Annotated in this window: 53 protein-coding genes (2 of these 53 running past the window's edge); 30 read left to right on the forward strand and 23 right to left on the reverse strand. The window is 59.2% G+C overall.

The features are described from left to right. Both HQ945_RS15785 and HQ945_RS15790 read left to right on the forward strand, forming a co-directional pair. Positions 1 to 142: the 3' end of a Smr/MutS family protein gene (locus HQ945_RS15785; protein ID WP_113279926.1), read on the forward strand. The gene continues 413 nt to the left of window position 1, outside the view; 142 of the gene's 555 nt are visible here — the last part of the coding sequence; its start codon lies beyond the left edge, outside the window; the stop codon is at positions 140 to 142. Beyond that, positions 139 to 501: a helix-turn-helix domain-containing protein gene (locus HQ945_RS15790; RefSeq protein ID WP_027230924.1), complete on the forward strand. Its 363-nt coding sequence runs from the start codon at positions 139 to 141 to the stop codon at positions 499 to 501. The genes HQ945_RS15785 and HQ945_RS15790 overlap by 4 nt, the downstream gene beginning before the upstream one ends. A 9-nt stretch (positions 502 to 510) precedes the next feature. Here the strand turns inward: HQ945_RS15790 and HQ945_RS15795 are convergent, their stop codons facing one another. From HQ945_RS15795 to hslV, 4 genes are all read right to left on the reverse strand, one after another. Further along, on the reverse strand, positions 511 to 1,479 hold the full coding sequence (locus HQ945_RS15795; protein WP_174208265.1) for a DUF1402 family protein: 969 nt from the start codon (positions 1,477 to 1,479) through the stop codon (positions 511 to 513). 163 nt (positions 1,480 to 1,642) lie between these two features. Beyond that, entirely contained in the window at positions 1,643 to 2,950 is a 1,308-nt protein-coding gene (gene hslU, locus HQ945_RS15800) for an ATP-dependent protease ATPase subunit HslU (protein WP_027230922.1), read from the reverse strand. Continuing rightward, entirely contained in the window at positions 2,947 to 3,483 is a 537-nt protein-coding gene (locus tag HQ945_RS15805; RefSeq protein ID WP_091947444.1) for a GNAT family N-acetyltransferase, read from the reverse strand. The genes hslU and HQ945_RS15805 overlap by 4 nt, the downstream gene beginning before the upstream one ends. Beyond that, positions 3,473 to 4,027 carry an ATP-dependent protease subunit HslV gene (hslV, locus tag HQ945_RS15810; RefSeq protein WP_027230920.1) on the reverse strand — a complete coding sequence of 185 codons (555 nt, stop codon included), beginning with the start codon at positions 4,025 to 4,027 and terminating at the stop codon, positions 3,473 to 3,475. Before hslV ends, HQ945_RS15805 begins: the two co-directional genes overlap by 11 nt. A gap of 204 nt (positions 4,028 to 4,231) precedes the next feature. Here hslV and hisB point away from each other — a divergent pair, with 204 nt between their 5' ends. Genes hisB through coaA form a run of 7 tightly spaced genes read left to right on the forward strand, consistent with a single transcriptional unit; the run spans position 4,232 to position 8,868 of the window. Next, on the forward strand, positions 4,232 to 4,840 hold the full coding sequence (gene hisB, locus HQ945_RS15815) for an imidazoleglycerol-phosphate dehydratase HisB (RefSeq protein WP_027230919.1): 609 nt from the start codon (positions 4,232 to 4,234) through the stop codon (positions 4,838 to 4,840). Between the two features lie 14 nt (positions 4,841 to 4,854). Further along, positions 4,855 to 5,352 carry a DUF2628 domain-containing protein gene (locus tag HQ945_RS15820; protein ID WP_027230918.1) on the forward strand — a complete coding sequence of 166 codons (498 nt, stop codon included), beginning with the start codon at positions 4,855 to 4,857 and terminating at the stop codon, positions 5,350 to 5,352. 2 nt (positions 5,353 to 5,354) lie between these two features. Then, entirely contained in the window at positions 5,355 to 6,005 is a 651-nt protein-coding gene (hisH, locus tag HQ945_RS15825) for an imidazole glycerol phosphate synthase subunit HisH (RefSeq protein ID WP_174208266.1), read from the forward strand. Further along, positions 6,002 to 6,745, forward strand: a complete 744-nt coding sequence (gene hisA / locus HQ945_RS15830) for a 1-(5-phosphoribosyl)-5-[(5-phosphoribosylamino)methylideneamino]imidazole-4-carboxamide isomerase (RefSeq protein WP_174208267.1) — start codon at positions 6,002 to 6,004, stop codon at positions 6,743 to 6,745. The genes hisH and hisA overlap by 4 nt, the downstream gene beginning before the upstream one ends. Next, entirely contained in the window at positions 6,742 to 7,527 is a 786-nt protein-coding gene (gene hisF, locus HQ945_RS15835) for an imidazole glycerol phosphate synthase subunit HisF (protein WP_174208268.1), read from the forward strand. Before hisA ends, hisF begins: the two co-directional genes overlap by 4 nt. A gap of 13 nt (positions 7,528 to 7,540) precedes the next feature. After that, positions 7,541 to 7,864, forward strand: a complete 324-nt coding sequence (locus tag HQ945_RS15840) for a phosphoribosyl-ATP diphosphatase (protein WP_174208269.1) — start codon at positions 7,541 to 7,543, stop codon at positions 7,862 to 7,864. A 47-nt stretch (positions 7,865 to 7,911) separates the two neighbouring features. After that, entirely contained in the window at positions 7,912 to 8,868 is a 957-nt protein-coding gene (gene coaA / locus HQ945_RS15845) for a type I pantothenate kinase (RefSeq protein ID WP_027230913.1), read from the forward strand. On the opposite strand, the gene HQ945_RS15850 is transcribed toward coaA, so the two are convergent. From HQ945_RS15850 to HQ945_RS15865, 4 genes are all read right to left on the reverse strand, one after another. Then, a complete protein-coding gene (locus HQ945_RS15850; RefSeq protein ID WP_027230912.1) occupies positions 8,855 to 9,469 on the reverse strand; it encodes an alpha-ketoglutarate-dependent dioxygenase AlkB family protein in 615 nt (204 codons plus the stop codon). The genes coaA and HQ945_RS15850 overlap by 14 nt on opposite strands. A gap of 57 nt (positions 9,470 to 9,526) precedes the next feature. Beyond that, the gene (gene lysM / locus HQ945_RS15855) at positions 9,527 to 9,985 is read right to left on the reverse strand and encodes a peptidoglycan-binding protein LysM (protein ID WP_113279918.1); all 459 of its coding nucleotides are present in this window, start codon (positions 9,983 to 9,985) and stop codon (positions 9,527 to 9,529) included. A gap of 119 nt (positions 9,986 to 10,104) precedes the next feature. Further along, positions 10,105 to 10,542 (reverse strand): alternative ribosome rescue aminoacyl-tRNA hydrolase ArfB, encoded by a 438-nt coding sequence (gene arfB / locus HQ945_RS15860; protein ID WP_113279917.1) that lies wholly within the window; start codon positions 10,540 to 10,542, stop codon positions 10,105 to 10,107. Between the two features lie 91 nt (positions 10,543 to 10,633). After that, positions 10,634 to 12,247 (reverse strand): phosphoenolpyruvate carboxykinase, encoded by a 1,614-nt coding sequence (locus HQ945_RS15865; protein WP_174208270.1) that lies wholly within the window; start codon positions 12,245 to 12,247, stop codon positions 10,634 to 10,636. A gap of 296 nt (positions 12,248 to 12,543) precedes the next feature. Between HQ945_RS15865 and HQ945_RS15870 the strand changes: the two genes are divergently transcribed. The 13 genes from HQ945_RS15870 to trxA all read left to right on the forward strand — a co-directional run bounded on the left by HQ945_RS15870 (position 12,544) and on the right by trxA (position 30,148). Further along, positions 12,544 to 13,263 carry a response regulator transcription factor gene (locus HQ945_RS15870; RefSeq protein WP_027230908.1) on the forward strand — a complete coding sequence of 240 codons (720 nt, stop codon included), beginning with the start codon at positions 12,544 to 12,546 and terminating at the stop codon, positions 13,261 to 13,263. 146 nt (positions 13,264 to 13,409) lie between these two features. Next, positions 13,410 to 15,197: a sensor histidine kinase gene (locus HQ945_RS15875; RefSeq protein ID WP_113279915.1), complete on the forward strand. Its 1,788-nt coding sequence runs from the start codon at positions 13,410 to 13,412 to the stop codon at positions 15,195 to 15,197. Beyond that, a complete protein-coding gene (locus HQ945_RS15880) occupies positions 15,197 to 15,664 on the forward strand; it encodes an HPr kinase/phosphorylase (RefSeq protein ID WP_113279914.1) in 468 nt (155 codons plus the stop codon). Before HQ945_RS15875 ends, HQ945_RS15880 begins: the two co-directional genes overlap by 1 nt. Continuing rightward, positions 15,643 to 15,843, forward strand: coding sequence for a hypothetical protein (locus HQ945_RS22710; RefSeq protein WP_139202512.1), 201 nt, complete (start codon positions 15,643 to 15,645; stop codon positions 15,841 to 15,843). Before HQ945_RS15880 ends, HQ945_RS22710 begins: the two co-directional genes overlap by 22 nt. Further along, positions 15,840 to 16,241, forward strand: coding sequence for a PTS sugar transporter subunit IIA (locus HQ945_RS15885; protein WP_027230905.1), 402 nt, complete (start codon positions 15,840 to 15,842; stop codon positions 16,239 to 16,241). The genes HQ945_RS22710 and HQ945_RS15885 overlap by 4 nt, the downstream gene beginning before the upstream one ends. A 9-nt stretch (positions 16,242 to 16,250) precedes the next feature. Continuing rightward, on the forward strand, positions 16,251 to 16,565 hold the full coding sequence (locus HQ945_RS15890; RefSeq protein WP_027230904.1) for an HPr family phosphocarrier protein: 315 nt from the start codon (positions 16,251 to 16,253) through the stop codon (positions 16,563 to 16,565). A gap of 159 nt (positions 16,566 to 16,724) precedes the next feature. Next, entirely contained in the window at positions 16,725 to 18,125 is a 1,401-nt protein-coding gene (ahcY, locus tag HQ945_RS15895) for an adenosylhomocysteinase (RefSeq protein WP_113280026.1), read from the forward strand. 204 nt (positions 18,126 to 18,329) lie between these two features. Then, positions 18,330 to 20,858, forward strand: a complete 2,529-nt coding sequence (locus HQ945_RS15900; RefSeq protein WP_174208271.1) for a sensor histidine kinase — start codon at positions 18,330 to 18,332, stop codon at positions 20,856 to 20,858. 7 nt (positions 20,859 to 20,865) lie between these two features. Next, the gene (tsaE, locus tag HQ945_RS15905) at positions 20,866 to 22,377 is read left to right on the forward strand and encodes a tRNA (adenosine(37)-N6)-threonylcarbamoyltransferase complex ATPase subunit type 1 TsaE (protein WP_174208272.1); all 1,512 of its coding nucleotides are present in this window, start codon (positions 20,866 to 20,868) and stop codon (positions 22,375 to 22,377) included. Next, positions 22,377 to 23,102, forward strand: coding sequence for a nucleotidyltransferase family protein (locus tag HQ945_RS15910; protein WP_174208273.1), 726 nt, complete (start codon positions 22,377 to 22,379; stop codon positions 23,100 to 23,102). Before tsaE ends, HQ945_RS15910 begins: the two co-directional genes overlap by 1 nt. After that, positions 23,095 to 26,220, forward strand: a complete 3,126-nt coding sequence (addB, locus tag HQ945_RS15915; protein ID WP_174208274.1) for a double-strand break repair protein AddB — start codon at positions 23,095 to 23,097, stop codon at positions 26,218 to 26,220. The genes HQ945_RS15910 and addB overlap by 8 nt, the downstream gene beginning before the upstream one ends. Then, positions 26,217 to 29,714, forward strand: a complete 3,498-nt coding sequence (gene addA / locus HQ945_RS15920; protein ID WP_174208275.1) for a double-strand break repair helicase AddA — start codon at positions 26,217 to 26,219, stop codon at positions 29,712 to 29,714. Before addB ends, addA begins: the two co-directional genes overlap by 4 nt. 110 nt (positions 29,715 to 29,824) lie before the next feature. Further along, positions 29,825 to 30,148 (forward strand): thioredoxin, encoded by a 324-nt coding sequence (gene trxA, locus HQ945_RS15925; protein WP_027230897.1) that lies wholly within the window; start codon positions 29,825 to 29,827, stop codon positions 30,146 to 30,148. A 46-nt stretch (positions 30,149 to 30,194) separates the two neighbouring features. Here trxA and HQ945_RS15930 read toward each other — a convergent pair whose 3' ends face one another. The 10 genes from HQ945_RS15930 to HQ945_RS15975 all read right to left on the reverse strand — a co-directional run bounded on the left by HQ945_RS15930 (position 30,195) and on the right by HQ945_RS15975 (position 39,409). Further along, complete coding sequence (locus HQ945_RS15930) at positions 30,195 to 31,523, reverse strand: bifunctional folylpolyglutamate synthase/dihydrofolate synthase (protein ID WP_174208276.1); 1,329 nt, start codon at positions 31,521 to 31,523, stop codon at positions 30,195 to 30,197. Positions 31,524 to 31,556: 33 nt separating this feature from the next. Beyond that, the gene (gene accD, locus HQ945_RS15935; protein ID WP_174208277.1) at positions 31,557 to 32,489 is read right to left on the reverse strand and encodes an acetyl-CoA carboxylase, carboxyltransferase subunit beta; all 933 of its coding nucleotides are present in this window, start codon (positions 32,487 to 32,489) and stop codon (positions 31,557 to 31,559) included. Positions 32,490 to 32,534: 45 nt separating this feature from the next. Then, entirely contained in the window at positions 32,535 to 33,374 is an 840-nt protein-coding gene (gene trpA, locus HQ945_RS15940) for a tryptophan synthase subunit alpha (RefSeq protein ID WP_174208278.1), read from the reverse strand. A gap of 2 nt (positions 33,375 to 33,376) precedes the next feature. After that, positions 33,377 to 34,627: a tryptophan synthase subunit beta gene (trpB, locus tag HQ945_RS15945; protein ID WP_174208279.1), complete on the reverse strand. Its 1,251-nt coding sequence runs from the start codon at positions 34,625 to 34,627 to the stop codon at positions 33,377 to 33,379. A 45-nt stretch (positions 34,628 to 34,672) separates the two neighbouring features. After that, entirely contained in the window at positions 34,673 to 35,332 is a 660-nt protein-coding gene (locus HQ945_RS15950; protein ID WP_113279906.1) for a phosphoribosylanthranilate isomerase, read from the reverse strand. 55 nt (positions 35,333 to 35,387) lie between these two features. Further along, a complete protein-coding gene (locus HQ945_RS15955; protein ID WP_113279905.1) occupies positions 35,388 to 36,029 on the reverse strand; it encodes a YdcF family protein in 642 nt (213 codons plus the stop codon). Next, a complete protein-coding gene (locus HQ945_RS15960; protein ID WP_113279904.1) occupies positions 36,029 to 36,787 on the reverse strand; it encodes a M48 family metallopeptidase in 759 nt (252 codons plus the stop codon). The genes HQ945_RS15955 and HQ945_RS15960 overlap by 1 nt, the downstream gene beginning before the upstream one ends. Before the next feature lie 102 nt (positions 36,788 to 36,889). Next, complete coding sequence (locus HQ945_RS15965; RefSeq protein WP_113279903.1) at positions 36,890 to 37,336, reverse strand: DUF2852 domain-containing protein; 447 nt, start codon at positions 37,334 to 37,336, stop codon at positions 36,890 to 36,892. 117 nt (positions 37,337 to 37,453) lie between these two features. After that, positions 37,454 to 38,599: a benzoate/H(+) symporter BenE family transporter gene (locus tag HQ945_RS15970; protein ID WP_174208280.1), complete on the reverse strand. Its 1,146-nt coding sequence runs from the start codon at positions 38,597 to 38,599 to the stop codon at positions 37,454 to 37,456. A 9-nt stretch (positions 38,600 to 38,608) separates the two neighbouring features. Further along, positions 38,609 to 39,409 (reverse strand): alpha/beta hydrolase, encoded by an 801-nt coding sequence (locus tag HQ945_RS15975; protein ID WP_091921540.1) that lies wholly within the window; start codon positions 39,407 to 39,409, stop codon positions 38,609 to 38,611. 219 nt (positions 39,410 to 39,628) lie between these two features. Here HQ945_RS15975 and infC point away from each other — a divergent pair, with 219 nt between their 5' ends. The 5 genes from infC (at position 39,629) to pheT (ending at position 44,739) form a co-directional block, all read left to right on the forward strand. Continuing rightward, positions 39,629 to 40,165, forward strand: a complete 537-nt coding sequence (infC, locus tag HQ945_RS15980) for a translation initiation factor IF-3 (RefSeq protein WP_036813559.1) — start codon at positions 39,629 to 39,631, stop codon at positions 40,163 to 40,165. A gap of 241 nt (positions 40,166 to 40,406) precedes the next feature. Next, entirely contained in the window at positions 40,407 to 40,607 is a 201-nt protein-coding gene (rpmI, locus tag HQ945_RS15985; protein ID WP_027230885.1) for a 50S ribosomal protein L35, read from the forward strand. Positions 40,608 to 40,648: 41 nt separating this feature from the next. Next, positions 40,649 to 41,050, forward strand: a complete 402-nt coding sequence (gene rplT, locus HQ945_RS15990) for a 50S ribosomal protein L20 (RefSeq protein WP_027230884.1) — start codon at positions 40,649 to 40,651, stop codon at positions 41,048 to 41,050. Between the two features lie 111 nt (positions 41,051 to 41,161). Then, positions 41,162 to 42,244, forward strand: a complete 1,083-nt coding sequence (gene pheS / locus HQ945_RS15995) for a phenylalanine--tRNA ligase subunit alpha (protein ID WP_027230883.1) — start codon at positions 41,162 to 41,164, stop codon at positions 42,242 to 42,244. Between the two features lie 86 nt (positions 42,245 to 42,330). Continuing rightward, positions 42,331 to 44,739 (forward strand): phenylalanine--tRNA ligase subunit beta, encoded by a 2,409-nt coding sequence (gene pheT / locus HQ945_RS16000; protein ID WP_174208281.1) that lies wholly within the window; start codon positions 42,331 to 42,333, stop codon positions 44,737 to 44,739. 131 nt (positions 44,740 to 44,870) lie between these two features. On the opposite strand, the gene HQ945_RS16005 is transcribed toward pheT, so the two are convergent. Further along, on the reverse strand, positions 44,871 to 45,683 hold the full coding sequence (locus HQ945_RS16005) for an aspartyl/asparaginyl beta-hydroxylase domain-containing protein (RefSeq protein ID WP_027230881.1): 813 nt from the start codon (positions 45,681 to 45,683) through the stop codon (positions 44,871 to 44,873). 195 nt (positions 45,684 to 45,878) lie between these two features. Further along, positions 45,879 to 46,874 (reverse strand): aldo/keto reductase, encoded by a 996-nt coding sequence (locus HQ945_RS16010; protein WP_027230880.1) that lies wholly within the window; start codon positions 46,872 to 46,874, stop codon positions 45,879 to 45,881. Between the two features lie 100 nt (positions 46,875 to 46,974). Here HQ945_RS16010 and HQ945_RS16015 point away from each other — a divergent pair, with 100 nt between their 5' ends. After that, positions 46,975 to 47,865, forward strand: a complete 891-nt coding sequence (locus HQ945_RS16015; RefSeq protein WP_113279899.1) for a LysR family transcriptional regulator — start codon at positions 46,975 to 46,977, stop codon at positions 47,863 to 47,865. 37 nt (positions 47,866 to 47,902) lie between these two features. Further along, a complete protein-coding gene (locus HQ945_RS16020) occupies positions 47,903 to 48,889 on the forward strand; it encodes a Gfo/Idh/MocA family protein (protein WP_174208282.1) in 987 nt (328 codons plus the stop codon). A 77-nt stretch (positions 48,890 to 48,966) separates the two neighbouring features. Here the strand turns inward: HQ945_RS16020 and HQ945_RS16025 are convergent, their stop codons facing one another. The 3 genes from HQ945_RS16025 to HQ945_RS16035 all read right to left on the reverse strand — a co-directional run bounded on the left by HQ945_RS16025 (position 48,967) and on the right by HQ945_RS16035 (position 54,904). Further along, positions 48,967 to 51,186 (reverse strand): S10 family serine carboxypeptidase-like protein, encoded by a 2,220-nt coding sequence (locus tag HQ945_RS16025; RefSeq protein WP_162737112.1) that lies wholly within the window; start codon positions 51,184 to 51,186, stop codon positions 48,967 to 48,969. 530 nt (positions 51,187 to 51,716) lie between these two features. Then, a complete protein-coding gene (locus HQ945_RS16030; protein ID WP_174208283.1) occupies positions 51,717 to 53,750 on the reverse strand; it encodes a S10 family serine carboxypeptidase-like protein in 2,034 nt (677 codons plus the stop codon). After that, on the reverse strand, positions 53,744 to 54,904 hold the full coding sequence (locus HQ945_RS16035; RefSeq protein ID WP_113279894.1) for a zinc metalloprotease HtpX: 1,161 nt from the start codon (positions 54,902 to 54,904) through the stop codon (positions 53,744 to 53,746). Before HQ945_RS16035 ends, HQ945_RS16030 begins: the two co-directional genes overlap by 7 nt. Positions 54,905 to 55,158: 254 nt before the next feature. Between HQ945_RS16035 and dnaK the strand changes: the two genes are divergently transcribed. Next, on the forward strand, positions 55,159 to 56,741 hold the 5' portion of the coding sequence (gene dnaK, locus HQ945_RS16040) for a molecular chaperone DnaK (protein ID WP_113279893.1). The gene runs 340 nt beyond the window's last position; the window shows 1,583 of its 1,923 coding nt (coding positions 1-1,583); the start codon lies at positions 55,159 to 55,161; its stop codon lies beyond the right edge, outside the window.

Raw genomic sequence — 56,741 nt, forward strand, 5'->3', positions numbered from 1 at the left:
CGTGCTGAAGCAGGCTGTGCCACTATGGTTTGCGACGCCGTCGTTCCGCCCGCTGGTCAATGGCTATGAGGACGCGGCCCGCAACCATGGCGGCAGCGGCGCTATCTATGTGCGCATGCGCCGCCTGAGCGATGCGCCATGACGCCATTCGGGAAAAAACTTCGCGATCTCCGGGGCGAGCGGGGAATCTCGCAAAAGGAAATGGCCAAGGCAATCGGCGTCTCGGCTGCCTACCTTTCGGCGCTCGAGCACGGCAATCGTGGTCAACCGACCTGGGACAAGCTGCAGCGCATCATCCAGTACTTCAACATCATCTGGGACGAGGCGGAGGAATTGCAGCGGCTCGCGATGATTTCGGACCCGCGCGTCACCATCGATACCGGCGGTCTTTCGCCGGCAGCGACAGAGCTTGCCAACCTGCTAGCGATCACCATTGCCGATATGGATGATGCGACCGCCCGCGAGCTGATCGAGCGATTGAAAACCGTGCCGAAACGCTGAACCTGTAGTCTAGAACAATTCTCGCAGCTGATCGATTTTCTCGTTCACCAGCCAGCCATAATAATTTTCGGCCGGAAACTCAGGCGCCTGGCCATTGGCGATACGCGCGGCGTTGGCGTCGGCTAGCGCGCGGGCGCGTGCATCGGCACCGCCTGTATTGTACAGCGTCGCGGTGACGCCGGGATTCTTGGAAATGTCGAAATCGGCAACGCGGCGGTAGACTTCGATGGAGTGCTTCAGTGTCGCCGCCATGTAGGGCAACGTCAGATCGGGATCCATGATGGTCTTGTAGACCTCGGCCGCATGGTCGGCATCGAGCTTAGGCAGACCCGAATACCGATTGACCATATCGGTCATCTGCAATGCGACCAGCGGGCTGAGCTGACCTAGGCCGAAACTCTGGCCGGCGTAGAAGGGCTGGAAGAACACAGTGCTGAAACGGTTGTCAGGGAAGCGCTTGCCGCCTACCGTCTTGCCGCGAAAATCATGGTCCCAAACGTCCTCCCGGCAGGTCCACAAACGCAAGCTGTCCTTGAACTGCGCGCATTCCGAAAATTGCGGGCGCTTGACGAAAGTCCCGATGGTCTCGCCTTGATAGTCGAATGCGAGACCCTGCTGCACGTAGGAAATCGCCTTGACGTAGTAGGTTTGCAGGCGGTCATAGGCGTCGACATTATAGGTGTGCTCGCCGATCAATGCGCCGGCAATATGGACCGGATCGATGCCATAGGTTCGGGCAACGCTGGCGATCTTCGAGCGCAGTTTGGAGTCCGTTTTCAGAAGATTATAGATCTTCTGGTACTTGGCTTCGTATGTCGTGTTGAGATCGCGGGTGCGTTTTGCCGATGCAGCCGGAACGCCAGGCTGGCTCGCATTGCGATTTCCTTCCGGAACGACTGTCACGGCTGTCGCCGTTGGCACGGCCGCAAAAAGCGCGAGCGCAAGGCTCGTCGTGAGGCAGATCAGGTGGTTTCTCATAGCGGTCCAGAATTCCGTCGGGCGTTCCAAATAGCCTCTTGCTCACGCGAAAGCCAGAAAAACCTCATCGTCAGCGCTTGCCCCAAAAGAAAAATGCCTCCCCCTCTGGCAGGGAGGCATTGTTTCGCATTGCAAAATGCGCCGCTGCCGCACTTGCAGGAAACTAGAGAATGAAGCGCGAAAGATCGCTATTCTTGGCAAGGTCGCCGACGGTCTCGCGGACATATTTGGCGTCGATCGTGTGTTCGGTCCCGGCTTTGTCCGGAGCCGAGAACGAAATCTCATCAAGGACACGCTCCATGACGGTTTGCAGCCGCCGCGCCCCGATGTTCTCCACGGTAGAATTGAGGTCCACCGCGATATCGGCGAGCGCGTCGATGGCATCGTCCGTAATGTTGAGCGTCACGCCTTCCGTTTCCATCAATGCGATATACTGCTTCAGGAGGCTAGCCTCCGGCTCGGTCAGGATCTGGCGCATGTCATCGCGCGAAAGCGCGCTGAGCTCGACCCGGATCGGCAGACGCCCCTGCAATTCCGGCAAGAGGTCCGAGGGCTTTGCGACATGGAAAGCGCCCGAGGCGATGAACAGGATATGGTCGGTCTTGATCGGTCCATATTTGGTCGCAACAGTTGTGCCCTCGACGAGCGGCAGCAGATCGCGCTGCACGCCTTCGCGGGAAACGCCCGCCCCGACGCCGCCGTCACGTGCGGCGATCTTGTCGATCTCGTCGAGGAAGACGATGCCGTCATCCTCTGCCGAACGCATTGCTTCCTTGGTGATCTGTTCCTGGTCGAGAAGCTTGTCCGACTCGTCATTGATTAGGACGCCGTAGGAATCCTTGACCGTGGTCTTCACAGTCTTGGTGCGACCGCCCATCGCCTTGCCAAGCATGTCGCTGAGGTTAAGCACGCCGATATTGGCGCCGGGCATGCCCGGCAGTTCAAAATTCGGCATGCCCGAGCCGGTTTCGGCGACCTCGACTTCGATTTCCTTGTCATCGATCAGGCCGTCGCGAAGTTTCTTGCGGAAGGAGTCGCGCGTTGCCGGGCTTGCCGTCTTGCCAACAAGGGCATCGAGGACACGCTCTTCGGCGTTGACGTGAGCGCGAGCCTTCACTTCTTCGCGCTTCTTCTCACGCACAAGGCCGATTGCGACCTCGACGAGATCACGGATGATCTGTTCCACGTCGCGGCCGACATAGCCGACTTCGGTAAATTTCGTGGCCTCGACCTTGATGAACGGTGCGCCGGCGAGCTTGGCAAGGCGGCGCGAGATTTCGGTTTTGCCGACGCCTGTCGGTCCGATCATCAGGATGTTCTTGGGCATGACTTCTTCGCGCATCTGGCCCTCGAGCTGCTGGCGGCGCCAGCGGTTACGCAGGGCGATGGCAACGGCGCGTTTTGCGTCCTTCTGGCCGATGATGTAGCGATCGAGCTCAGAGACGATTTCACGGGGAGAAAATGTTGTCATTGTATTCTCGTTTCATCTGAAGAAAGTTCAGGATTGTCGCGCGCCATCATGAGGGCGGGACCATAGATGGTTGTGCGGGTGTCGAAAGCGATAAAGCCTGCTTTCTTGTAAGCTTTGACCGCGTGGGCATTGGCCGGATCGGGATCGACGATCACCCGGGGCACGCCCTCTTCGAACAGGAGTGATACGAATTCGTCGAGGAGCCTCGGCCCGTGGCCCTGTCCGATCAGGTCGGGCTCGCCGATGAACTGGTCGAGACCGAGCGTTCCCGTCGGCTGATCCTGATAGGGATGATCGTCCTCCAGATGCGGATCATAGGTCTGCAGATAGCCGATCGCTTCGTCGCCAAGCATGATGATGAAGGGTTCCACCGAAACGCTGTCCATGCTTTCCATGATCAAGGCCATTTCTTCATCGGGGCTCTTGCCCCACCACTTCGCCACATGCGGTTCCGCCAGCCACTCCATGATCATGTTGAGGTGGCGGGGCTCAACCGGAATGAAGCGGTAGTGATAGTGTGGCTCATTCGGCATCGAGACTCTCGAGGGTAACGCTCGTATTGGTGAAAACGCAGATATCCGCGGCGATCTGCATGGCCTTGCGGGCAATTTCCTCGGCGCCAAGGTCGGTATCGGCAAGCGCACGCGCTGCCGCGAGGGCGTAATTGCCACCTGAACCGATGGCCATCACGCCGAATTCCGGCTCCAGCACATCGCCTGTTCCTGTAAGAGCGAGCGTAACCGATTTGTCCGCGACAAGCATCATCGCCTCAAGGCGGCGCAGATAGCGGTCGGTTCGCCAGTCCTTGGCGAGCTCGACGCAGGCGCGCATCAGCTGGTCGGGATATTGTTCAAGCTTGCTTTCAAGCCGTTCGAGCAGGGTAAAGGCGTCTGCGGTGGCGCCGGCAAATCCGGCGATGACATTGCCCTTGCCGATGCGGCGCACCTTGCGTGCATTGCCCTTCATGACCGTGTTGCCGAGGCTGACTTGTCCGTCACCGGCAATGACGACCTTGCCGTTCTTGCGAACCGTAACGATGGTCGTGCCATACATGGTGGAGGGATTGTGTTCTTGCATTGGGTTCTCCTTCAAGCAGGTCCGATTATGCTCCAATTGGCAGCAGATCGAACCCCTTCTGTGCCACTTATGTATGACGCGGCCGCCGAAATGCAAATGCTGCCGGAATCTGCGCCATCAAAGCATTTGGAGATTCGCCGCCCATGTTCTAGAAGGCCACAATTGAAAGCCAGCTTGCGGATCCATGTGGCGGGAAAACAGTAGATGAGCAGCCCTAACAAACGCACGGCAAAGATCGAGCGGACCACCAAGGAAACCTCGATTGCCGTATCGGTTAATCTGGACGGTACCGGCACGTTCAACGTGGCAACGGGCGTCGGTTTCTTTGATCACATGCTGGAACAGCTCTCGCGCCATTCTCTGATCGACATGGACATCAAGGCGAATGGCGATCTTCACATCGACGATCACCACACCGTGGAGGATACGGGCATTGCCATCGGCCAGGCGATCGCCAAGGCTCTCGGCGACCGGCGCGGGATCAATCGTTATGCCTCGCTCGACCTTGCAATGGATGAGACGCTGACCAGAGCGGCGCTTGACGTTTCGGGCAGGCCGTTCCTCGTGTGGCAAGTCGAGTTCTCGGCACCGAAAATCGGCACATTCGATACTGAGCTTGTTCGCGAGTTCTTCCAGGCCCTGTCGCAGAATGCCGGCATCACCTTGCACGTAACGAACCTTTACGGTGCCAACAACCATCATATTGCCGAAACCTGTTTCAAGGCGGTGGCACGAACGTTACGTAACGCCATCGAAACCGATCCCAGGCAGAAGGACGCGATCCCTTCCACCAAGGGTACGCTCAACGGCTAGCGGAGGTTTGGGTCATGGCGAGCTTCCTGGTATTGACACCGCGACCAGACAATGGCGGGCGCAATGAGGACAAGACCGTCTTCATCCGCGACGGCTTTGCGTTTCTCGCGCTCCTTCTGCCTTTTGTGTGGCTGCTCTTTCACAGATTATGGTTCGAGGCGGCCATGGTGCTTGCGGCCGGTGTCGCGATTTCGGCGGTCGGCAGCTATACGGGCCACGATGGAGCTGCCGGGCTGATCGGATTTCTGGTATCGCTGCTTGTTGGGCTGGAGGCGAACCATTGGCGCGCGGCCGCTCTTGAGCGGAGCGGCTTCGAACTTGCCGGCGTCGTCGATGCGCACAACGCAAGCGACGCCGAAACGATCTGGTTTCTCGGAACAGAGCGTTTCCGTCCGGTGCTCCCGGCTAAAAATCCCGTCCCGACCCCCGATACGCCGGGTTTCGCGGCGACGCCGCGTCCGGCACCGCTCGGCGGAATGGTCGGGCTCGTCAGCCATCGCGGAGAGAATTGAGCATGCGCGTTGCCATCATCGACTATGGCTCCGGCAATCTCCGCTCGGCCACGAAGGCATTCGAGCGGGCATCGCGCGAAGCCGGAATAGGTGCGGAGATCGAACTCACAGCCGATGCTGATCGGGTGCTGGGCGCCGACCGCATCGTCCTGCCGGGCGTAGGGGCCTATGCCGATTGTCTCAAAGGTCTTGATGCCGTTCCCGGAATGATCGAGGCGATCCATGAAGTGGTGACGGACAAGGCGCGGCCGTTCCTTGGCATTTGCGTCGGCATGCAGCTCATGTCGTCGCGCGGGCTGGAGAAGACGATCTCCGTCGGGTTCGACTGGATCAAGGGTGATGTCCGCGAAATGGTCCCTTCCGATCCGGCGCTGAAAATCCCGCAAATTGGCTGGAACACCATCCGCCTGACGCGTCCGCACCCGCTCTTCGACGGAATCAGGACTGGGCCGGAAGGCCTTCACGCCTATTTCGTGCATTCCTATTTTCTCGATGCGGAACTTGAAAACGACGTGATCGCCGTTACCGACTACGGCGGCACCGTGACGGCTGCTGTTGCCAACGACAATATGGCGGGGACGCAGTTTCATCCGGAAAAGAGCCAGGCGCTCGGCCTGGCTCTCATCGCCAACTTTCTGAGGTGGAACCCGTGATACTGTTTCCGGCAATCGATCTCAAAGACGGGCAATGCGTGCGCTTGAGGCTCGGCGATATGGAGCAGGCGACCGTTTACAATACGGACCCGGCGGCGCAGGCGAAGGAATTCGAGGACCAGGGCTTCGAGTGGTTGCACGTGGTTGACCTCAACGGCGCCTTTGCTGGCCAGTCCGTCAACGGCGCGGCGGTCGAATCCATCCTCAAGGCGACCAAAAATCCTGTCCAACTCGGCGGCGGCATCCGCACGATCGCGCACATCGAGTCGTGGCTGGCAAAGGGCCTTGCGCGTGTCATCCTCGGTACCGTCGCCGTTCGCGATCCCGCACTGGTTATCGAAGCCTGTAAAACGTTCCCCGGCAAGATTGCCGTCGGCATCGATGCCAAGGGTGGCAAGGTTGCGGTCGAAGGCTGGGCGGAAGCATCGACGCTTGGCGTGATTGAACTTGCGAAGAAGTTCGAGGGTGCGGGCGTTGCCGCGATCATCTACACGGATATCGATCGCGACGGCGTTCTTGCCGGCATCAATTGGGAATCGACGCTGCAACTGGCCGAAGCAGTGTCCATACCAGTCATTGCTTCGGGCGGCCTTGCCTCGATCGCCGATATCGTGCGCATGACCATGCCCGATGCCGCACGGCTCGAAGGCGCGATTTCCGGGCGTGCACTTTACGACGGCCGCATTGATCCGGCGGAAGCGCTGACGGTGCTTCGGCAAGCAAGGGAGCGCGCCGCATGACCCTTAAGGCCCGGGTTATTCCCTGCCTCGACGTCAAGGACGGACGTGTGGTCAAGGGCGTCAATTTTGTCGATCTGATCGACGCCGGCGATCCGGTGGAGGCAGCCAAGGCCTATGACGCGGCGGGCGCCGATGAGCTTTGCTTTCTCGATATTACCGCCTCCTCGGACAATCGCGAGACGATTTTCGATGTGGTAGCCCGCACGGCCGAGCAGTGCTTCATGCCGCTGACGGTGGGCGGGGGCGTACGTACCGTTGCCGACATCCGCAAGCTGCTGCTTGCCGGGGCTGACAAGGTTTCGATCAACACAGCCGCTGTCAACAATCCCGAATTCATTGCCGAGGCGGCTGACAAGTTCGGCAATCAATGCATCGTCGTTGCCATCGACGCAAAGAAAGTATCAGGCGAAGGCGAGGCGGACCGCTGGGAAATCTTCACCCACGGCGGCAGGCAAGCCACAGGCATTGATGCAGTGGACTTTGCCCGCAGGGTCGTCGATCTCGGCGCCGGCGAAATTCTGTTGACCTCGATGGACCGGGATGGCTCGAAGATCGGCTACGACATTCCGGTCACGCGCGCCATTGCCGATGCGGTCAAGGTTCCCGTCATCGCATCGGGAGGGGTCGGCAATCTCGACCATATGGTCGAAGGCATACGCGAAGGTCATGCCTCCGCCGTCCTTGCGGCATCCATTTTCCACTTCGGCACGTATTCGATTGGCGAAGCCAAGGTCCACATGGCGGCAGCGGGTATTCCGATGCGCCTTGATCCCATCCGCTGAGTGGAGACAACCCATGAGTTCATTTACCCTTAGTGACCTCGAACGCATCGTCGCAGAGCGTGCCGCCTCCGCCGATGCCGGATCCTATACGGCAAGCCTCTACGCCAAGGGCATAGGCAAGGCCAGCCAGAAGCTTGGTGAAGAGGCGGTAGAAACCGTGATCGCGGCTGTCTCCGGCGATGCCAAGGGGATTGTTTCGGAGAGTGCTGATTTGCTCTATCATCTTGTCGTTGTTCTTGGAATCTCGGGCATCAAGCTTGACGACGTGCTTGCCGAGCTCGAACGGCGGACGGCGCAAACCGGGCTTGAGGAAAAAGCCGCGCGCGGGCAGGGTTGATCGTGTTCCGTTCTTCGACGAGCGAACGGCAGAGGGAAGGGGAAGTCATGGACCAATTGGCACCCAGCGAGTTTTCGCCTTACCGCTTCTACAGTGCGGAGCGATGGGCGGAGTTTCGTGCCGATACGCCCATGACGCTGACTTACGACGAGATCAAGCGGTTGCGTTCGCTGAACGACCCGATTGATCTCGATGAAGTTACGCGCATCTACCTGTCGCTTTCACGCTTGCTGTCGGCCCATGTCGAGGCGAGCCAGCTTCTGTTCTACCAGCGTCGCCGGTTTCTCAACACCAGCGAATCCTTCAAGACCCCGTTTATTATTGGCATTGCGGGATCGGTCGCGGTTGGCAAATCCACGACGGCACGCGTATTGAAGGAATTGCTGGCGCGTTGGCCGTCGAGCCCGAAAGTCGATCTCGTCACGACCGACGGTTTTCTCTATCCAAACGAGGTGCTTCGCGCTAAAGGCCTGATGGAACGCAAGGGTTTTCCCGAAAGCTATGATGTCGGCATGGTCCTACGCTTTCTCTCGTCGATCAAGGCTGGCCAGCGCAACGTCAACGCGCCGCTCTATTCGCATTTGACCTACGACGTCCTGCCCGGGCAATTTCAGACCGTCGATGCACCCGACATCCTGATTTTTGAAGGCATCAACGTTTTGCAGGTTCGCGACCTGCCGGAGGATGGCAAAATGGTGCCGTTCGTCTCCGATTTCTTCGATTTCTCGATCTATATCGATGCCGATGAAGAGCAGATCCACAAATGGTACATCAGCCGTTTCATGCGGCTGCGCGAGACTGCATTCCGCGATCCGACGTCGTTCTTCCATCGTTATTCCACGATCTCAGAAGATGCGGCGCGCGCCATCGGCGAAAGCCTCTGGGCCAATATCAACCTCAAGAACCTGCGTGAGAACATACTGCCGACACGACCCCGTGCCGATCTTATCCTGCGCAAGGGCGACAATCATTTGATCGAGGAAGTTGCGCTCAGGAAGCTGTGACCCGGCGAAGCGTGAGGTTGATGCGGCCCGTGCCCTTGAGCAGCATCGACGTTCCGGGATAAATCCGGTCGACACCATGATAGGCGAGGCGACCCTCGCCGCCGAGCACAATGACATCACCGCTCGATAAACGCAGCGACTGCGTCTTATCGGTTCGTTTTGTGCCGCCGAAGCGGAACTGGCAGGCATCGCCAAGCGAAACCGAAACGACGGGCGCGTTGAGATTTTGCTCATCGCGATCCTGGTGCTGTCCCATCTTGGCGGTGTTCGCATAGAAATTCACCAGACAGGCTTCGGGCGGCATCGGGAATTCCGAGATATGATGCCAGAGCTGTTGCAGGCGCTCGGGAATAGGTGGCCAAGGTTCCCCAGTAATCGGATGCACAGGCTGGTAGCGATAGCCGCGCTCCTTGTCCGTAACCCAGCCGAGCGCGCCGCAATTGGTCATGCGCACGCTCATCTCCTTGCCGGTTTTCGGCATTGCCGGAACATAAAGCGGCGCCTGTGCAACCACCGCCCTGATATCCTCAACCAATGCGGCCTGCGCCGCCTGATCAAAATAATCGGGATAATAGCGAATTCCAGGTGCCAGCAGGATCATCGTTTTGAATGCAAAGCTTGCCGGCCCGGCAGGACCGGGCCGTGCCTAGTGAAAGGGTTATTTGAGTTCAGGAATGCGCAGCACCTGGCCCGGATAAATCTTGTCCGGATGGGTGAGCATCGGCTTGTTGGCCTCGAAAATAAGCGTGTTTTTGGCGCCCTTGCCCTTGCCATACTGGGCTTCGGCGATCTTCCAGAGATTGTCGCCCTTCTTGACCGTATAGAACACCGGGGCCTTTTCAATCGATCCCGTCGGCGCATTGTCGATCTTGAGCTCGTCGGTTTCGACCTTGGAAATGCCAAGGGAATTGCCAACGGCGATAATCGCCTTTTCGAGAATTTCCTGGTTGGTCACATTTCCCTTGAGAACGGCCTTGTCGCCCTGAACCAAGACCTCGACATTTTCGGTACCGAGCTCGTGGGAGTCGAGCTCCTTCTTCAGATCTTCGGCCTTTGGCTCGTCGTCGCCGATACCGATCTTCTTGCCTACGGATTTAACGAAATCAAACAGTCCCATAACTGGCTCCTGATAATTGTTCAAACCGACATATGCAGTTGTGACATTCCGTGAAGGACTTGAAAAGGCTAGAAAATCACCCGAGCAGATTATAGCGTCGGGTATTGGCGACCAGGACTCTAGTCGCCGGATACCCTGCCACGCATCTTCTTTACGTCGGAACGGCCGGACTTCGCCTTGAGGCGACGCTCGATCGAACCTTTCGTGGGCCTCGTCTTCTTGCGCGGTGGCGGCGGCGGCTCGGCCGCCTTGGCGATCAGCGCAACCATCCGCTCGCGCGCATCTTCCCGGTTGCGCTCCTGCGTGCGGAAGCGGCTTGCCTCGATGAGAATATCACCGTCCTTCGTCGCGCGCTGACCGGCAAGTTTGAGGAGCCGTGCGAAGACTTCGTCGGGCAGGCCCGCATTCGCCGCAAGAAAGCGAAGCTGTACGGCGGTCGAAACTTTGTTGACATTCTGGCCGCCTGGTCCAGCCGAGCGAATGAAGCTCTCCTCCAGATCGCTTTCATCGATCCAGATCCGGTTGGTGATTTTGATCCGGGTGCGGCTCTCTTCCATGCCAGATTGGTAACCCAATCTTTGATTCGCGCAAAGCTGCATGAAATGCAAAGAGCCCCGCCGCGGGCGGGGCTCTTAACAATTGTCTGGCCTATTCTGCGGCGACCGGCATATGCGGCGCGGCAGCCCTGATATCGCTATCCACGTGGCTTTCGAATTTGCCGAAGTTGCGAACGAACATATCGACAAGTTTCATCGCCTGAGCATCATAGGCTGCCTTGTCGGCCCAGGTCGAGCGCGGATCGAGGATCGACTGATCGACGCCTGGCACGGAAACCGGCACGTCGAAGCCAAAGTTCGGATCCGTGCGGAACTCGACGTTCTTCAAGGAACCATCGAGCGCTGCTGAGAGAAGCGCCCGCGTCGCCTTGATCGGCATGCGTTTGCCGGTACCGTAGGCGCCGCCAGTCCAGCCGGTATTGACCAACCAACAATCGACGTCGTGCTCGGCAATGAGTTCGCGCAGCAGGTTGCCGTATTCCGAAGGATGGCGCGGCATGAACGGCGCGCCGAAGCAAGTGGAGAAGGTCGCCTCCGGCTCGGTGACCCCACGCTCCGTGCCCGCGACTTTGGCGGTATAGCCGGAGAGGAAGTGGTACATCGCCTGCGCCGGCGTCAGTTTTGCGATGGGAGGCATGACGCCGAACGCATCGGCGGTCAGCATGATGATATTCTTCGGATGGCTCGCCTTGCCTGTCTTCGATGCATTCGGAATGAAGTCGAGTGGATAGGCGCAGCGTGTGTTCTCGGTCAGCGAACCGTCATTAAAGTCGGGCTGACGGCTTGCGTCCAAAACGACGTTCTCGAGAACGGTGCCGAAGCGCTGCGTCGTCGCGTAGATCTCGGGCTCCGCTTCGGCGGACAGACGGATCGTCTTGGCATAGCAGCCACCTTCGAAGTTGAAGACGCCGTGCTCGCCCCAGCCATGTTCGTCGTCGCCGATCAGCGTGCGCGAAGGATCAGCCGACAGCGTGGTCTTCCCGGTGCCGGAGAGGCCGAAGAATACGGCGGTATCGCCATCAGGACCCTCATTGGCGGAACAGTGCATCGGCATTACCCCCTTGGCGGGAAGAATATAGTTCAATGCCGTGAAGACAGATTTCTTCATCTCCCCCGCATAGGCCGATCCGCCGATGAGAACGATGAGGCGATTGAGGTCGACAGCGATGACCGTTTCCGTCCGCGTGCCATGGCGCGCGGGATCGGCACGGAATGACGGCAGGTCGATAATCGTCATTTGCGGCACGAAGCTCGTGAGCCTGTCGCGATCGGGACGGATCAGCAGATTGCGGATGAACAGGGAATGCCAGGCAAACTCGGTGATGACGCGGGTGTTGAGCTTGTAGTCGTCATCGGCGCCGCCGACGAGATCCTGAACGAAGAGTTCCTTGCCTTTCGCCTGCTCCATGAAGTCGGCATAGAGCAATTCGAACTTTTCCGGTGAAATCGGCGCGTTGTTATCCCACCAGACATGTGCTTCGGTCGAACTGTCGCGCACGACGAACTTGTCTTTCGGCGAGCGTCCCGTGTGCTGACCGGTCCGGGCCACCAACGCACCCTGGGCGGTTAGCTGTGCTTCGCCGCGGCGTACGACTTCTTCATAAAGTTCAGCTGCTTCGAGGTTGTAATAAACCGCCGAAAGTTCCTTCAAGCCTGAGTTGCCGAGCGCGATTGACGCGTTGTGGATACCGGTTTCTCTAGTCATGTGTCCGCCGTTGTTAGGGTCAATAGATGCATTCGCCGCATTCTTGCATCATCATACAAGAACGCGGCTACGTCTCGTCAAAAGCAGAAAAATTGAATAGTTTCAAATATTTAATCGATTTAAAGAATTTAAATATTTTTAAATCGGTTTAAGTAAGGGGAAATTTCCGTGCTCTTCCCTTTACGTAAGACAGGCCCGGACCGGTCCGGGTGACACCGCCGCGGATCTGTGCCACATTTTGTACCTAATTTGTACTGCACAAGCTGTGCAGACCAATGGCATAAGGAAGGCAGCGCATGAGGGAAGTCCCCGCAATGCAAACAATCGCGCTCGTCGATGACGACCGCAACATTCTGACGTCCGTTTCGATTGCGCTCGAATCGGAAGGCTATCGCGTCGAAACCTATACGGATGGCGCCTCCGCGCTCGACGGCCTGATGGCGCGCCCGCCGAACCTTGCCATTTTCGACATCAAGATGCCCCGCATGGACGGTATGGAGTTGCTACGCCGCCTGCGCCAGAAGTCCGACCTGCCGGTCATCTTCCTTACCTCCAAGGATGACGAAATCGATGAGTTGTTCGGCCTCAAGATGGGTGCGGACGACTTTATCACCAAACCGTTCTCGCAGCGCCTTCTCGTCGAGCGGGTCAAAGCCGTGCTGCGCCGCGTCGCCGCGCGTGATGGCACCGTTAAGCCGGGAAGCCCGCAGGCCAAATCCCTCGAACGCGGCCAGTTGGTAATGGACCAGGAACGCCACACTTGCACATGGATGGGCGAACCGGTGACGCTGACAGTCACCGAGTTCCTGATCCTGCATTCGCTGGCGCAGCGCCCCGGCGTGGTCAAGAGCCGCGATGCGCTCATGGATGCCGCTTATGACGAGCAGGTCTATGTCGACGATCGCACCATCGACAGCCACATCAAGCGCCTGCGCAAAAAGTTCAAGGTCGTCGACGACGATTTCGACATGATCGAAACACTTTACGGCGTGGGCTACCGTTTTCGCGAAACCTGATAGAATAGCCGCGGTATAGGTTAGTTGACGGATGGGCTTGAGCGGGCCCTTTGCTTTCACAGGCGTGTGATCCGCTGTAAAACAAGGTTGTCTCGTGGCGCTATGAATGCCATGAGACGCCGCGATCAAGGTTCTTTGAGGAATAAATGGTAGCCGGGCTGCAAAGCGGCAATATTACGCGCAAGAGCGCCGTCATGCGCCGGAAGCGCTCGCTTGCTCTGCGTCGCTTCTTCAAGCCGCTTAACCGCGTCTTCGGCAACTATCTTTTCTCGAGCCTCACGCGACGCATCCTCTTCCTCAACCTCGCCGGCCTCGCCGTTCTCTTATCCGGCATCATGTATCTCAACCAGTTTCGCGACGGTTTGATCGATGCCCGCGTCGAAAGCCTGATGACGCAGGGTGAGATCATTGCAGGCGCCATTGCGTCATCAGCGACCGTCGATACCAATTCGATCGCCATAGATCCGGAAAAGCTGCTTGAACTCCAGGCCGGCCAAAGCATCACGCCATCGCCGGACGTTCTCGACAATCTCGATTTCCCGATCAATCCGGAACGCGTTGCCCCAGTTCTTCGCCGCCTCATCTCGCCGACGCGGACCCGCGCCCGCATCTACGACCGCGACTCGAACCTGCTTCTCGATTCCCGCCACCTTTATTCGCGTGGACAGGTGTTGCGTTATGAATTGCCGCCCATCGACGGGGAAGAGCCCAGTTTCTTCGAGCGTCTGACCAATCGCATGACGAGGCTGCTGCGCCGCAGCGACCTGCCGATCTACCAGGAGCAGCCGGGCGGCAATGGTTCGTCCTATCCGGAAATCGTCAAGGCGCTGACGGGTTCGCCGGCAACTGTCGTGCGTATGACCGAGAAGGGCGAGCAGATCGTTTCCGTCGCCGTTCCTATCCAGCGTTTCCGTGCTGTTCTCGGCGTTCTGCTGCTTTCCACGGAAGGCGGCGACATTGACAAGATCGTCCAGGGCGAACGTTACGCGATCATCCGCGTCTTCACGGTTGCGGCCCTGGTCATGGCGATCCTTTCCCTGTTTCTGGCATCCACCATCGCCAATCCGTTGCGGCGTCTCGCCGCCGCGGCCGATCGCGTGCGCCATGGCGTGAAGAACCGCGAAGAGATTCCGGATTTTTCCGAACGCCAGGATGAGATTGGCCATCTATCGACGTCCATCCGCGACATGACCAACGCGCTCTATGCCCGGATCGAGTCGATCGAAAGCTTTGCGGCCGATGTCAGCCATGAACTGAAGAACCCCCTTACTTCGCTGCGCAGCGCCGTCGAAACCTTGCCGCTTGCGAAGAACGACGAGTCGCGCAAACGCCTGATGGATGTCATCCAGCACGATGTGAAGCGCCTTGACCGCCTGATCACCGATATCTCCGACGCCTCCCGTCTCGATGCTGAACTGGCCCGCGAAGATTCCGAGCATGTCGACCTCAAGATGCTTCTCGGCAACCTCGTGACAGCAGCCCGCGAAGTCCGCCGCAACAAGAAGGACACGCGCATCGAGTTGGTCGTCGGCAAGCTTCCAAACAACCGCAAGGGCTTCTATGTCGTCGGCCACGATCTTCGTCTTGGCCAGGTCGTCTCCAACCTCATCGAGAATGCGCGCTCCTTCGTCCCGATAGAGGGCGGCGTTATTACCGTTTCGATGCAGCATATGGGTGATCGCATCCGCATTCTCGTCGAGGACAATGGCCCGGGCATCCGCGTGGAGCAGATCGATCGTATTTTTGAGCGCTTCTACACCGACCGGCCTGCCGGGGAGGCGTTCGGGCAGAATTCCGGTCTCGGGCTTTCGATCAGCCGCCAGATCATCGAGGCGCATGGCGGCACCCTCAATGCCGAAAACATTCCCGATCCCAAGGATCCGGAGAATTATCTCGGCGCCCGCTTTACCGCCATTCTGCCGGTTGAGGCTTGATGGCACGCATGCCGGGAGAACTGATCCATGCAACGGCTATCATCATCGCCGACCACGGCGTCCTGATCGTCGGCCCGTCCGGTGCCGGGAAATCATCAATAGCGCGGGCACTCATCGAGCGTACCAACACAAGGGGCATGTTCGCAGCGCTGGTCAGTGATGATCAATGCCAATTACACCCATCTTCGGGACGTCTCATCTGTTCGGCCCCGGCATCGCTGCGGGGCGGAATCGAGGTGCGTGGGTCGGGGCTTCACGCGGTCGATCATGAAGGCACTGCCGTCATTCATCTTATTGTCGAACTCGTCGATAAAGCAGAGGCGGTTCGATTTGCTGATGAGGAGACGACACAACTTCAGGGCGTCGCAATTCAGCGCCTCCGCCTACCGGAAGGCGAGGTGGAATCCGCTTCCAGAGCCATCGAGGCGTGGCTTTTCGAGCCCCAATGGAAAAAATTAACGAGCTAATCCAGATGGTTGCCCTTTTGCACTGCGATAAAATGACTATGCGTCTTGGTGGCGCCATTTTTCCACTTGCCTTCGCGATTCGTCCTGCCAGAATGCGACACCTGCCAAACGGGGCATTCAATGCGCGGAAAAAAGCCCAAGCTGAAGGGCGCGGCGCGACAGGAGCAGTTTCAGAATGATCGGACTCGTGCTTGTGACGCACGGAAGACTGGCCGAAGAATTTCATCATGCTGTTGAGCATGTGGTCGGCCAGCAGGAATATTTGGAAACCGTATCGATCGGTGCGGATGATGATATGGAACAGCGTCGCCGGGATATCGTCGATGCAGTTGCCCGCGCCGACAATGGTTCGGGTGTTATTATCCTGACGGACATGTTTGGCGGGACGCCTTCCAATCTCGCCATATCCGTGATGGAATCGGGCAAGATCGAAGTGATTGCGGGCGTAAACCTGCCGATGCTTATCAAGCTCTCCAGCGTTCGCCTGACCAATGACATGGCGGCGTCGTTGCGCGAAGGCCAGGACGCCGGTCGAAAATATATTAACGTGGCCAGCCAGGTGCTGACAGCCAAATAGAGGTCATGAATGCGCCTGACTGCAGAAACGACCGGTACGTTCAATCCGGACAACGCGCTTGTGGAGTCATTCGAAATCATCAATCGCCGCGGCTTGCACGCGCGCGCTTCCGCCAAGTTCGTTCAACTTGTCGATGGTTTCGATGCGCATGTCCGGGTCGAGAAAGATGGCATGACAGTCGGCGGAACATCGATCATGGGCCTGATGATGCTCGCCGCTTCGCCCGGTTGCTGCATAAAAGTTAGCGCATCCGGTGTGCAGGCGCGCGAGGTGATGCAAGCGCTTGGTTCGCTGATCGCCGATAAATTCGGCGAAGAAGCTTGAGCGCCGATTTTTAAGATCGCTCAAATTGGATATGCACGCATAAGGATTTCTTTATGTCCCATTGTGCGGCGCGCCCTAATCTGCTAGTCAACTCCATCTCCGGCCACGCTGTTCAAGCGCGCGGCCATACGGAATTTGCGAAAAATGGAGTTGGCACAGATGGCCGAGAAGCAGGATTATATCGTCAAGGACCTTGAGCTCGCCTCGTGGGGCCGCAAGGAAATCGAGATCGCCGAGACAGAAATGCCGGGCCTGATGGCGAGCCGCGAGGAATTTGGCCCGTTGCAGCCGCTGAAGGGCGCCCGGATCACCGGTTCGCTGCATATGACGATCCAGACGGCGGTTCTCATTGAAACCTTGCAGGCGCTCGGGGCCGAGGTGCGCTGGGCCTCGTGCAACATCTTCTCGACGCAGGATCACGCTGCAGCTGCAATTGCAGCCACCGGCACGCCGGTCTTTGCGGTCAAGGGCGAAACCCTTGAGGAATATTGGACCTACACGGACCAGATTTTCCGGTGGCCGGACGGTCAGCCGTCGAATATGATCCTCGACGATGGCGGCGATGCCACCATGTATATCCTTATCGGCGCCCGCGCCGAAGCTGGCGAGGACGTTCTTTCCAATCCCGGCAGCGAGGAAGAGGAAATCCTGTTTGCGCAGATCAAGAAGCGCATGAAGGAAACACCCGGCTTCTTCACCAAGCAACGCGAAGCCATCAAGGGCGTCACGGAAGAGACGACGACGGGCGTCAATCGCCTCTATCAGCTGCAGAAGAAGGGCTTGCTTCCCTTCCCGGCGATCAATGTCAATGACAGCGTCACCAAGTCGAAGTTCGACAACAAGTATGGCTGCAAGGAATCGCTGGTCGACGGTATCCGCCGCGCCACGGACGTCATGATGGCCGGCAAGGTTGCCGTCGTTTGTGGCTACGGCGACGTCGGCAAGGGCTCTGCCCAGTCGCTCAACGGCGCCGGCGCACGCGTCAAGGTAACGGAAGTCGACCCTATCTGCGCGCTGCAGGCGGCCATGGACGGCTTCGAAGTCGTCACGCTCGAGGACGCAGCGCCGACGGCTGACATCGTGATCACCACGACCGGCAACAAGGACGTCATCACGCTCGATACCATGCGCAAGATGAAGGACATGGTCATCGTCGGCAATATCGGCCACTTCGACAATGAGATTCAGGTCGCAGCGCTGCGCAATCTCAAATGGACCAACATCAAGCCGCAGGTTGACATGATCGAATTCCCGGATGGCAAGCGCATGCTGCTTCTGTCGGAAGGACGCCTGCTCAATCTCGGTAACGCGACCGGCCATCCGAGCTTCGTCATGTCTGCTTCCTTCACCAACCAGGTGCTGGCGCAAATCGAGCTCTACAGCCGTGGCGAGAAGTACAAGAACGAAGTCTATGTTCTGCCCAAGCACCTCGACGAAAAAGTCGCGCGCCTGCATCTCGACAAGCTCGGAGCGAAATTGTCGGTTCTTTCCGAAGAACAGGCCGCCTATATTGGTGTAACGCCGAAGGGTCCCTTCAAGTCGGACCACTACAGATATTAATTCTCGTTAGTAACGACACAAGATATGGACGCCGGGGGATTGACAAATTCTCCGGCTTTCTTTTTTACAGCCAGTTCTTCCCGTCGATTCGCTCAAGGTTTATTCTAGTGATTCGGGATAGCGCTGTTCCCGGTGGGCCAAGCGATTGAAAAATCGAAGGGAAGGAGCAGCGGGCATTCGCCAGACGGGGTAGCGACGGTTGATATGAAGATTGAAAGCGGTGTTCGCAGGAGACATCCGGCACGGGCATTTCCGGTGCTGAAGGAACTGCGGATCTTGGCGTGCCGCGCCTGCTCCTCTCTCGCAATTCTTTCGGCGTTTTCATTTCCGGCCCGCGCCGAGGATGCTTTTGGCAAGATCAGCACGCCTTTCGGGGTCGAGGTCGGCACGTTCGAGGTCATCCAGTTCGCCATGTTCCTTGGCGCCATGGGGGCCGCCTTGCTCTCGGCAGGCTGGCTGATCCGTGAACGCAGCCGCATTGCCAATGAGAACCGCCAGTTGCGCGACAAGGTCGCCGATCTCAATGTCACGGTGCAGCGCAACGAGGCCATGCTGAATCTGAAGGATCAGCGCATCATCGTCTGGGAAGGTGGATCGAGCACACCCAACCTGATCGGCAATCTTCCGCCGGAGATCGGCGTGCCGGAGCCCCGCTCGCTCTTCCTTGCCTTCGGTCGCTGGTTGCGCGTGGATTCGGTTACCTTGCTCGATCGCTCCATCGCCGCTTTGCGCGAAAAGGCACGCCCCTTCGATATCACCGTCGAAACGACAAAGGGGGCACCGCTGGAAATCCAGGGCCGTACCTCGGGCGGATATGCCATTGTTCGCTTCATCAATGTTGGCGAAGCAAGGGCCGAGCAAGCGCTGCTCAAGACCGAGAATTACCAGTTGAGCGAAGCGATCGGCACCCTGCGGGGATTGCTCGAATCGGTCGACATGCCGGCATGGAGCCGCGATGCCGATGGGCGGCTCAACTGGGCCAATCCTGCTTACGCCAAGGCAGTCGACGCGCGAGAACCGCACGCCGCCGTCAGTGAGGCGCGTGAATTGTTCGGCGCACAGGCACGCGAACGCATGGAACGGGAAAAGGCCGCGTCGCGGCGCTTCAACGAACAGCTTTCGACAGTGGTAGGTGGAGACCGGCGCGTCTTCCGTGTGACCGACGTTGCCGGCACGACCTGCTCGGCCGGTGTCGCCGTTGATATCAGCGAAGTCGAGCTTATCCGCGAAGAATACAAGCAAACCGTCCTCAATCATTCCGACACGCTGGACCAGTTGAACTCGGCCGTCGCGATGTTCGATGCCAACCGCAGGCTGCAGTTCTTCAACCAGGCCTTTGCCAAGGTCTGGGGACTCGAAACGGCGTTTCTCGAAAGCCACCCTGACAATTCCATGCTGCTCGACAGGTTCCGCAGTGACGGCATTTTGCCGGAGCAACCGGATTGGCGGCGCTGGAAGGAACAGGTTCTTTCGGCTTATCATTCGGTCGAACCGCAGGAACACCTCTGGTACCTGACGGATGGCCGTACGCTGCGGGTCATCGTCAATCCGCAGCCGAAGGGCGGCGTCACCTGGGTCTTCGAGAATCTCACGGAAAAGCTAGAACTCCAGAGCCGGTACAACACGCTGATCAAGGTGCAGGGCCAGACGCTCGATCACCTGGCCGAGGGTGTCGCCGTTTTTGGATCAGACGGCAAGGTCCGCCTTTTCAATCCTGCTTTTGCTTCGCTCTGGTCGCTGAAAAAGGAACAGATCGCGGAAGGCATGCATATTTCGGCTGTCCGGCGGCTGTGCGAACCGGTTTCGGATGCCGTGCACTGGGAAGCCTTCGTGACGACCGTCACCGGGTTTGACGATGAGCGGCAGTCGCTCTCCGGGCATATAGAACTCAGCACCGGTAAGATATTGTCCTACGCGACGGCGCCTCTGCCGAACGGTCAGACCATGCTGACCTTCGTCAATGTGACCGACTCGGTGCAGGTTGAGCGAGCCCTGAAGGAGAAGAACGAAGCGCTCGAACGTACGGACGAATTGAAGAACGACTTCGTACAGCACGTCTCTTACGAGTTGCGCTCGCCGCTGACCAATATCATTGGCTTCACCGAACTCCTGCAGACGCCCATGACGGGGCCGCTGAACGAGAAGCAACGCGATTATCTCGACCATATAGGAACTTCGTCGTCGGTCCTTTTGACCATCGTCAATGATATTCTAGATCTGGCCACCGTCGATGCGGGGATCATGGAACTTGATATCAGCGATGTTTCCGTGGCGGACGCGATCACGACCGCGTCGGAAAAAGTCGCCGACCGGCTGAAGGAACACAATATCCTTCTCGACATCCGCATCACGCCAGGGGCGGGCTCTTTCCGAGCCGACGCCAGCCGGGTGAAGCAGGTGCTGGCAAATCTCCTGAGCAATGCCGCCAACTATGCGCCGGAAGGCAGCACCGTAACCCTGTCCTGCTGGCGCGAGCAGGCCGAAATGGTGTTCAGCGTCGAGGACAAGGGGCCGGGCATGCCGGGCTATGTGCTCGACAGCATCTTCAAGCGATTCCAGCCCTATCCGAATGGCGGGCGCAAGCGCGGCGCCGGATTGGGCCTTTCCATCGTCAAGGGTTTCGTCGAACTGCATGGCGGCACAGTCGATATTGAAAGCGCCGCCGGCAAAGGCACGCTGGTGACATGCCGCTTCCCGCTCGAGGCGCGGACCTTCAGCATCGCTGCCGAATAAGGCGTCCATGGCACCGATCATCGTTCAATTGGCAACGACTGAGGATACTGAGCGGTTTGGACAGGACCTTGCCCTGGCGCTGCGCAAGGGAGACCTCGTGGCTCTTTCGGGCGATCTTGGAGCCGGCAAGTCGACGCTCGCCCGCGGTCTCATCCGCACGATTGCAGCGGACAATGATTACGAGGTTCCAAGTCCCACATTTACATTGGTTCAATCCTACCCGGAATTGCGACTGCCGGTCAGCCATGTCGATCTCTATCGCCTCTCCTCGGCCGAGGAAGTCGACGAACTTGGCCTGGAGGAAGCGCTGGAGGATGGCGTCGTGCTGGTCGAGTGGCCGGAGCGCGCCGGAGGCGCTCTGCCGCGCGAGAACCTTCATATCAAGCTTACCCACGTGAGGGAGGGACGAGAGGTCAGGATCGATGGTGACGCGGCGACACTTGCTCGCGTCGAACGCTCCCTCGCCATTCGCGCCTTCCTTGCCTCGTCGGGCTTTCCAAAGGCGGAGCGGCGCTATCTTCTCGGCGACGCCTCGGCGCGCGGCTACGAGACGATTGCCAACGATGGTCAGTCGCCGCTGATCCTGATGAACTCGTCCTACAATCCCGGCGGTCCGATCCTGCGCGACGGCAAGACCTACATGCAGATTGCGCATCTGTCGCAGTCGGTGACCGCTTTCGTCGCGATCGACAAACTGCTTCAAGCAAATGGTTTCTCCGTTCCCGAAATCCATGCCGCCGATCTCGATGCGGGCTTTCTGATTATCGAGAATCTCGGCAACGAGGGCATCCTCGATGCGCAGGGGCTCCCGGTGCTCGGCCGGTATGAGGCGGCGGTGCGCCTGCTGGCCAGATTGCATCAATATTCGTGGCCGCAGGACATCGAAGCCGCTGACGGTTATGCACATCATATCCACCGCTTCGATCGCGACGCGATGATGATCGAGGTCGAGCTCCTGTCGGAGTGGTATGTGCCGCGAATGCGTGGCGCAGCACTCTCGCACGAGTTGAAACAGGATTATGTGGCAGCATGGGACGAAGTCTTTAGCCAACTCAAAGATGCCGAGCTGAGCCTGCTTCTCAGAGACGTGCATTCGCCCAATATTCTGTGGCGCGCCGACCGGAAAGGCATGGACCAGGTAGGGCTGATCGATTTTCAGGATGCGATGATCGGGCCTTCCGCCTATGACGTCGCGTCCCTTGTACTCGATGCGCGGGTGACCATTTCTCCGGAACTGCAGGACCATCTGCTCCTGGCATATCTGGCAGAACGACGGGCCGCCGACGCGAAATTCGATGAAGCGAAATTCCGCAAAGCCTTTGCCATCATGGCTGCGCAGCGCAACGCCAAGATTCTCGGCATTTTTGTCCGCCTCGACGAGCGCGACGGCAAGCCAGCCTATCTAAAGCATCTCCCACGCATTCAGATGTATTTTATCCGTGCGTTGCAGCACGAGGCTCTGGCGCCGATCGGAAATTGGTGCGAGAAGGCCGGCATACTCGATCCGGAGTTCCATTGATGAAATCTCCTCGCACGGCGATGGTTCTTGCAGCCGGTCTCGGTACGCGTATGGCCCCACTTACGCTCACGACGCCAAAGCCGTTGATTAAGGTAGCCGGCAAACCATTGCTGGATTGGGGCCTTGATGCCTTGCGTGCTGCGGATGTCGAGCGCGCAATCGTCAATGTCCACTATCTCGCGGACCAGATTGAACAGCATGTAGCGGGGTACAGGCTGCCGTCGATTATCGTATCGGACGAGCGGGCTGAACTTCTCGATTCCGCCGGCGGCATCGTCAATGCACTGGATCAGATTGGAAACGAACCGTTTTACGTCATCAACGCCGACACATTCTGGATCGATAGGGCGCGCTCAAATCTTGTCCTGCTCGCGGAAGGGTGGGATGATGATCGGATGGATATTCTTCTCATGGTCGCGAACAAGAACCAGGCGACGGGCTATGACGGGCGCGGCGATTTTCATATGGACAAACAGGGGCGGCTCAGTCGTCTTAGGGGGGGCGAAACATCTCCCTATATCTATGCCGGCGCCGCAATCATCCACCCGCGCATCTTCGCCGGCGCGGCGCCAGGAAAGGCGTCGCTCAATCTCTATTTCGACGCAGCGATTGCTGCGGACCGGCTCTACGGCCTGCAGATGGACGGCCTTTGGCTGACGGTGGGCACGCCGGCGGCAATAGGCGAGGCGGAAGCGGCCATCGCCGCACATAAGGTTCATGGTTGAGCGCAGACGACCGCGGGTATTTTCGATTGCTCCCGGCGTCCCATTTCTGCCGGCGCTGATCGAAGCCATCCAGTCCGGAACACTGATCCCGGGCTTTCCCGCCGACCCTCGCGATCCCATGGCGCTGGCGCGGGCGACGATCTACGTGCCGACGCGGCGCGCGGCGCGAACCTTGCGCTCCCTGCTCGTCGAAAAAAGCCCGGTGAAATCGGCGATCCTCCCCGTCATTCGGCCGCTCGGGGATGTGGACGAAGATGCCGCCATGTTCGACATAGGCTCGGAGGCGTTCTTCGATCTTTTGCCGCCCATCAATGCGACGGAGCGGCTGCTGCTTCTGGCGAGCCTGGTAAGGCCTTGGCGCGAGCGTTTGCCCGACCATGTGCGTGCGCTCTTCGGCAATGAGGAAATTGCCATTCCGGCGACAACCGCCGACGCCATATGGCTGGCGCGCGATCTTGCCGGACTGATGGACCAGGTTGAAACCGAGGCGAGTGGCTGGGCGACGCTTGGCAATATCGTGGCTGAGGACCTACCGAACTGGTGGCAGGTCACGCTCGAATTCCTCGATATCGTCACCGGCGTCTGGCCGCAAATCCTGGAGGACCGCCGTCGTTCCAATCCCGCCGCGCATCGCAATCGCCTTATCGAGCTGGATGCCGAACGTCTCTTGCGTAGTCCGCCTTCGGGGCCGGTGATCGCGGCCGGTTCGACAGGGTCGATCCCGGCCACCGCCAAGCTGCTTGCGGCGATTGCATCATTGCCGCAAGGGGTGGTCGTTCTGCCCGGCCTCGATCGCGATCTCGACCCAGCGAGTTGGGATATCCTGACCAAGGTCGACGACAACCCCTCCATGTTTGGCCACCCCCAATACGGCCTGCGCAAACTCCTGGGGGAGCTTGGCATTCTGCGCGACGATGTCGTTCCACTGGGGACGCCCCAACCCGGAATGCGGGCGCGCGAGCGCCTTGTCAGCGAGGCGATGCGACCCGCCGACACCAGCGAGGCCTGGGCATATCTCGACCGGTCGGGCGCATTTTCCGAAGCCACTGCCGATATTTGTCTGATCGAAGCGGCGAATGAACGCGAAGAAGCGCTCGCTGCCGCATTGGCCCTGCGCGAAGCGATTGAGGATTCGGGTCGTACCGCAGCGCTCGTAACCGCCGATCGGGATCTGGCGCGGCGCGTTTCTACGGAACTCGCCCGCTTCAACATCATCGCCGACGATTCCGGCGGCCATGCACTCCGCGAGACCTTGCCGGCGACGTTGATGCGCCTGGCGCTGGAGACGGTGTTCAACCCTGGCGATCCCGCTGCGCTTTTGGCACTGCTCAAGCATCCGCTGACGCGCATCGGCGGGCAGCGCGGCAAGGTGCGCAAAGTGGCCGAGACCATCGAACTCGTCGCCCTGCGTGGAGGGACCGGACGCGCGACCCTTGCGGACCTTGGAGCCTTCTTCAATCACCGGCTCGCGGAAACGAGCGGCACGCCCTTCGAACCGCTGTGGCTGCGGCACCTGTCAGCGACGGATATCGAGGAGGCACGAGCGATCTGCGATGCGCTGAGCCAGTGCATGGCGCCAATCGTTGCCATGGCAGGTCAATCCGGCGCCGTCGCCTTGCCCGAAATCATCCATGCGAGCGTTACCGCGCTCGAAAATCTTGTACGCGACGACAATGGCGATATTTCTACGCTTTACGAAGGGTCGGCGGGCGAGCAGTTTGCGGCTTTCTTGCGCAACCTCGTCTCGGCCGATACCGGTCTGGAATTTGCGCCCGCCGAATGGCCCGCCATGGTCGAGGCGCTCCTCGCCGGCGAAGTCGTGAAGCCGAAAGTCGGCGCCCATCCACGCCTCTTCATCTGGGGCGCGCTCGAAGCCCGCCTGCAAACCGTCGATGCAGTCGTCATTGGCGGTTTGAATGAAGGATCCTGGCCGGGCAAAACGCGCAACGATCCTTTCATGTCGCGGCCGATGAAGTCGATCATCAAGCTCGAACCGCCGGAACGACGGACCGGCCTTGCAGCCCATGATTTCCAGATGGCGATGGGCATGGGTAAGGTCGTTCTTACCCGTTCGCAACGCTCGGCAAATGCACCGACGGTGGCCTCCCGCTGGCTGCAACGGCTGGATACGGTGCTTGGCAAGGATGCCGGTGCGACATTGCGGCAGCGAGGCGGCAAGTATCTTGGCTGGGCGCGCGAAATCGATCGCGCCGTCGATGAAGATTTCGTCAAGCGCCCGGAACCGAAGCCGCCGCTCGATGCACGGCCGAAGCATTTCTCGGTGACCGAAATCGAAACCTTGCGGCGTGATCCATACGCGATTTTTGCGCGGCGCATCCTGCGCCTGCGCCCGATCGAGCCTTTGATCCGCGATCCCGACGTTGCCGAACGCGGCTCGCTCTTTCATGACATCCTCGCCGCATTCACTGGCGAGAACATCGATCCGGTTGATGACGATGCCATGGCAAAGCTTATGGATATAGGGCGGCGCCATTTTGATGCGAGCGCTCTGCCGGAGGAAATCGATGCGGTCTGGTGGCCACGATTTCAGATGCTGGTGCCGGAGTTCATCAATTGGGAGCGCGGGCGCGCGCAACTCATCGCCGAGAGGCATGCGGAAATCGCATCCAAAAAGATTGCGGTTGATTCGACCGGCGTTACCTTGTCGGGGCGCGCTGACCGCGTCGATATCCGCCGCGACGGAACCGTCGACATCATTGACTACAAGACCGGTTCGACACCGTCGGTGCGGCAGGCGCACGTCCTGCTAGCCCCGCAGCTCGCTTTGGAAGCGGCGTTGCTGGCCCGCGGAGGATTTCATGAGGTCGGGCGGCGCAATGCAACCGACCTGCTGTATGTCCGTTTGAGGCCACGAGGAAAGGTCGTCCCCGAATCGATTCTAGAAACCCGCAACAGCAGGAAATCCGCGCCGGACCTTGGAGAGTTGGCGTGGCATCGCCTGAGCGAGCTTTTGAACGCCTACCGCGACGCCGGCAAAGGCTACCTGTCACGCGCCCTGCCATTCAAGGAGGGCGATCTGACCGGCGACTATGATCACCTCGCTCGCGTGCTGGAATGGTCTGCAGGCGGCGCCGACGACGACGGTGAAGGGTCATGAAGAAGCCGCTCGCCATTCCGGTGGAAACCATTCGCGATCAGAACCGCGCCGCCGACCCGAAGGATTCCGTCTGGGTGTCGGCGAATGCCGGTTCGGGCAAGACCCATGTTCTCACCGAACGCGTCATCCGGCTGCTGCTGGATGGGACCGATCCGTCCAAGATTCTGTGCCTGACCTATACGAAGGCTGCGGCTGCGGTCATGCAGAACCGTGTCTTTGCCCGCCTGTCGGAATGGGCGACGATGGATGAGGCCGCGCTCAGCCGCACGATTGAGAAAATCGACGGGGAACGTCCAGTTCCGAAAAGGTTGACGCAGGCACGCCGCCTCTTTGCCCGCGCGCTCGAGACACCGGGCGGGTTGAAAATCCAGACCATCCACGCCTTCTGTGAAGCGATCCTGCATCAGTTTCCGCTCGAAGCGAATATCGCCGGTCATTTCGAATTGATGGACGATTTGATGCAGGTCGCGCTCGTCGGCGAAGCGCGCCGGCAACTGTTGCAAACCGCCCGGCTCGATCACAATGTCGAGCTTGCAGGCGCCTTCGGGGACGTGCTCGACGCGGCCGGTGAATTCGGCCTGCAAGCGCTGCTCGATGAAGCCATCGTGAAACGGCATGACCTCACGTCATTCATCCGTGAAGTCGGCCACGATGGATTGCGCCGCCAGACGTTCTATGGGCACTTCGGCTTTACAGGCGATGAAACGGAAGACGAAATAGTCGCCGAATTCTGGCCGCTGCCTGAACTCGATGATGGGGTGCTCGGGGAGCTTCTCGACATTTCCGAAGGCGCCAAGCGCGCAGTCGACTTTGCGTGGCTGATCCGGTCCGCCGAGCAGGCGAGCCGCACCGAGGAACTGGAGGAGTTTCTGCGGGAAGCCTTTTACCTGAAATCCGGCGAACCGATCAGCGGCGCCAAGCTCGCGACCCGGGCCGTGATCGACAGGGTGCCCGACTTCGAGGATCGCTTCGAGAGAGCGGCGGAGCGGGTGCGCGGCGGCCTTGACCGCCTCAAGCAATACAGGCTCATCGGACTGACCCTGTCCGCATTCGTGCTGGTGGACGAGCTGCTCGGCCGCTATCAGGAAATGAAGCGGTCTCGCGGTCTGCTCGATTTCGACGACCTTATCGTGCGCACGGTCAATCTACTGCAACGCCAGGATGCGGGCCCCTGGGTGCAGTACAAGCTCGACAAGGGCATCGATCACATACTTGTCGACGAGGCACAGGATACGAGTCCCAACCAGTGGAAAGTTATCCGGCTGCTCAGCGAGGAATTCTTTGCCGGCAAAACAGCGCGTGAGATACGCCGCACTCTGTTTGCGGTGGGTGATGAGAAGCAGTCGATCTATTCGTTCCAGGGGGCCATTCCGGAGGATTTTGCCGCTCACGGCAGGGCAACGGAACGCAATGCCGATCAGGCGGATCTGAGCTTCGCCAAGGTCAGCCTCAACTTCTCTTTCCGCTCCGCCCCGGACGTGCTCTCGGCTGTAGACAGGGTTTTTGCAAGGGCCGAAGCGCACCGTGGCTTTGGCCGCGATCATGGATCGACTGTCCACACAGCGATACGCGGCAGCGATCCGGGTGAAGTTGAAATATGGGACGTGCTGACGCCGGACACGACCCCGGAGGTGGAGGACTGGCGCACGCCGGTCGACAGCCTGCGCGCGCCACCCGTGCGGCTCGCCGAGCAGATCGCCAGGACCATCGAACTCTGGCTGAAGAACGGCGAGGTGTTGCAGGGGCAGGGACGCAGGATCGAGGCACGCGACATCATGGTGCTGGTGCGCAAGCGCGACCAGTTCATGCATGCCCTGTCGCGCGAACTGAAACGGCGGCACGTGCCGGTCGGCGGGGCGGATCGGCTGAAGCTGACCGACCACATCGCGATCAAGGATCTGATGGCGCTTGGTCGCTTCATGTTGCTGCCAGCCGACGACCTTTCTCTGGCCGCCCTGCTTAAGAGTCCGCTGTTCAAGCTTGGAGACGATGAACTGTTCGTCCTTGCCCATGGACGCGCCGAAAACGAGACATTATTCGACCGGCTGAACAGCCGTGCCGAGGACGACCTTACGTTCCATGCTATTGCCCAGCGCCTGAAGGAGTGGCGCAGCCGCGCCGATACACTTCCTGTCTTCGAATTCTACGCCCATATCCTTGGACCAGGCGGTGCGCGGCGCGACTTGCTGGCGCGGCTTGGCCAGGAAGCCGGTGACGTCATCGACGAGTTCCAGAGTTATGCGATAGCGACCGAGCGCACCGGGTTGCCGGGCCTGCAGGCCTTTCTCGAAACGCTGGAGGCGGCAACCCCGGAAATCAAGCGCGAGTTCGACCAGAGCCGCAACGAAGTACGGATCATGACCGTCCATGCCTCGAAGGGCCTGGAGGCTGCCGTGGTCTTTCTCGTCGATCCCGGCAGCGCGGCTTCGGCCGGCGGACGGAATCCCAATCTCGTCTCCTTCGATATGCGCGAAGAGGACGGTTGGCAGGGCAAGGGTTTCCTTTTCGTACCGTCGAAATTCCATGCAACAGCATTCACGGGCACATTGCTCGATACCTTGAAGCTGCGCGCTGAAGAGGAGTATCGCCGCCTGCTCTATGTTGGGATGACCCGCGCCGAAGACCGCCTGATCGTCTGCGGCTATCGCGGCATAAGACAGGCCCCCGAGACGTGGCACAATCTGGTTGATGCCGGTCTCGGCGATGCGAGCCTGCCGTTCGATCATCCTGTGGAAGGCGTCAACGCGAGGCGCTATCGCATCACCCAGCCCGACGATCGCGATATTGCGGTTCCCGAAGACCGGCCGGCAGCCACCGAGGTCGCGTTTCCCGCTGCCTTCAGAAAGCCGATGCCGCGAGAACTGGGTCTGCCGCGACCGCTCGCGCCGTCAGGCGTGTCAGTAGTGATCGAGCCGGACGATGAAGTCCCGCTGGTCACCGGATCGCCGGTTCTCGCCGGGGATCGCGGCACGTCATCCTTTGCCATCCGCCGCGGCATCGTCATCCACGCTCTGTTGCAGACACTGCCTGATCTCCCCGTTGAACAACGGATGGCAGCGGCGGACCGCTATCTGGCGCGGGCCGCGTTCGACTGGGAACCACAGGAGCTTGACGTGGCGCGGAGGTCGGTATTTGCGATCCTCGACGATGCAAAGTTCGCTGCCGTCTTTGCCGAAGGCTCGCTGGCAGAGGTGGCCGTCATGGGGACATTGCATCTGCGCGGCAAGGACCACGCCGTATCCGGCGTCGTCGACCGACTCGCCGTCGTGGGCGATCGCGTCGTCATCATCGACTACAAGACCAACCGGCCGGCACCTCAAATGCTGGCGAAAGTACCGGAAACCTATGTCGCCCAGCTTGCGCTCTACCGCGAGTTGCTGGCGCCACTTTACCCCGGCAAGACCATCGAAACCGCCTTGCTCTTCACCGAGGGCCCCCACCTCGTCGACATTCCCGAGGCGGCCATGAACGAGGCGCTCGAGCGTCTGCGATAGGCACCCACGTAGACCTTTGCACTGAATCGTGACAAGACCTAGCTTGACGAGTGTGGATAGACTCACCACATGATGTGCAACACATTCAACAAACCTACAAGGAAAAGCCTATGGCTACCGTCAAGATCGACACCAGCAATTTTCAGTCCGATGTAATCCAGGCTGGCCAGCCTGTCGTCGTTGATTTCTGGGCGGAGTGGTGCGGCCCCTGCAAGATGATCGCGCCGGCCCTCGAGGAAATAGCTTCGGAGATGGAAGGCAAGGTCACGATCGCCAAGGTCAACATCGATGAGAATCCGGAACTGGCCGCCCAGTTCGGCGTCCGTTCCATCCCGACCCTTCTGATGTTCAAGGATGGCGAACTTGCCGCCAACCTCGTTGGTGCTGCTCCGAAGAGCAAGCTCAGCGACTGGATCAGAAATTCGGCTGCCTGATCAATCCGGACTGCACAATAAAAAACCCGGCCTTATGCCGGGTTTTTTATTGTGGCGGCGTGCCGTTGTCGGAGAGCACTTCGCCGGCAAGATAGAGCGAGCCGCCGATGAGGATGCGCGGCGCGGGCTCGCTGGAGTCCCAGCTATCGCGCAAGATTTTCAGGGCATTCTCCACCGAATGCACCGGCTCGGCGGAAAGACCCGCTTCATTGGCAGCGATTGCCAGCTCGTCGTGGGGGATACCGGCGCCGCTGGAGCGGATCGGCACCGTATAGACGTGGCGCGCCATGCCGGTGAATGCCTGGAAGTATCCCACCGGGTCCTTGGTATTGATCATGCCCGTAATGAGGAAAAGCGGGCGCTGGCTGCGGTCTTCAAGGGTGGCGATCGCCTCTGCGACCACGAGGCCCGCACCGGGATTGTGCCCGCCGTCGAGCCAGATCTCCGAACCGGGTACGGATAGTTCAACAAGCTTGCCCTTGACGAGGCGCTGCATGCGCGCCGGCCACTCCACGGTGGTCATGGCGCGCTCGACGGCCTGTTCGGGAACTTTAAAGCCGGCGGTCCGCACGGCCTGGATGGCCGCGGCCGCATTGGCCAGTTGATGGCGGCCAAGAAGGTTCGGCAGGGGCAGGTCCATCAGGCCGGTATTGTCCTGATAGATCATGCGGCCGCGCTCTTCGAAACTCAGGAAATCCTGGCCATAGACGGCATAGGGGCAATCGCGCCGCTCTGCGGTCTCGATCAGGACCATGCGCACGGCTTCTTCGTCCTGCGCGCCAATAACGACGGGGCAACGCGGCTTGATAATGCCCGCCTTCTCGGCTGCAATGAGCTCCACACGATCGCCAAGATAGGGCTGGTGGTCGAGCGAGATCGGCATGATGACGCTGACCGCCGGCTCCGGGATCACATTTGTCGCGTCGAACCTTCCGCCAAGACCGACCTCAAGGACAACGGCGTCCGCCGGGTGCTCGGAAAAAAGCACAAAGGTGACTGCCGTCAAAATTTCAAAAACGGTGATCGCCTGCCCGGCGTTGGCTTCGGCGACGCGTTTCACCGCTTCCGCCAGAACCACATCCTCGACAATCTTGCCGCCGCCCGGTGCACCGAGCCTGTAACGCTCATGCCAGCGCACGAGATGGGGGGAGGTATGCACATGCGCGGTATAGCCCGCAGCCTCGAGCAGTGCGCGAGAGAAGGCTACCGCCGAACCCTTGCCGTTGGTCCCGGCGACATGGATCACCGGCGGGAGTCTCAGATGCGGATTGCCCAACGTGTCGAGCAGGCGTGTGATCCGGCCGAGCGACAGGTCGAAGCCCTTCGGGTGCAAGCCGAGCAGCCGTTCTATTTCCTTTTCAGCATGCGACGACATTGCACATCCGGCTTTAGGTATGGCGCAGCGGCATCAGGAATCGGCCTTGGCCGGAACCGGCAAAGCGGTGGTGGCGAGACCATTCGGCACATCGGTCTCCTCGGCAATTTCCGTCGCCGGCTGGCCCATCATCATCTTGAGGAGCCGGGCAATAGTCGTCTTGAGCTGCGGCCGCGGCACCACCATGTCGACCATGCCGTGGGTTTTCAAATATTCGGCGCGCTGGAAACCTTCCGGCAGTTTCTCGCGGATGGTCTGTTCGATGACGCGCTGCCCGGCAAAGCCGATCAGGGCGCCTGGTTCTGCAATATGGATATCGCCGAGCATGGCATAGGATGCGGAGACGCCGCCGGTCGTCGGATTGGTCAGGACGACGATATAGGGCAGGCCGGCTTCCTTCAGCATTTCCACGGCAACCGTGGTGCGCGGCAGCTGCATCAGCGAAAGAATGCCCTCTTGCATGCGCGCCCCGCCCGATGCGGCAAAGAGCACCAGCGGCTTCTTCTGTGCGATCGCTGTTTCAAAACCCTTGATGATTGCCTCGCCCGCTGCCATCCCGAGCGAACCGCCCATGAAGCTGAAGTCGTGGATCGTGACGACGATCGGCAGACCCTCGATGGTGCCGAGGGCGTTGATGATTGCGTCGTCCTGCCCGGTCTTGGTGCGATGTTCCTTGAGGCGGTCGATATAGCGCTTCTCATCGCGGAATTTCAAAGGATCGATGGCGACCTTGGGCTGCTCGAGCGTCTCGAAAATCCCGTCATCGAAGAAAAAGCGCAGCCGATCACGCGCCGGAATGCGCATGTGGTGGCCGGAAGACGGCACGACCCTCTGGTTCTTTTCGAGATCCGTGTGGAAGACCATCTCTCCGGACTCCGGATCCTTGATCCAGAGATTCTCCGGCATTTCACGGCGGCCAAGCATCGAGTTGATCTTTGGCCGAACGTAATTCGTGATCCAGTTCATGATCGGTCCTGTTCTTCCGTCAAAGGTTCAGGTGATTTAGAGCTTCTACTCGGCCGCCGCAAGGCGTACAGCCCTGACGCCGCTGGAGAGGCCCTGCACCATGGTGGCAACTGCCTCGGCAGGATCGGCGACCAGCGAGCCATCGGGACGGATCGTATTGGCAACGGCATTGATGATCGCCGTACCGACGACGACACCGTCGGCAGCGCTGCCGATCACTTTCGCCTGTTCTGCGGTCTTGACGCCGAAACCGACGACGACCGGAAGGTCCGTGTGCTTCTTGATGCGCTCCACGGCGCTCGCAACCTTCGACGTGTCAGGAAGCGCCGAGCCGGTGATGCCGGTCATCGATACGTAGTAGACGAAGCCGGAGGTGTTCTGCAGCACTTTCGGCAGGCGCTTTTCGTCCGTCGTCGGCGTCGCCAGGCGAATGAAGTTGATCCCGGCCTTGATAGCGGGGATGCACAGCTCTTCGTCCATTTCCGGCGGCAGGTCGACGATGATGAGACCATCGATTCCCGCCGCAACGGCATCCTTCAGGAAGCGGTCGACACCGTAAATGTAGATGGGATTGTAGTAGCCCATCAGCACGATCGGCGTCGTATCGTCGCTCGCGCGAAACTGCTTGGCAAGCTCCAGGGTCTTGGTCAGGGTCATGCCTTTTTTCAGCGCCCGCAGGCCCGCAGCCTGAATGGCGGGGCCATCAGCCATGGGATCGGAAAAGGGCACGCCGAGTTCGATGATATCGGAACCCGAGACCGGCAACGACTTCATGATCTTGAGCGAGGTGTCGAAATCCGGGTCGCCGCCCATGAAGTAGGTCACGAGCGCCGGACGACCCTCGGCTTTCAGTGCAGCAAATTTCCTGTCGATACGCGTCGTCATGATCAGATGTCCATTCCAAGCAGTTTGCCGACCGTGTGTACGTCCTTATCGCCGCGGCCGGATAGATTGACGATCATGATCTTGTCCTGCGCCATCTGCGGCGCGATCTTCACCGCGTGCGCGATGGCGTGGGCGGATTCGAGCGCCGGAATAATACCCTCTACGCGTGTGGTCAGCTGGAAGGCGTCGAGCGCCTCATTGTCAAGGATCGGCACGTAGGAAACGCGGCCCGTATCGCGCAGCCAGGAATGCTCGGGTCCGACGCCCGGATAATCAAGGCCGGCCGAAACCGAGTGGCCGTCAAGGATCTGGCCATCCTGATCCTGCAGGAGGTAGGTGCGGTTGCCGTGCAAAACGCCGGGACGGCCAGCGCTCATCGAGGCACAATGTTCGATACCGTCAAGCCCTCGTCCGCCAGCCTCGATACCGATGATGTCGACGCTCTTGTCGTCAAGGAACGGGTGGAACAGGCCGATTGCGTTGGACCCGCCGCCGACGGCAGCGATGATCGTGTCGGGCAGGCGCCCCTCCTGTTCGAGGATCTGCTCGCGTGCCTCAATGCCGATGACGGACTGGAAGTCGCGAACGAGTTCGGGATAGGGATGGGGACCAGCGGCTGTGCCGATCAGGTAGTAGGTGTCGTCGACATTGGTGACCCAGTCACGCAACGCTTCGTTCATGGCATCCTTGAGCGTGCCATGGCCGGAGGAAACCGGCTTCACTTCGGCACCAAGCAGCTTCATGCGGAAGACGTTCGGCTTCTGCCGCTCGACGTCGGTCGCGCCCATATAGACGACGCAGGGGAGCCCGAAGCGAGCCGACACCGTAGCCGAGGCGACGCCATGCTGTCCGGCGCCAGTCTCGGCGATGATGCGGGTCTTGCCCATGCGCTTGGCGAGCAGGATTTGCCCGAGGCAATTGTTGATCTTGTGGCTGCCGGTGTGATTGAGGTCTTCGCGCTTGAAGTAGATCTTGGCGCCGCCATTGCCGCCCTGATCCTTGGCGAGCTGGCGCACGTGCCGGGTTAGGCCCTCGGCATAATAGAGCTTGGACGGCCGGCCGGCGTAGTGCGTGGAAAGCGCCTGAAGCTCGGCCTTGAAGGCCGGATCATTCTTGGCGTCGTCATAGGCCTGCTGCAATTCAAGAATGAGCGGCATCAGCGTTTCGGCAACAAAGCGCCCGCCGAAAATGCCGAACATGCCCTCTTCGTCGGGACCTGTCTTGAATGAATTGGGCTCAACCACCTTGTTCACTGCTCCACTCCGTTCCTGGGATAGTCGCCGAAGCGACTGCCCGCCTTAAGCCGCATCGGCGCTTTTGGCAGCGCGCACGGCCCTGAAAAATTCCTTGATAAGCCCGACATCCTTAACGCCGGGCGCCGATTCGACGCCGGATGAAATATCAATGCCGCCCGGCAATGTCTCCTGCAATGCCTGGCCGATATTACCGGCATTCAGCCCGCCGGACAGAATGTAATCGAGCGAGCCGTCAAGCTCACTCAAGACCTGCCAATCGAACGCGACGCCATTGCCACCCGGCAAGGCCGAGCCTGCAGGTGCCTTGGCATCGAACATCAGCCGATCGGCGATGCCGATGTACGGTTCGATCTGCGCAAGGTCGCCGCGCTCGCGCAGCGAGAAGACCTTGATCACCGGGAGGCCATAACGCGCTTTCACCTGCCGCACGCGCGAGACGCTCTCGTGGCCGTGCAACTGCAGCATATCAGGCGCCATTTCCGAAACGATCGCATCGAGCGCGGCATCGTCGGCATCAACGGTAACGGCAACGGCCTTTGCTCGGCCTGCGGCGGCGCGGCGCAGACGACCGGCCTCGGCAGGGTTAATATTGCGCGGGCTCTTTGCAAAGAAGATGAAGCCGATATGCGTGGCGCCACCGTCGAGGGCAGCGGCAACTGCTTCGTCGGTTTTCAATCCGCATATCTTTATATCAAGGCTCATGACCCGCCACTCGCATGAAAATGCGCCAAAGTCGAGGATTTTGCATCGGACTCTGTCACAGATGGTGGTGATAGCCCTTCGCGACAAGAAATTCGAACGCATCCGCGACGGATACGGGGATGGATTGCGCTGTCTGATAGCCTTTTATGGGGTAAATCCTCATGCGATGCACGTCGCCGACCATCTCGTTGATAAGGCCCTCAAGCGAATAGGCCGTCGTCGGTTGGTCTTCGAAACGGGTAAGTGGTGCGGTCACCAGCGTTGCAACTTCAGGCCATTGTGCATCCGCCGTGGCGCGGACGCGCCGCTGGGTCTGCGGCTTAGTGACCATAATGACCCGCTGGATATGCTCGCCGGCCATTGATCTGGCAAAGCGGATATTCTCGCCGATATTGGTGGCGTGGGGCTCGATGAGAATGGAGACGGCGGGCACGCCAAGATTGACGGCACGGTGCGCAAACGCCTCTGCCTCGCTGCTTTCATAAAGGTTGCCGGTCCAGTTGCCGGATTTGCCGGTAAAGAGAATACGCGGCGCCAGACCCTGATGAAACAACGCGGCGCAATGGTCGGCGACGCGCAGATCGTAGCTGCCGAGCCCGATGATCAGGTCCGCCTTGGCGAGCGGATCGTAGATGTGGTGATATTCCCACAGCGTTTTTGCGGCCTGCAAAACCGGCGTTGGAAGTTCCACTGCCATCAGCTGAAATCGATTGCCTGCAATGCGCCGCCATTGCGCTTCAGCCAGGCCTTGCAGCGCTCGGTATCCGGGCAAAGTTCGCCGCACAACTTCCAGAATTTCGGACCGTGGTTCATTTCCTTAAGGTGGGCGACCTCGTGCGCGACCAGATAATTGATGATCGGCGGCGGGGCCATCATGATGCGCCAGGAAAAGGACAGCGTGCCATCGGAGGTGCAAGAGCCCCAGCGGCTTTTCGTATCCTTCAACCGCACCGCTTTTGCGCGTCTGCCGACAGCCGCAGTATGGCGCGCGACGAGCATCTCAAGATCACGGCGGGCTTCCCGCTTGAGGAAATCGCCGACGCGGCGGGCAAGATGTGGGCGGTCACCGCAGATGATGAGCAATGGCCCGTCTGGCCCCTGCTCCTGCCGGACCGTGCCGCGCTTGGCGGGTTCGTGAACGATGAGATGCGGCACACCTCGCACCGGTATCTTCACGCCGGGGCGCACCTTGGGCTGGTCGGGCATCTTGGAGATGCGGGTCTCGATCCAACCCTCGTGGCGCGTGAGGAACTTATCGATCTCTCGCGCCGGCATGCCGGGTGGCACGGTCATGCGCAGTCCCTTGCCACCGGCGTCGATCCGCAGCGTCAAGCGTGTAGCGCGAGGGTTCTCCATGACGCGCAGCGGCAGAACGCGCCCGGCCACCTCGTAGCTGCGTTCAGCCGTGAGCGTGGCGGACTTTTTCGGCGGATTCCGAAACAGGGACAGGATCATGCGGCCACTTTAGTTGATTCGAGGGGTGTCGCCAGCCAAAACAGGAGCGGCGCCGGGACATCCCGGCGCCGCCTCATAAAGCAACGAACGATTGAAACAGGGTTATTCGCCGTTGCCTTCATTCACATCAGGAACCGATCCCGAAGGCTTCCTGGCGTTGCGATCGGCCATGAAGCGGTCGAATTCTTCCCTGTCCTTGGCGCGGCGCAGTTCCTGCGCATAGGTCTCGAACTCGGCGCGCATCTCTTCGAGCTTGCGGCGTTCCTCGTCGAGGCGCTCCAGTTCCTTCTCGCGCCATTCGTCGAAGGCGACGTTGCCGGTGCCGAACGGACCTCGGCCGAAACGCTGCGAACGGCTATTGCGGCGCCACGCACCGCAGACGTTTTCAGCGGCATTGTTCATTTCGTGTTTGAAACCGCCAAACCGGTTGCCCCAGACAATGTAGGCAAGCATGGCTAAGCCAAGTGGCCAGAACAGCATGAAACCGATAATCATCAGAGCGATGGTCGCCGGGGTCCAGCCTGGCCGGATCAAAGCAGCATTGTTCATCTAAAGCCCTTCCTTACTGAAGAAAGCCCGACCCCGATTGGTCGATCGATTACGACATGGGAAGGAAATTTTGGCTTTTCAAGAAAACGTGACTCCAAATGCGACAAGCCTTTGGAATCAGACCGCTTTCTTTACGTGATCGAGCCAATAGACGAGCAGGCCCGCAACGAGCGCCCAGAAGGCCGCGCCGATTCCCGCGATCGAGATGCCGGATGCCGTGACCGCGAAGGTCACGATTGCGGCAAGGCGCTCCTTTTCTGTCTTGAGCGCGAGCGATAGCGCGTTGGTAAATGCACCGATGAGGGCGAGGCCGGCGACGAGCGCGATCAGCGGCGCCGGCAGAACGGCGAACAGCGCGACGAGGGAGGCGCCGAAGATCGCAAATATCAGATAGGAAAGCGCATAGAACGGTCCGGTCAGCCAACGCTTCTGCGGGTCAGGATGGGCATCGGGACCGGTGCAGATGGCGGCCGAGATCGCCGCCATATTGCTGGTGTGCCCACCAAAGGGCGCGCTCAGCAGCGAGACAAGGCCGGTCACCTGCAAAGCCGCGGCCGTCGGCGGCTCGTAACCTGCCGCGCGCAAGACCGCAAAACCCGGCAGGTTCTGCGAAGCCATGGTGACGAGATAAAGCGGCAGGGCAAGGCCGATCATGGCGCGCAGGTCGAACACCGGCATGATCAGCGTCAATGTCGACAGTTCGACCGAGGGGACGCTTGCCACGCGCCCGCTAGCAAAGGCGTATACCACGCCGCCGAAAAGTACCGCGAGGACGGCCATGGCAGGGTTATAGAGCCGGATGATGAAGAACAGCGCCGCCAGCGGCAGAACAAACAGCGGATCAATCGGTATGGTTCGCGCCGCGCCGATGAGGAAGGCAAAGAGCACGCCGGCAAGCATGCCCGAGGCGATGGAAGCCGGGATCTTCGAGACGAAAGCCGAGACCGGCTTGATCAACCCCGTAAGGATGATGGCAAGGGCGGTGACGATAAAGGCACCGACGGCCTCAGGCATGGAAAAGCCGATAGACCCGCCGATAAGCGCAAGGCCAGGGGTCGACCATGCACTGATAATCGGCATTTTGTAGCGCCAGCTGAGGTAGCCGGTGGCGAAGAACATTGCGAGACAGACCGCGGTGACCCAGCTTGCGGTCTCGGCCTGTGTCGCGCCCAGCGCCTGGGCCGCCGCGATAATCAGCGCCAGCGTACCGCCGAAACCGACGACCGCAGCAACGACGGCAGAAGCAACCACTGAAAAGCGCATGAGGGTGACCTATTGAACGGGCGGGCGGGACTTTGGATGGGTGATGCGATCGACCATTGAAGACACGGTTCGCGTCAGAAGTTCAAGGTCCTGCGGGCGGGAAAGGCGGTGGTCGCCGTCGCGAACGAGGGTGATCGTCACGTCGTCGACGGGAAGATGATCGACGAGTCGCAACGCATGGCGATAGGGAACGTCGTCGTCCTTCATGCCTTGGAGAATGTGAATGGGGCAGTCGGTCTGGATGACGCCCTTCAATACCTGGTTGGTACGCCCGTCTTCGAGCAGCTTCTTCGTGTAGATATAGGGCTCCGGCGAATACTCCGACGGCTCTTCCATATAGCCAAGCTCGGCGATCTGCCGCCGCTGCTTGTTGGTCAGTTGCGGCTCTACCAGTTCCGAGGTGAAGTCGGGCGCCGGCGCAATAAGGACGAGGCCGGCGACCCGTCCGCCTTCACCGACCTTCTGCAGTTCTTCGATGAGGCGTAGGGCAATCCAGCCGCCCATCGACGAGCCGATTACGATCTGGGGCCCGGAGGTGAAATCGCGGAACACCGCCAGCGTCTGTTCGAGCCAGAGCGAAATCGTGCCGTCGCGGAATTCACCGCGGGATTCGCCGTGCCCGGAATAGTCGTGCCGAAGATAGGCAAGGCCACTGCTTGCAGCCCATTGATCGAGCCATTCGGCCTTGGTGCCGAGCATGTCCGAGCGATAGCCGCCGAGCCAGACGAGACCGGGTTCGCCTCCATTCCGCCTGCGGTAGGCAATCTCGATCCCATCGACGGTGTGGAACTGGGGCGGGGTAATGTCCATGAGCATGCCTGTCATCTATCGCTATACTGCCTTTTGCCATGTTCGCACCTGGCAATAAAGCCCGCGATATTGCATAAAACTGAAACAATCCTATGTCTGTCATGGATGATTTATCCCGAAAAAAATGGTATTCGCATGGGCCCGACGCATAGAAGCATTGCGGCGCTGGTCCGACGGTGCTATTTGCGTTGACCGAAATAATTCAAGGAGACTACTGCCATTCGCCGACCCTTTAGAGCACAGGCGGTCCAGAAAGATGGACCTCGTTCGAACCGCGATATCCGCGTACCTCAGGTACAATTGATCGATGCCGAAGGTGAAAACCACGGTATCGTTACCATTCAGGCAGCACTGGCCATGGCCGATGAGGCCGGACTTGATCTCGTCGAGATCGTCCCCAATGCCGAGCCGCCGGTTTGCAAGATCGTCGATCTGGGCAAGCTGAAGTACCAGGGCCAGAAGAAGGCCGCTGAGGCGCGCAAGAAGCAGAAGACAGTCGAAATCAAAGAAATCAAGATGCGTCCGAACATCGATACGCATGACTATGATGTGAAGATGAAGGCGATCAAGCGGTTCTTCGATGAGGGCGACAAGGTCAAGGTAACGCTGCGTTTCCGCGGCCGTGAAATGGCGCACCAGGAACTCGGCATGCGTCTGCTCGACCGGGTGAAGGAAGATACTGTCGAGATTTCCAAGGTCGAGGCGGAGCCGAAGCTTGAAGGCCGCCAGATGATGATGGTGCTCGCACCGCGCTGACAGGCGCTTTCCTCGGATCAAGAGCCGCCTTCGGGCGGCTTTTTCATTTACAATCGGCCTTGATCGATTCAGTTGTTGCGCTTTTTCAGACTTCTGGTAATAAGGCCCCGTTCAAACCGCCCGGCAGGGCATGCCGTGGCGGTTTTGTATGCTTTCAGGCTTTGGTCGGCCTGAAGTGGAAAAACAGGAGCCGCCGTTTCATGGAAACACAAGGGCTCCTTTAGAAGAATGGAGTAGCAAAATGCCCAAGATGAAGACCAAATCTGCTGCCAAGAAGCGGTTCAAAGTAACCGGGACTGGCAAAGTCAAAGCCGCCGCCGCTGGCAAACGCCATGGCATGATCAAACGTTCGAACAAATTCATCCGTGACGCACGTGGCACAATGGTTCTTTCCGATGCCGATGCGAAGATCGTGAAGAAGTTCTTGCCCAACGGCCTCTAAGCCGGGCGCGTTTTTAGTCCTTAAGACAAGGAGATCATATCATGGCACGTGTAAAACGGGGCGTTACGTCCCACGCCAAGCACAAAAAAGTTCTGAAGCAGGCCGAGGGTTTCCGTGGCCGCCGCAAGAATACGATCCGCACCGCAAAGGCTGCCGTTGACCGTTCGAAGCAGTACGCTTATCGCGACCGCAAGAACAAGAAGCGCACGTTCCGCGCGCTCTGGACCCAGCGCATCAATGCCGCCGTGCGCGAGCATGGCCTGACCTACAGCCGTTTCATCGACGGCCTGTCGAAGTCGGGTATCGAAGTCGACCGTAAGGTTCTGTCGGATCTCGCGATCCACGAGCCGGAAGCATTCGGTGCACTCGTCGCATCTGCCAAGAAGGCGCTTGAGTACCTCAAGAACACCACTCCGAACGCTTTTGAAGGCGCTGTCCACTAAGCCCAGCGCTCCCAAAGCATTTTCGGAAAATTAGACTTGGGAAACCCGCGCTGGCTCGGCTGGCGCGGGTTTTTCGATTTTTGTCATTGACGATCAGACAGGTGATGAACGATGGACGACCTGGTAGAACTGGAAAGCGTGCTTGTCGCGCAGATTGAGGCAGCCAATGACGAAGCGGCCATTGAGGCCGTACGCATTGCTGCACTCGGCAAGAAGGGCTCGATCTCGGAGAAGCTGAAGTCGCTGGGCGCAATGTCGCCGGAAGAGCGCCAGTTCCAGGGCCCGGCCATCAATGGCCTGAAGAACCGGATCACCGAAGCGCTGACGGCCCGCAAGGCCGCCCTCAAGGATGTGGCCATCGCTCTTCGTCTCGAAAAGGAAAAGGTCGACATCACGCTGCCGGTCCGCGCCTCTCCGGTCGAGCGCGGCCGCATCCATCCAATCAGCCAGGTCATCGACGAGATCACGGCAATCTTCGCCGACATGGGCTTCTCCATTGCCGAAGGGCCAGACATCGAGACCGACTATTACAATTTCACAGCGCTGAATTTTCCGGAAGGCCATCCGGCGCGCGAGATGCACGACACCTTCTTCTTCAATCCGGATGCCAACGGCGAACGGCGTGTGTTGCGCACGCATACGAGCCCGGTTCAGGTCCGCACCATGGAGAACCAGAAGCCGCCGATTCGCATCGTTATTCCGGGCAAGACCTATCGCATGGATTCCGACGCGACCCATTCGCCGATGTTCCATCAGGTCGAAGGCCTCGTCATCGACAAGACGGCGAATGTCGCCAACATGAAATGGGTGCTCGAAGAGTTCTGCAAGGCGTTCTTCGAAGTGCCGTCGTTGAAGATGCGCTTCCGTCCATCCTATTTCCCGTTTACCGAGCCATCGCTTGAGGTCGACATCCAGTGCGATCGCTCCGGCAAGGAAGTGAAGTTCGGCGAGGGCAATGACTGGATGGAGATTCTTGGCTGCGGCATGGTGCATCCGAATGTGCTGCGCGCCGGCGGCCTCGATCCCGATGAGTATCAGGGCTTTGCCTGGGGCATGGGCATCGATCGCATTGCCATGCTGAAATACGGCATGCCGGATCTGCGCGCTTTCTTCGATGCGGATGTGCGCTGGCTGTCGCATTACGGCTTCCGCCCGCTCGACATGCCGACCCTATTTGGGGGCCTCAGCGCGTGAGCGGAGCGCTAAAAACCTGTTTCCGGTGCGAGCGGCTTGGCCTTGTCGAAACGCTCCAACGCTAAAATCTGAAAACGAGTGAAATCATGAAATTCACACTCTCCTGGCTAAAAGACCACCTCGAAACCGATGCGCCGCTCGACAAGATTGTCGAGACCCTGACGATGATCGGGCTCGAAGTGGAATCGCTCGACGACAAGGCGGCCTTGAAGCCCTTCGTCATTGCCAAGGTGCTGACTGCGGCCCGCCATCCCGACGCCGACAAATTGCAGGTTCTGACCGTCGACACGGGTGACGGCAAACCGCTACAGGTTGTCTGCGGCGCACCCAATGCGCGCGCCGGCTTGATCGGCGCGTTTGCGTCGCCCGGCACCTATGTCCCGGGCATTGATATTACGCTGTCGGTCGGCAAGATTCGCGGTGTCGAGAGCCATGGCATGATGTGTTCGGAACGCGAATTGCAGATGTCTGACGAGCACAATGGCATTATTGACCTGCCGGAAGATGCGCCCGTGGGCACCAGCTTTGCCGCCTATGCCGGGCTTGACGATCCTGTCATCGAGATCAATCTGACGCCCAACCGTCCGGATTGCACCAGTGTTTATGGGATCGCGCGCGACCTGGCTGCCGCCGGGATCGGCAAGCTCAGGCAACAGGCGATAGCGCCGGTGAAGGGAACGGGCGAGCCACAGGTTGGCGTTTCGCTCGATCTTGACCGCCACCTCTGCCCGGGTTTCGCCTGGCGCACGGTCAGGGGCGTCAAGAATGGCCATAGTCCGCAATGGCTGCAGCAGCGGCTGATCGCCATTGGCCTGCGGCCGATCAATGCGCTTGTCGATATTACCAACTACCTGACTTTCGACCGTGGCCGGCCCCTGCACGTGTTCGACGCCGACAAGGTGAAGGGCGATCTTACTGTTCGCCATGCCAGGGCAGGGGAGGAAATCCTCGGCCTCAATGGCAAGGAGTACAAGCTCGGCCCGGACAATGTCGTTATCGCCGATGCGGATGGGGTCGAGTCGATCGGCGGCATCATGGGTGGAGAGCATTCCGGCTGCGACGAGAACACCACCAATGTGGTGATTGAATCGGCCCTCTGGGATGCGATGAACATTGCTCGCACCGGCCGCAATCTCGGCATCATCACCGATGCGCGTTACCGCTTCGAGCGCGGTGTCGATCCGGAGTTCATGATTCCGGGGCTGGAACTGGCAACGCAGCTTGTGCTCGATTTCTGCGGCGGAACGCCGTCGGGGGCGAAGGTCGTCGGCTATGAAGGCCACACGCCGAAGGTGGTCCGCTTCCCGCTATCGGACGTCAAGCGTCTGACCGGCATCGAGGTGCCTGCCGCAACCAGTCTCGACATCCTTTCGCGCCTGGGTTTCGTGCCACAAGGCACGGGCGAGGCTGTGGACGTGATCGTGCCCTCCTGGCGTCCCGATATCGACGGTAAGGCCGATCTCGTCGAGGAGGTCATGCGTATTCACGGCGTCGACCTCATCGAGCCGCAAGCGCTGCCGAGCCATGCGACGGTCAATGGCAAGATTCTGACAACCCTGCAGATCCGCACCCGCCACGCCCGCCGGGCATTGGCAACGCGGGGCATGATGGAAGCTGTCACCTGGTCGTTCATTTCCGAAACGGCGGCCAAGGCATTTGGTGGCGGCCAGCCACAATTGAAGCTCGCCAATCCGATCGCTTCCGATATGTCGGACATGCGCCCCTCCCTGCTGCCCGGCCTGCTTGCTGCCGCCCAGCGCAATGCCGATCGCGGCTTTAGCGATCTTGCCCTGTTCGAGGTTTCCGGAACCTATGAGGGCGACACACCGGAAGCGCAGCGGCGCGTTGCCGCTGGCGTTCGCCGTGGCACCGCCCGTCTCGACGGCTCAGGCCGCCATTGGTCGGGCAATGCCGCGCCCGTTGGCGTTTTCGACGCCAAGGCCGATGCCCTCGCCGTGCTCGAGGCTTGCGGCGCGCCGGTGGACAAGCTGCAGGTCGAATACGGTGCTCCCGGCTGGTATCATCCCGGACGGTCGGGGGTGATCAAGCTTGGTCCCAAAGTGGTGCTCGGCACCTTTGGCGAGTTCCATCCGAAGACTCTGGAGACGCTCGATGTCGGCGGCACGCTCTGTGGCTTCGAGGTTTTCATCGACGCTATCCCGGAGCCGAAGCAGAAGGCGACGCGTACCAAGCCTGCGCTTAACCTGTCCGATTTCCAGGCGCTTCGCCGCGACTTTGCGTTCATCGTCGACAAGGGCGTTGAAGCTGGCACAATCGTCAAGGCCGCTCTCAACGGCGACAAGAAGCTGGTGACAGGCGTTCAGGTCTTCGACGTGTTCGAAGGCGCATCGCTCGGCCAAGACAAGAAGTCCGTGGCGATCGAGGTGGCGATCCAGCCGCAGGAGCGCACGCTGAACGACGAAGATTTGGAGGCGCTTTCGAAGCGGATTGTCGAGAATGTCGCCAAGCAGACCGGGGGCGTATTGCGGGGATAACCCCCTTCCCGGACCACGTCTTTTCACTGCTATCGCGGGTCATTTGCGATCCGCCTGGGTCCTCGGGACAAAAGCCCGAGGATAATGGGAGGTTCTATAAGGCGAAAGAAGAAGCACAGGCGAACGTTGCCTTACTTCTGAATGACCTTCCAGTTCTTGTAGAATACCGAATTGCTGCCCTTTAGGACGACACCCATGAAGGCGACGACGGCGGCGAAGAATCCCGGTACGTAGGACGGGCGCAGGATATCGACGAAGAGGCAATAGCGCGTCTGGTCGGTCTGGTTCACTGACTGGTGCATCAGCGTATCATCGAAGATGAAGAGCTTGTCGTCCTTCCAGTAACTGGTGGTGTCGCCGCACCAGATATAGGCCGAGCGGTCATTCATGTCGTTGATATTGTAGAGGACGCGGATCGTTGCGCGCATCGGCCCGAAGTGCTTCGACGTCGAATTCTTCTTGTTGAAGACCGAAACCCCGATCGTCTTCACGAAGTTGTACTTCTCGTAGAACGAAGGCACGTTGGCGAAGCTTGGCTGATCCTTGCCGTACCATTTGAAGAAGAACATGCTGCGCGATTGCTGCTCGGCGCGCTGCTGCAACTGGCCGACGATATTCTCCTTCTGAGTCGCCGTAATCAGGCGCTTCACCTCCGCCTGATAGTCGGAAGGCAGGTCCTGCAGGCGGTAAACGCCCTTGTTGATATAAGGGAGCGAGAGAAGGTCGAGAATGATATTCAGCGGCGAAAGAACCCAGGTGAAAATGCCGTTGCCGAAGAAATACTGCTCGATCACCTGCAAGTTGAGATTCTTGTTGCGCGACAAATCATAGATGCCGCAGATCAGATAGAAGATCACCAGATAGGGTACGAACCAGGCGATAATTGCCAGTACAACCAATCCGATACCCCAGCGCCTAAGCGACTTTTTCGTTGCTTTTTCCATGATGTTCCAGTTGAGCGCCATTATAGATTGGCCAACGGCGCGGCTTGTTGAGACAAATCGATCCTGCGCGATATACAACCGCCGACGCATTTTTAAAAGTGGCGAACGGCGGTCAGGTATAGGCACCGGGGGTCGGCAGTCTGTCAAGCCTCTGGAAGGAATGGCAGGGCGCCCGGAAACGCCCTGCGGTTGCAATCAGCCGTTGACGAGGGCGAGAGCCGCCTCGGTATAGCGCTTGCCGGCAACGCGGTTGGGAGAGAGCGCATCACCGATCTTCGCAAGGTCCGCCGTGGACAATTCGATATCAGCCGCGGCGGCATTCTCCTCGAGGTGCTTGATCTTGCGTGCGCCCGGTATCGGTACGATGAAATCACCCTGGTGCAGCACCCAGGCAAGCGCGAGCTGCGCCGGGGTTACACCCTTGTCGCCAGCAAGGCCCTTCAGCGTGGCGATCAGCACCGCATTCGCATCCATGTTCTCGGCCTGGAAGCGCGGCAGTGTCCGCCGCCAGTCATCCGTTCCGAGTTCGTCGGGCTTGCTGATCGTGCCGGTCAGAAGGCCGCGCCCGAGCGGGCTATAGGGAACGAAGCCGATGCCCAACTCCTTGCACACGGCGAGAACCTCGTCCTCGGGATCGCGGCTCCACAGAGAATATTCGCTTTGTACAGCGGCGATGGGATGCACCTTGTGCGCACGGCGGATCGTGGCGGCGCTCGCTTCCGAAAGGCCAAGCGCCTTGACCTTGCCTTGTTTTACGAGGTCGGCCATTGCGCCCACCGTGTCTTCGATCGGGACGTTCGGATCGACGCGGTGCTGGTAGAAGAGATCGATCTGCTCAATGCCAAGGCGTCCGAGCGAGGCCTCCGCGACTGCTTTCACGTGCTCCGGCCGGCTGTCGACGCCGGCCATGCGCGCAGCGCCCACGCCTTCGTCTGAAATCTTGAAGCCGAATTTCGTGGCGATCACCACCTTGTCCCTGCGGTCCTTCAGCGCCTTGCCGACCAGAATCTCATTCTCGAACGGGCCGTAGACCTCGGCCGTATCGAAGAAGGTGACGCCGATATCCACTGCGTGCTGCAGCGTGCGGATTGCATCGGCTTCCTCCTGCCCGCCATAGGCGAAGCTCATGCCCATGCAGCCGAGACCGACGGCCGAGACGTTGAGTTCCGTTCCAAGTTTGCGTTTTTCCATCACTGATCTCCTTGTCTCGTGTGGTGAGTCGAAGATAAGGCCTGTCGGAGTGTTCGATAATTCCTTGTCGGTGGCACAGCTTGTTCGATATGGTAGATCAATGGAACGATCCCGCCTGCCGCAACTTGCCGTTTTCGCCAGCGTCGCCGCTTGCGGCGGTTTTCGCGGTGCAGCCAAGGAACTCGGCATAGCGCCATCCGCAGTAAGCCATGCCATCTCCAGTCTCGAACAGGCCCTGGGCGTCAGGTTGCTGGCTCGCACCACGCGCAGCGTCACCGTCACCGAGGAAGGCGCGCTGCTGTTGAAGCGGCTGCGCCCGGCGCTCGGCGAGATCGACCTCGCGTTCGATGCGGTCAAGGAAGCGAATAATCGCGTTGCCGGCAATCTGCGCCTCAGTGTTCCGCCCTTCGCGGCCCACTGGCTGCTTGCGCCGCGGCTCGCCGCCTTCAGCGCGGCCTATCCCGGTGTCACGCTGGAACTCAGGGTCGAGGAACCGTTCAATGATATAGTCGCCGCTGGACTTGATGCCGGCATGCGCCTCGGCGAAAGCCTCGAGCCCGACATGATCGCCGTACCGCTGAGCGGTCCGATCCATGCCAATATCGTCGGCACCCCTGCCTACCTCGATGCGCACCCGTTGCCGTTGCATCCGCGCGATCTTGTCGCGCATCGCTGTATCCGTCGTCGCTTTGCCAGCGGTCAGGTCTATCGCTGGGAGTTTGAAAAGGATGGCGAGGAGATCGTCATCGATGTGAACGGCCCATTGGTCCTTGGCGATGACGGCCTGGTTATCGCCGCCGCTCTTGGCGGTGCAGGGCTCGCCTTTCTCCTCCAGCATATGGCGCAGGATGCGATTGCCGACGGTCGGCTGCGCTGCGTCCTTGAAGATTGGTGCGCGCCATTTCCGGGCGTCTATCTTTACTATCCGAGCCGCCGGCAAATGCGCCCGGCGCTGCGCGCTTTCATTGATTTCTTCCGCTTTACGACCTAGAGCAGTGCTTCCATTCGCCGAAACAGGAGAAGCCGTCATGTTCCGCTGGGGTGTTTTATCAACTGCCAAGATCGGAGTGACAGCCGTCATTCCGGCAATTTGCGACGCGGAAAACGGTGTACTCGCCGGGATTGCCAGCCGCGATCTTGCCAGGGCGCGCGCGGTTGCCGATCGTTTTGGCGCGCCACATGCATTCGGCTCCTATGAGGATATGCTCGCGTCCAGCGAAATCGACGGCGTTTATATCCCACTGCCGACGTCCCAGCACGTCGAATGGTCGCTGAAAGCCGCCGAGGCCGGCAAGCACGTCCTGTGTGAGAAGCCCATTTCGCTCAATGCCGGTGAAATCGATGCGCTGCTGGCCGCGCGCGACAAGAATGCCGTTTTGATTTCGGAGGCCTTCATGGTCACCTATCATCCGCAATGGCTGAAGGTGCGAGAGCTTGTCGCCGACGGCGCCATCGGTACGCTGCGCCAGGTGCAGGCGGCATTCACCTATTTCAACAAGGACGCCAACAATATGCGCAATCAGGTGTCGCTCGGCGGCGGCGCCCTGCCCGATATCGGCGTCTATCCGACGGTCGCGACCCGATTCGTTACCGGCAAGGAGCCCTTGCGTGTCGCCGCGAGCGTCGAGCGCGATCCCGAATTCGGCACCGATCGCTATGCCAGCGTCCGGGCCGATTTTGACGGGTTCGAACTCACTTTCTACGTCGCCACGCAACTCGCCGCCCGTCAGTCGATCGTATTCCACGGCGACAAGGGGTTTATCGAGGTCCTGGCGCCGTTCAACACCGGCAAATACGATCATGCCAAGATCACGCTGGATAATGCCAACCATAGCAGCGCGACCGAGTTCAACTTCAGCGATGTGAACCACTACCGTCTGGAGGTCGAGGCCTTCGCCCGCGCCGCCAAGGGTGAGAAGGCCCAAATCTTCACGCTGGAGGATTCGGTGCGCAACCAGAAGCTCATCGATGCGATCTATCGCGCCGATAAGAGCGGGGCCTGGGAAACGGTTTAAGATTTTGGCGACTTTCAATAAAAAACCGGCGGTCTCTCCGCCGGTTTTCATCTTTGCTTGCCGCTTGGGCCCGCGTTCTAATTTTTTGAGGCAACGGTCGTTGCTGGTTGCGCCATGTAGAACGCGTCCAGCTCTTTCTTCATCGGTCCCCGCGCCGCCTCCGTATAGTACGTCATGTGCCCACCCTCGAATAGTTTCACGGGTATGATTTTGTCGAGCTTGGCCTGTTTCAACGTTGACTCGCTACCGAAAAAAGGCGTCGACATGTCGTAGTAGCCATGAAGCACCAGCATCTTCAATTTGGGGTCGTGCGTGAGCGCCTGCGTTATTTCGACCACGCCGCCCGGGTTGCGTTTCATATTAAATTTACAGCCGCAATTTGTGAGGTATTTACCCTCGGTAAAATAATTGAGATATGTCGGCAATCTCGAACTGATGTGGTCGCCGAAAATCGTCTCTTCAAAGAGGTTAACGTCATAGTCATCCGCTTTCAACCGCGTGTCGTAGACCCCGCTGCCGAACCCAGGTACTTTGATGGATATATCGCCGTACTTCGTGAACGCTTCATCTGCCGTCATCGAAGGATCGCCAAAAATATTCCGCAGTTCGGTCAGTGTTGACTCCACCAAAGCAAGTACCTCAGGCGTCTTTGGCTTGTAGGCCAGCGGCTTGCCGCTCTTTCCTCCAGTTCCAGGTTCTTGAACCTTTTCGTTGTACTTCACATATGTAGGCGCGAAGCGTTCCTCGGAGAATTTGCGCAGATAGTCGGCATATTCTTCCAGGGTGCGTTTGCCGCGCCAGCTCTTCGCTGGACCCAGCAAATAATCGACCGTAAAGGCTCTGGTTGGTAAGGTTAGATAGCATCCACCGGACAAATTGAACAGGTAGCATGAACTCCCGTTCAGAAGCGGCGAGTTGAAGACCAGGCCCGTGAGCACCTTTGTCGGTCTGCCGGAAGGATCAGGCTCGTAAAGACTGATGCCAGCGTCTTCCATGAGCGCGCTGGCAAAGGCGATGCGCGAACCGCCCCAGGATTCGCCGTACAGATATTTGGGCGAACTCTGCCGGCTGTTCGTGTTGACGTAGCGTGCTACAAAGTCCCGAACTATAGCTGCGTCCGTGTCGGCGACGTAGAATTCTTCATTCTTGTGCGGCGCGATTGCTTTGGATAGCCCCGTGCCGACAGGGTCGACAAAGACAAGATCCGTATGGTCGAGCAGTGTCTCTGCATTGTCGATAAGCGGAAATTTCAGGTCCTTGGCAAGTTTTGGAATATTGGGCGTGTCTACTTTAAGGCGTTGCGGGGCCCATGAAGCAGTATGCAAATACACAGAGGAAGAACCGGGCCCACCGTTGAAGAAAAAAGTGACAGGGCGGTTTTCAGGAGGCAGGTCGTCCCGCGTATAGGACATATAGAAAATCGCCGCCTTCGCGTCTTTCTTGTCTGGGTTTTTGGGGTCCTTCGGCGCATAGGCGATATAGTGACCGGCCTTGGCGGTAAACCAGACCGTCTTGCCATCGATCGTCATCGAGTGACGCATCGAGGATGGCGTTTCGTCGACCGGCGCCGTCGCGGTCGCAGGATGGTCCTTTTGATGGAATGCATAGTCCGCCGGAGCAATCAGCGCATAAGCCTCTTCGTCAAGCCCCGCTTCTTTCAGGACGCTTGCGGCCTCGTAGGGCTTGCCCGCCTTCATCAATTCTGCGGCCTGCAGCCGGGCGGTGGCGCCGGGATCGACAGTTACGGACGGGGGAACCGGCTGCACCGGTTCGGTGACTTCAGGCACCACCTCTACAGCCGTTTCCGGCGCCACCGCTTTAGATACTTCCGGCGCCCCTGCTCTAGGGGCTGACAGCACACCCGCTCGCGTGGCGTCCGGCGTCCCCCTTCCAGTGGCTTCCGGCGCCACCACTTTAGTTGTTTCCGGGGCTCGCGTTGAAGTGGCTTGCGGAACACCCCTTCCAGTTGCTTCCAGCTCCACCGCTTTCGTTGTTTCCGGTGCCACTGCTTTACTCGTTTCCGGCTCCACCGCTACAGTTGTTTCGGGGACCGCCGCAACGGTTGTTTCCGGCGTTGCTTTAGTTGTTTCCGGGACCGCCGCTACAGCTGTTTCCGGCACCACCATGATAGTGGTTGCCGCCGCACCCGCTTCAGCGGTTTCTGGAGGCGATGCCTCAAAGGTTCCAGCCGAGGATACTTCGGCGGGAAGCGCTGCACCTGCCGGGGCCGGGTTATGGGAATTGTCGCAGGCAGCGAGGGCTAAAAGTGGAAAAAGGTAAAGTATTTTTAGGTTCATTTGAATTCCCCTATGAATGGGTGAATTCAGCAGATGAAATATGTGATGACAATTCGACCAAAGTCTCGATCTGAATGTTTTTTAGGCAAAAGAGTAAGCTATTTAGGGAAGGTTCTCTAACCTACCAATAGACCGCTGCGGGTGACATGGACTCGCGGGTCGCCGTCCGGCGTATAAAGGCTTACAGCGCAAGCCTCGCAGGTCCATCCTTGTCGGCGACAACCGAATGCGTCGCCTGCGTATTGATGAGTGACAGGATCTCAAGGTTGTTGGAGTTCCAGCGTCCCTATTGCTGGCCAATCTGCGGGACTGATCGCGGGCGGGTGCGAATATGCTCCTGCGAGTCAAGCGCCAGTTTGACGAGAATGTCGTCCGGCATCTTTTCGCCGCGCGCCGTAGCTGAACGTTTCGGCGCGCTGCATGCATTCGATAAGAGTGGGGCCTGGGAAACGGTTTGAGATACGGAACCTCTAATAAAACCGGCGGTCGCGCCGCCGGTCTTCATCTTGCTTGCCGCTTGGGCCCGAGTTCTAATTTCCCAGTGCTACGCTCGTTGCTGGTTGCGCCATGTAGAACTCGTCCAGCGCTTTCTTCATCGGTCCTCGCGCCGCCTCTGTATAGTACATCATGTGCCCTCCCTCGAATGTTTTCACTGGTACGATCTTGTCGAGCCCGGCATATTTCAATTGCGACTCGGTTTCTAGGAATGTCGTTACTACGTCGTAGTAGCCATGAATGACAAGCATCTTCAATTTGGGATCGAGCTTGAGTGCCTGCGCTATTTCAACGACACCGCCCCTTAAATGATCTTTATAACTGAACATACTGGCACCTTTGGAACCCGTATCATCGAATACACACTCGCAAATGTTCGTGACATATTTACTTTCGGTGAAGTAATTGACGTATGCCGGAAGCATAGTATCGAGGTAATTACCGAAGATCGATACTTCAAAGAGGTTTACGTCGTAATCGTCGGCCTTCGTTCGCATGTCGTAAAGGCCTCCGCCGAGTCCTGGGACTCTGACGGGTATATCGCCATAGTTTGAGAACGCTTCTTCCACCTTCAGGGAAGGATCGCCGAAAATATTCCGCAGTTCGGTCAATGTTGACTCCGCCAAAGCAAGTACCTCAGGAGTCTTAGGCTGATAGGCAAGTGGCAAGCCGCTCTTTCCTCCAGTTCCCGGTACTTTTTCCTTCTTATTGTACTGCACGAATGTGGGGGCGAAGCGTTCCGCGAAGAACACGCGCAGATAGTCGGCATATTCTTCCAGGGTGCGTTTGCCGCGCCAGCTCTTCGCTGGACCCAGAAAATAATCGACCGCCATGGCTTTGGTGGGCAAGGTCAAATAGCAATCGGGAATATTGAACAACTTGCATTCGTCGCCCGTTAGCGATGGCGAGTGAAAGACGATGCCGGTGAGCAGTTTCGTCGGTCTGCCGGAAGGATCGGGCTCGTAAAGACTGGTACCAGCGTCTTCTATGAGCGAGCCGGCATAGGCGACCCGCGATCCACCCCAGGATTCGCCATAGAGGTATTTGGGCGAACTCTGCCGGCTGTTCTTGTTGACGTAGCGTGCTACGAAGTCGCGAACTATCGCGGCGTCGGGGGTGGGGGCGTAGAATTCTTCTTTCTTGTGCGGAGCGATCGCCTTGGAAAAACCTGTGCCGACGGGATCGACGAAGACCAGATCGCTCTGGTCGAGCAGCGTATCCGCGGTGTCGATAAGCGGAAATTTCAGGTCTTTTTTAAGTTTCGGAAGATTGGGCGTGTCCATTTTGAGGCGTTTCGGTGCCCACGAAGCAGCATGCAAAAACAGCGCGGGAAACCCTGGTCCACCATTGAAGAAGAAAGTGACGGGGCGGTTTTCAGGAGGCAGGTCATCCCGCGTATAGGATACATAGAAAATCGCAGCTTTCGCGTCTTTCTTGTCAGGGTTTTTTGGGTCCTTCGGCGCATAGGCGATATAGTGACCGGCCTTGGCGGTAAACCAGACCGTCTTGCCATTGATCGTCATTGAATGACGCTTCGATGACGGCGCTTCGTCCGCCGGCATTGCCTCGCTTGCAGGATGGTCCTTTTGGTGGAATGCATAATCCGCCGGTGCAATCAGCGCATAGGCTTCTTCGTCGAGACCCGCTCCTTTCAGGGCTTCCACGGCCTCGTAGGGCCTGCCTGCCTTCATCAATTCTGCGGCCTTCAGCCGAGCGGCGGCGCCTGGGTCGACCGCCACGTCCGGGGGGATCAGCGCCACCGGTGCAGCGGGTTCCGGCGAGACTGCTTCAGTGGTTTCTGGCGGCGCTGCCGGAGGCGATGCCTCAAAGGTTCCAGCCGAGGATACTTCGGCGGGAAGTGCTGCACCTGCCGGGGCCGGGTTATCGGAATTGTCGCAGGCAGCGAGGGCTAAAAGTGGAAAAAGGTAAAGTATTTTTAAGTTCATTTGAATTCCCCTATGAAAAGGCAAATTCAGCAGATGAAAACCGTGGTGACAATTGAACCAACGTCGCGGTCTGGATGTTTTTTCAGCAAAAGCAGAGTTTATTTTGGGGGAGGTACCTACCAATAGACCCCGCCGCGGGTCACATGGACTCGCGGTTCGCCGTCCGGCGTATAAAGGCTTGCAGCGCAGGCCTCGCAGTCGGCATCCTTGGCGGCGACGACCGGATGCGTCGCCTGCGTATTGATGAGTGACAGGATCTCAAGGTTGTTGGAGTTCCAGCGGCCATATTGCTGGCCAATCTGCGGGACTGATCGCGGGCGGGTGCGAATATGCTCCTGCGGCTCAAGCGCCAGTTTGATGAGAATGTCGTCCGGCATCCTTTCGCCGCGCGCCACAACGGCGCACGCATCCTTCAAGGCCAGCAGCCGTGCGACGCGGGCCTCGGTCAGCGGGTGCGTGCGCAGGACCGAAGGATCGGGTATGCGCCCGCCGGGCAGGATCAGGCTTTCCCAAACCTTGCCTTGCGCCTTTTCGAGCTTCGTCAGCGCATGGGCGAGGCCTTCAGGATCGCCGGTGAGCATGGCGGCACCGAGATCGGCATTAAATTCGCGGGTGCGCGAAAGCGCCATTTGCAGGAGGCCGCCGACCGTCGGAGCCACCAGCAGCACCAGAACCCCAAGCCAGGGTATCTGCGGCGTCGATCCGCTGGCGAGCCAGGCAATATTGAAAAGCAGCGAGACAATGCCGATCGTCGACATCAGCGACGTGAAGCGGGAGACCGTGTCGGCAAGCGCCATGACCCGCAAATCTTCATTGCGGATATGGCTTATTTCGTGCGCGAGAACGCCGGTAAGTTCGCGCGCGGTCAGGGTCCTGACCAACTGATCGGTAACAGCGACGACCGCCGTTTCTCTGGAGCCCACGGCAAAGGCGTTCATCATCCTCGAGGGGATGACGTGGAGCTTCGGCACGGCTGCAAGTTCGGCCCGGCGGGCGAGTTCCTCGACGATTGCCAATCCTTGCGGAAATTCCGAACGGGTGACGGGCCGCGCCTTGTACATGGCAAGCACCATTTGCGGGCTGATGCGCCTGATCGCATAAAGGCTGATGCCGCCGAAGACGAGGGCATAGGCAATGCCTGCCGGCCCTGCCAGGGTCCAGGCACAGGCGATTAGGAGCGCAAGGCTGCCTGCGAGCAGCAGCCAGGTGTGCAACATGTTGATCAATTGGCTGCGGCGATGCTCGGGAATATGGGGGTGGAGCGCGCTTTCGGTCATCCTCGAAATATGGGGTCATCGCCGGATTTGGGCAATAGAGCGCCCCAGACCCGGTTTTTACGACTCTTTTGCAACAATTCCCCCGACAAATGCTGTAGCTTAGAACTTGCATGGCAAATTTACCCTTCTTATATAGCCCCCAACAATGTAAGTACCGCTCGCCTCGGCGGTCCCCTATTGTTGAAACCCCCTAGGGGCTGCTGAATGGAATGCTCGGCAGAGGTCCCAGCAGCCTGCTGAATGGAGATGAAGTAATGGCAAAAGTTATCGGTATTGATTTGGGAACGACCAATTCCTGCGTCGCCGTCATGGATGGCAAGAACGCGAAGGTCATTGAAAATGCGGAAGGCGCACGCACGACGCCATCCATCGTTGCATTTACGGATAGCGACGAACGCCTCGTTGGCCAGCCGGCCAAGCGCCAGGCTGTCACCAATCCGGAAGGCACCGTCTTTGCGGTCAAGCGCCTCATCGGCCGTCGCTTCGACGATCCGACCGTCGAAAAGGACAAGAAGCTCGTCCCCTATCACATTGTGAAGGGCGACAATGGCGATGCCTGGGTTGAAGTCCATGGCAAGAAATATTCGCCGTCGCAGATTTCCGCGATGGTCCTGCAGAAGATGAAGGAAACCGCCGAAGCCTATCTCGGCGAGAAGGTCGAGAAAGCCGTCATCACGGTTCCGGCCTACTTCAACGATGCCCAGCGTCAGGCGACCAAGGATGCCGGCAAGATCGCCGGTCTCGAAGTCCTGCGCATCATCAACGAGCCGACTGCGGCCGCTCTCGCTTATGGGCTTGACAAGAAGGAAGGCAAGACGATTGCCGTATACGATCTTGGCGGCGGCACGTTCGACGTGTCGATTCTCGAGATCGGCGACGGCGTCTTCGAAGTGAAGTCGACCAATGGCGATACGTTCCTCGGCGGTGAAGACTTCGACATGCGTCTGGTCGAATATTTCGCGGCCGAGTTCAAGAAGGAACAGGGCATCGACCTGAAGAACGACAAACTCGCCCTGCAGCGCCTCAAGGAAGCTGCCGAAAAGGCGAAGATCGAACTTTCCTCGGCACAGCAGACGGAAATCAACCTGCCGTTCATCACCGCCGATGCGACGGGTCCGAAGCATCTGACGATGAAGCTGTCGCGCGCCAAGTTCGAAAGCCTCGTCGACGATCTGGTCCAGCGCACGGTCGAGCCCTGCAAGTCCGCGCTCAAGGATGCCGGCCTCAAGGCTGGTGAGATCGATGAAGTGGTTCTCGTCGGCGGCATGACCCGCATGCCGAAGATCCAGGAAATCGTCAAAGCCTTCTTCGGCAAGGAACCCCATAAGGGCGTCAATCCGGACGAAGTGGTCGCAATGGGCGCCGCCATTCAGGCCGGTGTTCTCCAAGGCGACGTCAAGGACGTGCTCCTGCTCGACGTCACGCCGCTTTCGCTCGGCATAGAAACGCTGGGCGGTGTTTTCACCCGTCTGATCGAGCGCAACACGACGATCCCGACGAAGAAGTCGCAGACTTTCTCCACGGCCGAGGACAATCAGTCCGCCGTGACGATCCGCGTCTTCCAGGGCGAGCGCGAAATGGCTGCCGACAACAAGGCGCTTGGCCAGTTCGATCTCGTTGGCATTCCGCCAGCGCCGCGCGGCGTTCCGCAGATCGAGGTCACGTTCGACATCGACGCCAACGGCATCGTCAATGTTTCGGCCAAGGACAAGGGCACCGGCAAGGAGCACCAGATCCGCATCCAGGCATCCGGTGGTCTCTCCGACGCTGACATCGAGAAGATGGTGAAGGACGCCGAAGCCAATGCCGAGAGCGACAAGAAGCGTCGCGAGGCTGT

Origin of the sequence: Phyllobacterium pellucidum, from assembly GCF_013327855.1 — a bacterium.
Lineage (GTDB): Bacteria > Pseudomonadota > Alphaproteobacteria > Rhizobiales > Rhizobiaceae > Phyllobacterium > Phyllobacterium pellucidum.

Coding starts and splice junctions, on each gene's coding strand:
- HQ945_RS15790 (WP_027230924.1), top strand. CDS start 139: ATGACGCCATTCGGGAAAAAACTTCGCGATCTCCGGGGCGAGCGGGGA.
- HQ945_RS15795 (WP_174208265.1), bottom strand. CDS start 1,479: ATGAGAAACCACCTGATCTGCCTCACGACGAGCCTTGCGCTCGCGCTT.
- hslU (WP_027230922.1), bottom strand. CDS start 2,950: ATGACAACATTTTCTCCCCGTGAAATCGTCTCTGAGCTCGATCGCTAC.
- HQ945_RS15805 (WP_091947444.1), bottom strand. CDS start 3,483: ATGCCGAATGAGCCACACTATCACTACCGCTTCATTCCGGTTGAGCCC.
- hslV (WP_027230920.1), bottom strand. CDS start 4,027: ATGCAAGAACACAATCCCTCCACCATGTATGGCACGACCATCGTTACG.
- hisB (WP_027230919.1), top strand. CDS start 4,232: ATGAGCAGCCCTAACAAACGCACGGCAAAGATCGAGCGGACCACCAAG.
- HQ945_RS15820 (WP_027230918.1), top strand. CDS start 4,855: ATGGCGAGCTTCCTGGTATTGACACCGCGACCAGACAATGGCGGGCGC.
- hisH (WP_174208266.1), top strand. CDS start 5,355: ATGCGCGTTGCCATCATCGACTATGGCTCCGGCAATCTCCGCTCGGCC.
- hisF (WP_174208268.1), top strand. CDS start 6,742: ATGACCCTTAAGGCCCGGGTTATTCCCTGCCTCGACGTCAAGGACGGA.
- HQ945_RS15840 (WP_174208269.1), top strand. CDS start 7,541: ATGAGTTCATTTACCCTTAGTGACCTCGAACGCATCGTCGCAGAGCGT.
- coaA (WP_027230913.1), top strand. CDS start 7,912: ATGGACCAATTGGCACCCAGCGAGTTTTCGCCTTACCGCTTCTACAGT.
- HQ945_RS15850 (WP_027230912.1), bottom strand. CDS start 9,469: ATGATCCTGCTGGCACCTGGAATTCGCTATTATCCCGATTATTTTGAT.
- lysM (WP_113279918.1), bottom strand. CDS start 9,985: ATGGGACTGTTTGATTTCGTTAAATCCGTAGGCAAGAAGATCGGTATC.
- arfB (WP_113279917.1), bottom strand. CDS start 10,542: ATGGAAGAGAGCCGCACCCGGATCAAAATCACCAACCGGATCTGGATC.
- HQ945_RS15865 (WP_174208270.1), bottom strand. CDS start 12,247: ATGACTAGAGAAACCGGTATCCACAACGCGTCAATCGCGCTCGGCAAC.
- HQ945_RS15870 (WP_027230908.1), top strand. CDS start 12,544: ATGAGGGAAGTCCCCGCAATGCAAACAATCGCGCTCGTCGATGACGAC.
- HQ945_RS15875 (WP_113279915.1), top strand. CDS start 13,410: ATGGTAGCCGGGCTGCAAAGCGGCAATATTACGCGCAAGAGCGCCGTC.
- HQ945_RS15880 (WP_113279914.1), top strand. CDS start 15,197: ATGGCACGCATGCCGGGAGAACTGATCCATGCAACGGCTATCATCATC.
- HQ945_RS22710 (WP_139202512.1), top strand. CDS start 15,643: ATGGAAAAAATTAACGAGCTAATCCAGATGGTTGCCCTTTTGCACTGC.
- HQ945_RS15885 (WP_027230905.1), top strand. CDS start 15,840: ATGATCGGACTCGTGCTTGTGACGCACGGAAGACTGGCCGAAGAATTT.
- HQ945_RS15890 (WP_027230904.1), top strand. CDS start 16,251: ATGCGCCTGACTGCAGAAACGACCGGTACGTTCAATCCGGACAACGCG.
- ahcY (WP_113280026.1), top strand. CDS start 16,725: ATGGCCGAGAAGCAGGATTATATCGTCAAGGACCTTGAGCTCGCCTCG.
- HQ945_RS15900 (WP_174208271.1), top strand. CDS start 18,330: ATGAAGATTGAAAGCGGTGTTCGCAGGAGACATCCGGCACGGGCATTT.
- tsaE (WP_174208272.1), top strand. CDS start 20,866: ATGGCACCGATCATCGTTCAATTGGCAACGACTGAGGATACTGAGCGG.
- HQ945_RS15910 (WP_174208273.1), top strand. CDS start 22,377: ATGAAATCTCCTCGCACGGCGATGGTTCTTGCAGCCGGTCTCGGTACG.
- addB (WP_174208274.1), top strand. CDS start 23,095: ATGGTTGAGCGCAGACGACCGCGGGTATTTTCGATTGCTCCCGGCGTC.
- addA (WP_174208275.1), top strand. CDS start 26,217: ATGAAGAAGCCGCTCGCCATTCCGGTGGAAACCATTCGCGATCAGAAC.
- trxA (WP_027230897.1), top strand. CDS start 29,825: ATGGCTACCGTCAAGATCGACACCAGCAATTTTCAGTCCGATGTAATC.
- HQ945_RS15930 (WP_174208276.1), bottom strand. CDS start 31,523: ATGTCGTCGCATGCTGAAAAGGAAATAGAACGGCTGCTCGGCTTGCAC.
- accD (WP_174208277.1), bottom strand. CDS start 32,489: ATGAACTGGATCACGAATTACGTTCGGCCAAAGATCAACTCGATGCTT.
- trpA (WP_174208278.1), bottom strand. CDS start 33,374: ATGACGACGCGTATCGACAGGAAATTTGCTGCACTGAAAGCCGAGGGT.
- HQ945_RS15950 (WP_113279906.1), bottom strand. CDS start 35,332: ATGAGCCTTGATATAAAGATATGCGGATTGAAAACCGACGAAGCAGTT.
- HQ945_RS15955 (WP_113279905.1), bottom strand. CDS start 36,029: ATGGCAGTGGAACTTCCAACGCCGGTTTTGCAGGCCGCAAAAACGCTG.
- HQ945_RS15960 (WP_113279904.1), bottom strand. CDS start 36,787: ATGATCCTGTCCCTGTTTCGGAATCCGCCGAAAAAGTCCGCCACGCTC.
- HQ945_RS15965 (WP_113279903.1), bottom strand. CDS start 37,336: ATGAACAATGCTGCTTTGATCCGGCCAGGCTGGACCCCGGCGACCATC.
- HQ945_RS15970 (WP_174208280.1), bottom strand. CDS start 38,599: ATGCGCTTTTCAGTGGTTGCTTCTGCCGTCGTTGCTGCGGTCGTCGGT.
- HQ945_RS15975 (WP_091921540.1), bottom strand. CDS start 39,409: ATGGACATTACCCCGCCCCAGTTCCACACCGTCGATGGGATCGAGATT.
- rpmI (WP_027230885.1), top strand. CDS start 40,407: ATGCCCAAGATGAAGACCAAATCTGCTGCCAAGAAGCGGTTCAAAGTA.
- rplT (WP_027230884.1), top strand. CDS start 40,649: ATGGCACGTGTAAAACGGGGCGTTACGTCCCACGCCAAGCACAAAAAA.
- pheS (WP_027230883.1), top strand. CDS start 41,162: ATGGACGACCTGGTAGAACTGGAAAGCGTGCTTGTCGCGCAGATTGAG.
- pheT (WP_174208281.1), top strand. CDS start 42,331: ATGAAATTCACACTCTCCTGGCTAAAAGACCACCTCGAAACCGATGCG.
- HQ945_RS16005 (WP_027230881.1), bottom strand. CDS start 45,683: ATGGAAAAAGCAACGAAAAAGTCGCTTAGGCGCTGGGGTATCGGATTG.
- HQ945_RS16010 (WP_027230880.1), bottom strand. CDS start 46,874: ATGGAAAAACGCAAACTTGGAACGGAACTCAACGTCTCGGCCGTCGGT.
- HQ945_RS16015 (WP_113279899.1), top strand. CDS start 46,975: ATGGAACGATCCCGCCTGCCGCAACTTGCCGTTTTCGCCAGCGTCGCC.
- HQ945_RS16020 (WP_174208282.1), top strand. CDS start 47,903: ATGTTCCGCTGGGGTGTTTTATCAACTGCCAAGATCGGAGTGACAGCC.
- HQ945_RS16025 (WP_162737112.1), bottom strand. CDS start 51,186: ATGAACCTAAAAATACTTTACCTTTTTCCACTTTTAGCCCTCGCTGCC.
- HQ945_RS16035 (WP_113279894.1), bottom strand. CDS start 54,904: ATGACCGAAAGCGCGCTCCACCCCCATATTCCCGAGCATCGCCGCAGC.